59 protein-coding genes (1 of these 59 only partly in view) are annotated in these 55,428 nt (G+C 70.4%); 27 read left to right on the top strand and 32 right to left on the bottom strand.

Annotated elements, in window-relative coordinates:
• From AB0J64_RS25370 to AB0J64_RS25330, 9 genes are all read left to right on the top strand, one after another.
• Window positions 1-396, top strand: partial view of a sigma-70 family RNA polymerase sigma factor gene (locus AB0J64_RS25370; protein ID WP_364031348.1) — the 3' portion only. 234 nt of this gene lie to the left of the window's left edge; only the last 396 of its 630 coding nucleotides appear in the window; its start codon lies beyond the left edge, outside the window; it ends in the stop codon at window positions 394-396.
• Window positions 397-475: 79 nt separating this feature from the next.
• Entirely contained in the window at window positions 476-715 is a 240-nt protein-coding gene (locus AB0J64_RS25365) for a zf-HC2 domain-containing protein (protein ID WP_364031345.1), read from the top strand.
• 89 nt (window positions 716-804) lie between these two features.
• Entirely contained in the window at window positions 805-2,019 is a 1,215-nt protein-coding gene (gene egtA, locus AB0J64_RS25360) for an ergothioneine biosynthesis glutamate--cysteine ligase EgtA (RefSeq protein ID WP_364031342.1), read from the top strand.
• Window positions 2,016-3,308: an ergothioneine biosynthesis protein EgtB gene (gene egtB, locus AB0J64_RS25355; protein WP_364031339.1), complete on the top strand. Its 1,293-nt coding sequence runs from the start codon at window positions 2,016-2,018 to the stop codon at window positions 3,306-3,308. The genes egtA and egtB overlap by 4 nt, the downstream gene beginning before the upstream one ends.
• 1 nt (window position 3,309) lies before the next feature.
• Complete coding sequence (gene egtC / locus AB0J64_RS25350) at window positions 3,310-4,029, top strand: ergothioneine biosynthesis protein EgtC (protein WP_364031336.1); 720 nt, start codon at window positions 3,310-3,312, stop codon at window positions 4,027-4,029.
• A gap of 14 nt (window positions 4,030-4,043) precedes the next feature.
• On the top strand, window positions 4,044-5,024 hold the full coding sequence (egtD, locus tag AB0J64_RS25345; protein WP_364031333.1) for an L-histidine N(alpha)-methyltransferase: 981 nt from the start codon (window positions 4,044-4,046) through the stop codon (window positions 5,022-5,024).
• Window positions 5,021-6,196, top strand: a complete 1,176-nt coding sequence (gene egtE, locus AB0J64_RS25340) for an ergothioneine biosynthesis PLP-dependent enzyme EgtE (RefSeq protein ID WP_364031330.1) — start codon at window positions 5,021-5,023, stop codon at window positions 6,194-6,196. Before egtD ends, egtE begins: the two co-directional genes overlap by 4 nt.
• A 266-nt stretch (window positions 6,197-6,462) precedes the next feature.
• Window positions 6,463-7,812: a sialidase family protein gene (locus AB0J64_RS25335; RefSeq protein WP_364031327.1), complete on the top strand. Its 1,350-nt coding sequence runs from the start codon at window positions 6,463-6,465 to the stop codon at window positions 7,810-7,812.
• 98 nt (window positions 7,813-7,910) lie between these two features.
• Entirely contained in the window at window positions 7,911-8,576 is a 666-nt protein-coding gene (locus AB0J64_RS25330; protein WP_364031324.1) for an alpha/beta fold hydrolase, read from the top strand.
• Here the strand turns inward: AB0J64_RS25330 and AB0J64_RS25325 are convergent.
• Window positions 8,573-9,463, bottom strand: a complete 891-nt coding sequence (locus AB0J64_RS25325; RefSeq protein WP_364031321.1) for an NAD(P)H-binding protein — start codon at window positions 9,461-9,463, stop codon at window positions 8,573-8,575. The two genes, AB0J64_RS25330 and AB0J64_RS25325, sit on opposite strands and share 4 nt — an antisense overlap.
• A gap of 87 nt (window positions 9,464-9,550) precedes the next feature.
• Between AB0J64_RS25325 and AB0J64_RS25320 the strand changes: the two genes are divergently transcribed.
• The gene (locus AB0J64_RS25320; RefSeq protein ID WP_364031319.1) at window positions 9,551-10,177 is read left to right on the top strand and encodes a TetR/AcrR family transcriptional regulator; all 627 of its coding nucleotides are present in this window, start codon (window positions 9,551-9,553) and stop codon (window positions 10,175-10,177) included.
• Here the strand turns inward: AB0J64_RS25320 and AB0J64_RS25315 are convergent.
• Genes AB0J64_RS25315 through AB0J64_RS25305 form a run of 3 tightly spaced genes read right to left on the bottom strand, consistent with a single transcriptional unit; the run spans window position 10,174 to window position 12,924 of the window.
• A complete protein-coding gene (locus AB0J64_RS25315) occupies window positions 10,174-10,695 on the bottom strand; it encodes a kinase (protein WP_364031316.1) in 522 nt (173 codons plus the stop codon). The two genes, AB0J64_RS25320 and AB0J64_RS25315, sit on opposite strands and share 4 nt — an antisense overlap.
• Complete coding sequence (locus tag AB0J64_RS25310) at window positions 10,692-11,915, bottom strand: acyl-CoA dehydrogenase family protein (protein WP_364031313.1); 1,224 nt, start codon at window positions 11,913-11,915, stop codon at window positions 10,692-10,694. The genes AB0J64_RS25315 and AB0J64_RS25310 overlap by 4 nt, the downstream gene beginning before the upstream one ends.
• 13 nt (window positions 11,916-11,928) lie before the next feature.
• Window positions 11,929-12,924, bottom strand: a complete 996-nt coding sequence (locus AB0J64_RS25305) for an acyltransferase family protein (RefSeq protein WP_364031310.1) — start codon at window positions 12,922-12,924, stop codon at window positions 11,929-11,931.
• Between the two features lie 321 nt (window positions 12,925-13,245).
• Here AB0J64_RS25305 and AB0J64_RS25300 point away from each other — a divergent pair, with 321 nt between their 5' ends.
• On the top strand, window positions 13,246-14,307 hold the full coding sequence (locus AB0J64_RS25300) for a 3-deoxy-7-phosphoheptulonate synthase (RefSeq protein ID WP_364031307.1): 1,062 nt from the start codon (window positions 13,246-13,248) through the stop codon (window positions 14,305-14,307).
• A gap of 43 nt (window positions 14,308-14,350) precedes the next feature.
• Here the strand turns inward: AB0J64_RS25300 and AB0J64_RS25295 are convergent, their stop codons facing one another.
• Genes AB0J64_RS25295 through AB0J64_RS25280 form a run of 4 tightly spaced genes read right to left on the bottom strand, consistent with a single transcriptional unit; the run spans window position 14,351 to window position 19,087 of the window.
• The gene (locus AB0J64_RS25295) at window positions 14,351-16,279 is read right to left on the bottom strand and encodes a DUF6807 family protein (RefSeq protein ID WP_364031304.1); all 1,929 of its coding nucleotides are present in this window, start codon (window positions 16,277-16,279) and stop codon (window positions 14,351-14,353) included.
• Window positions 16,276-17,331: a mandelate racemase/muconate lactonizing enzyme family protein gene (locus tag AB0J64_RS25290; RefSeq protein ID WP_364031301.1), complete on the bottom strand. Its 1,056-nt coding sequence runs from the start codon at window positions 17,329-17,331 to the stop codon at window positions 16,276-16,278. The genes AB0J64_RS25295 and AB0J64_RS25290 overlap by 4 nt, the downstream gene beginning before the upstream one ends.
• Entirely contained in the window at window positions 17,328-18,200 is an 873-nt protein-coding gene (locus tag AB0J64_RS25285) for a 5-dehydro-4-deoxyglucarate dehydratase (protein ID WP_364031298.1), read from the bottom strand. Before AB0J64_RS25285 ends, AB0J64_RS25290 begins: the two co-directional genes overlap by 4 nt.
• A complete protein-coding gene (locus AB0J64_RS25280; protein ID WP_364031295.1) occupies window positions 18,197-19,087 on the bottom strand; it encodes an NAD(P)-dependent oxidoreductase in 891 nt (296 codons plus the stop codon). Before AB0J64_RS25280 ends, AB0J64_RS25285 begins: the two co-directional genes overlap by 4 nt.
• Window positions 19,088-19,267: 180 nt before the next feature.
• Here AB0J64_RS25280 and AB0J64_RS25275 point away from each other — a divergent pair, with 180 nt between their 5' ends.
• From AB0J64_RS25275 to AB0J64_RS25250, 6 genes are all read left to right on the top strand, one after another.
• A complete protein-coding gene (locus tag AB0J64_RS25275; protein WP_364031292.1) occupies window positions 19,268-20,221 on the top strand; it encodes a LacI family DNA-binding transcriptional regulator in 954 nt (317 codons plus the stop codon).
• Between the two features lie 212 nt (window positions 20,222-20,433).
• A complete protein-coding gene (locus AB0J64_RS25270; RefSeq protein ID WP_364031289.1) occupies window positions 20,434-21,351 on the top strand; it encodes a sugar ABC transporter permease in 918 nt (305 codons plus the stop codon).
• Window positions 21,335-22,201 (top strand): carbohydrate ABC transporter permease, encoded by an 867-nt coding sequence (locus tag AB0J64_RS25265; RefSeq protein ID WP_364031286.1) that lies wholly within the window; start codon window positions 21,335-21,337, stop codon window positions 22,199-22,201. The genes AB0J64_RS25270 and AB0J64_RS25265 overlap by 17 nt, the downstream gene beginning before the upstream one ends.
• 42 nt (window positions 22,202-22,243) lie before the next feature.
• Window positions 22,244-23,527 carry an extracellular solute-binding protein gene (locus tag AB0J64_RS25260; protein WP_364031283.1) on the top strand — a complete coding sequence of 428 codons (1,284 nt, stop codon included), beginning with the start codon at window positions 22,244-22,246 and terminating at the stop codon, window positions 23,525-23,527.
• Window positions 23,528-23,537: 10 nt separating this feature from the next.
• Window positions 23,538-24,818 carry a Gfo/Idh/MocA family oxidoreductase gene (locus tag AB0J64_RS25255; protein WP_364031280.1) on the top strand — a complete coding sequence of 427 codons (1,281 nt, stop codon included), beginning with the start codon at window positions 23,538-23,540 and terminating at the stop codon, window positions 24,816-24,818.
• On the top strand, window positions 24,808-25,833 hold the full coding sequence (locus tag AB0J64_RS25250) for a hypothetical protein (RefSeq protein WP_364031277.1): 1,026 nt from the start codon (window positions 24,808-24,810) through the stop codon (window positions 25,831-25,833). The genes AB0J64_RS25255 and AB0J64_RS25250 overlap by 11 nt, the downstream gene beginning before the upstream one ends.
• Before the next feature lie 44 nt (window positions 25,834-25,877).
• Here the strand turns inward: AB0J64_RS25250 and AB0J64_RS25245 are convergent, their stop codons facing one another.
• The 7 genes from AB0J64_RS25245 to AB0J64_RS25215 all read right to left on the bottom strand — a co-directional run bounded on the left by AB0J64_RS25245 (window position 25,878) and on the right by AB0J64_RS25215 (window position 32,387).
• Entirely contained in the window at window positions 25,878-27,647 is a 1,770-nt protein-coding gene (locus tag AB0J64_RS25245; protein WP_364031274.1) for an ABC transporter substrate-binding protein, read from the bottom strand.
• 18 nt (window positions 27,648-27,665) lie between these two features.
• Window positions 27,666-27,941, bottom strand: a complete 276-nt coding sequence (locus AB0J64_RS25240; RefSeq protein ID WP_344987304.1) for a DUF2160 family membrane protein — start codon at window positions 27,939-27,941, stop codon at window positions 27,666-27,668.
• Between the two features lie 2 nt (window positions 27,942-27,943).
• The gene (locus tag AB0J64_RS25235) at window positions 27,944-28,774 is read right to left on the bottom strand and encodes a carbohydrate ABC transporter permease (RefSeq protein ID WP_364031271.1); all 831 of its coding nucleotides are present in this window, start codon (window positions 28,772-28,774) and stop codon (window positions 27,944-27,946) included.
• Between the two features lie 4 nt (window positions 28,775-28,778).
• Complete coding sequence (locus tag AB0J64_RS25230) at window positions 28,779-29,672, bottom strand: sugar ABC transporter permease (protein ID WP_344987300.1); 894 nt, start codon at window positions 29,670-29,672, stop codon at window positions 28,779-28,781.
• Complete coding sequence (locus AB0J64_RS25225) at window positions 29,669-30,763, bottom strand: ABC transporter ATP-binding protein (RefSeq protein WP_364031268.1); 1,095 nt, start codon at window positions 30,761-30,763, stop codon at window positions 29,669-29,671. Before AB0J64_RS25225 ends, AB0J64_RS25230 begins: the two co-directional genes overlap by 4 nt.
• Entirely contained in the window at window positions 30,756-31,847 is a 1,092-nt protein-coding gene (locus AB0J64_RS25220) for an ABC transporter ATP-binding protein (protein ID WP_364031265.1), read from the bottom strand. Before AB0J64_RS25220 ends, AB0J64_RS25225 begins: the two co-directional genes overlap by 8 nt.
• Before the next feature lie 111 nt (window positions 31,848-31,958).
• Entirely contained in the window at window positions 31,959-32,387 is a 429-nt protein-coding gene (locus AB0J64_RS25215) for a MarR family winged helix-turn-helix transcriptional regulator (RefSeq protein ID WP_364031262.1), read from the bottom strand.
• A 64-nt stretch (window positions 32,388-32,451) separates the two neighbouring features.
• On the opposite strand from AB0J64_RS25215, the gene AB0J64_RS25210 reads away from it, so the two are divergent.
• A complete protein-coding gene (locus tag AB0J64_RS25210; RefSeq protein WP_364031259.1) occupies window positions 32,452-32,856 on the top strand; it encodes a VOC family protein in 405 nt (134 codons plus the stop codon).
• Here the strand turns inward: AB0J64_RS25210 and AB0J64_RS25205 are convergent.
• Complete coding sequence (locus AB0J64_RS25205; protein ID WP_364031256.1) at window positions 32,834-34,381, bottom strand: alpha/beta fold hydrolase; 1,548 nt, start codon at window positions 34,379-34,381, stop codon at window positions 32,834-32,836. The two genes, AB0J64_RS25210 and AB0J64_RS25205, sit on opposite strands and share 23 nt — an antisense overlap.
• A 66-nt stretch (window positions 34,382-34,447) precedes the next feature.
• Complete coding sequence (locus tag AB0J64_RS25200) at window positions 34,448-35,230, bottom strand: SDR family oxidoreductase (protein WP_364031253.1); 783 nt, start codon at window positions 35,228-35,230, stop codon at window positions 34,448-34,450.
• A gap of 124 nt (window positions 35,231-35,354) precedes the next feature.
• On the opposite strand from AB0J64_RS25200, the gene AB0J64_RS25195 reads away from it, so the two are divergent.
• Window positions 35,355-36,908, top strand: a complete 1,554-nt coding sequence (locus AB0J64_RS25195; RefSeq protein WP_364031250.1) for a DUF4434 domain-containing protein — start codon at window positions 35,355-35,357, stop codon at window positions 36,906-36,908.
• Here AB0J64_RS25195 and AB0J64_RS25190 read toward each other — a convergent pair.
• On the bottom strand, window positions 36,905-37,786 hold the full coding sequence (locus AB0J64_RS25190; RefSeq protein WP_364031247.1) for an arginase family protein: 882 nt from the start codon (window positions 37,784-37,786) through the stop codon (window positions 36,905-36,907). The two genes, AB0J64_RS25195 and AB0J64_RS25190, sit on opposite strands and share 4 nt — an antisense overlap.
• Before the next feature lie 29 nt (window positions 37,787-37,815).
• Between AB0J64_RS25190 and AB0J64_RS25185 the strand changes: the two genes are divergently transcribed.
• From AB0J64_RS25185 to AB0J64_RS25175, 3 genes are all read left to right on the top strand, one after another.
• Entirely contained in the window at window positions 37,816-38,343 is a 528-nt protein-coding gene (locus tag AB0J64_RS25185; protein ID WP_364031244.1) for a CGNR zinc finger domain-containing protein, read from the top strand.
• A 109-nt stretch (window positions 38,344-38,452) separates the two neighbouring features.
• A complete protein-coding gene (locus tag AB0J64_RS25180) occupies window positions 38,453-38,749 on the top strand; it encodes a hypothetical protein (RefSeq protein ID WP_344987285.1) in 297 nt (98 codons plus the stop codon).
• Complete coding sequence (locus AB0J64_RS25175) at window positions 38,749-39,876, top strand: DUF6745 domain-containing protein (RefSeq protein ID WP_364031240.1); 1,128 nt, start codon at window positions 38,749-38,751, stop codon at window positions 39,874-39,876. Before AB0J64_RS25180 ends, AB0J64_RS25175 begins: the two co-directional genes overlap by 1 nt.
• Window positions 39,877-39,878: 2 nt before the next feature.
• Here AB0J64_RS25175 and AB0J64_RS25170 read toward each other — a convergent pair whose 3' ends face one another.
• The 7 genes from AB0J64_RS25170 to AB0J64_RS25140 all read right to left on the bottom strand — a co-directional run bounded on the left by AB0J64_RS25170 (window position 39,879) and on the right by AB0J64_RS25140 (window position 46,630).
• Window positions 39,879-40,709: an STM4011 family radical SAM protein gene (locus AB0J64_RS25170; protein ID WP_364031237.1), complete on the bottom strand. Its 831-nt coding sequence runs from the start codon at window positions 40,707-40,709 to the stop codon at window positions 39,879-39,881.
• Window positions 40,703-41,983, bottom strand: a complete 1,281-nt coding sequence (locus AB0J64_RS25165) for an STM4012 family radical SAM protein (protein ID WP_364031234.1) — start codon at window positions 41,981-41,983, stop codon at window positions 40,703-40,705. The genes AB0J64_RS25170 and AB0J64_RS25165 overlap by 7 nt, the downstream gene beginning before the upstream one ends.
• On the bottom strand, window positions 41,970-42,761 hold the full coding sequence (locus AB0J64_RS25160; protein ID WP_364031521.1) for an STM4013/SEN3800 family hydrolase: 792 nt from the start codon (window positions 42,759-42,761) through the stop codon (window positions 41,970-41,972). Before AB0J64_RS25160 ends, AB0J64_RS25165 begins: the two co-directional genes overlap by 14 nt.
• Before the next feature lie 11 nt (window positions 42,762-42,772).
• A complete protein-coding gene (locus tag AB0J64_RS25155; RefSeq protein ID WP_364031231.1) occupies window positions 42,773-43,822 on the bottom strand; it encodes an STM4014 family protein in 1,050 nt (349 codons plus the stop codon).
• On the bottom strand, window positions 43,815-44,759 hold the full coding sequence (locus AB0J64_RS25150) for an STM4015 family protein (RefSeq protein WP_364031228.1): 945 nt from the start codon (window positions 44,757-44,759) through the stop codon (window positions 43,815-43,817). The genes AB0J64_RS25155 and AB0J64_RS25150 overlap by 8 nt, the downstream gene beginning before the upstream one ends.
• Window positions 44,759-45,721, bottom strand: a complete 963-nt coding sequence (locus AB0J64_RS25145; RefSeq protein WP_364031225.1) for an STM4015 family protein — start codon at window positions 45,719-45,721, stop codon at window positions 44,759-44,761. The genes AB0J64_RS25150 and AB0J64_RS25145 overlap by 1 nt, the downstream gene beginning before the upstream one ends.
• Before the next feature lie 99 nt (window positions 45,722-45,820).
• Complete coding sequence (locus tag AB0J64_RS25140) at window positions 45,821-46,630, bottom strand: alpha/beta hydrolase (protein ID WP_364031222.1); 810 nt, start codon at window positions 46,628-46,630, stop codon at window positions 45,821-45,823.
• 120 nt (window positions 46,631-46,750) lie between these two features.
• Here AB0J64_RS25140 and AB0J64_RS25135 point away from each other — a divergent pair, with 120 nt between their 5' ends.
• The gene (locus AB0J64_RS25135) at window positions 46,751-47,410 is read left to right on the top strand and encodes a TetR/AcrR family transcriptional regulator C-terminal domain-containing protein (RefSeq protein WP_364031219.1); all 660 of its coding nucleotides are present in this window, start codon (window positions 46,751-46,753) and stop codon (window positions 47,408-47,410) included.
• A gap of 213 nt (window positions 47,411-47,623) precedes the next feature.
• Here the strand turns inward: AB0J64_RS25135 and AB0J64_RS25130 are convergent, their stop codons facing one another.
• Together AB0J64_RS25130 and AB0J64_RS25125 are read right to left on the bottom strand one after the other, a co-directional pair.
• Complete coding sequence (locus tag AB0J64_RS25130; protein ID WP_364031216.1) at window positions 47,624-48,031, bottom strand: PIN domain-containing protein; 408 nt, start codon at window positions 48,029-48,031, stop codon at window positions 47,624-47,626.
• Entirely contained in the window at window positions 48,016-48,276 is a 261-nt protein-coding gene (locus tag AB0J64_RS25125; protein WP_364031213.1) for a type II toxin-antitoxin system prevent-host-death family antitoxin, read from the bottom strand. Before AB0J64_RS25125 ends, AB0J64_RS25130 begins: the two co-directional genes overlap by 16 nt.
• A 98-nt stretch (window positions 48,277-48,374) precedes the next feature.
• Between AB0J64_RS25125 and AB0J64_RS25120 the strand changes: the two genes are divergently transcribed.
• On the top strand, window positions 48,375-49,166 hold the full coding sequence (locus AB0J64_RS25120) for an NAD(P)-dependent oxidoreductase (protein WP_364031210.1): 792 nt from the start codon (window positions 48,375-48,377) through the stop codon (window positions 49,164-49,166).
• Window positions 49,167-49,655: 489 nt separating this feature from the next.
• Here the strand turns inward: AB0J64_RS25120 and AB0J64_RS25115 are convergent, their stop codons facing one another.
• On the bottom strand, window positions 49,656-50,621 hold the full coding sequence (locus AB0J64_RS25115; RefSeq protein ID WP_364031207.1) for a serine hydrolase domain-containing protein: 966 nt from the start codon (window positions 50,619-50,621) through the stop codon (window positions 49,656-49,658).
• A 39-nt stretch (window positions 50,622-50,660) separates the two neighbouring features.
• Entirely contained in the window at window positions 50,661-51,254 is a 594-nt protein-coding gene (locus tag AB0J64_RS25110; RefSeq protein ID WP_364031204.1) for a TetR/AcrR family transcriptional regulator, read from the bottom strand.
• Window positions 51,255-51,339: 85 nt separating this feature from the next.
• Here AB0J64_RS25110 and AB0J64_RS25105 point away from each other — a divergent pair, with 85 nt between their 5' ends.
• Both AB0J64_RS25105 and AB0J64_RS25100 read left to right on the top strand, forming a co-directional pair.
• The gene (locus tag AB0J64_RS25105) at window positions 51,340-51,744 is read left to right on the top strand and encodes a nuclear transport factor 2 family protein (RefSeq protein WP_364031201.1); all 405 of its coding nucleotides are present in this window, start codon (window positions 51,340-51,342) and stop codon (window positions 51,742-51,744) included.
• Window positions 51,741-51,947, top strand: a complete 207-nt coding sequence (locus AB0J64_RS25100) for a heavy-metal-associated domain-containing protein (protein ID WP_364031198.1) — start codon at window positions 51,741-51,743, stop codon at window positions 51,945-51,947. The genes AB0J64_RS25105 and AB0J64_RS25100 overlap by 4 nt, the downstream gene beginning before the upstream one ends.
• Before the next feature lie 79 nt (window positions 51,948-52,026).
• Here AB0J64_RS25100 and AB0J64_RS25095 read toward each other — a convergent pair whose 3' ends face one another.
• Window positions 52,027-52,617: an NAD(P)H-dependent oxidoreductase gene (locus AB0J64_RS25095; protein WP_364031195.1), complete on the bottom strand. Its 591-nt coding sequence runs from the start codon at window positions 52,615-52,617 to the stop codon at window positions 52,027-52,029.
• A gap of 85 nt (window positions 52,618-52,702) precedes the next feature.
• Between AB0J64_RS25095 and AB0J64_RS25090 the strand changes: the two genes are divergently transcribed.
• Complete coding sequence (locus AB0J64_RS25090) at window positions 52,703-53,194, top strand: MarR family winged helix-turn-helix transcriptional regulator (RefSeq protein ID WP_364031192.1); 492 nt, start codon at window positions 52,703-52,705, stop codon at window positions 53,192-53,194.
• A 55-nt stretch (window positions 53,195-53,249) separates the two neighbouring features.
• On the opposite strand, the gene AB0J64_RS25085 is transcribed toward AB0J64_RS25090, so the two are convergent.
• Both AB0J64_RS25085 and AB0J64_RS25080 read right to left on the bottom strand, forming a co-directional pair.
• Window positions 53,250-54,938, bottom strand: coding sequence for an aminotransferase class V-fold PLP-dependent enzyme (locus AB0J64_RS25085; protein WP_364031189.1), 1,689 nt, complete (start codon window positions 54,936-54,938; stop codon window positions 53,250-53,252).
• A gap of 229 nt (window positions 54,939-55,167) precedes the next feature.
• On the bottom strand, window positions 55,168-55,428 hold a 261-nt coding region (locus tag AB0J64_RS25080; RefSeq protein ID WP_364031186.1), incomplete at its 5' end, for a DUF4097 family beta strand repeat-containing protein.

The following is a 55,428-nucleotide window of genomic DNA, read 5'->3' as shown; positions in this document are numbered from 1 at the left end:
TGGATCTATCGCATCCTGGTCAACACCGCGAAGAAGCGGGGCGTCCGCGAGAGCCGCACGCTGCCGTGGAGCTCCTTCGAGCAGGACGGGGCGGCGGGCAGGGATCTCGACGAGGTGCCGGCGGGCTGGAAGGAGTTCGCCGGGGCCTGGCCGACGCCCGAGAGCGAGGCGCTCGCCTCGGAGGTTCGTGGGCTGATCGCCGAGGGGCTGGCCAGGCTGCCTCCCCGGCAGCGCACCGTGATCACCCTGCGTGACGTGGAGGGGTGCACTTCGGAGGAGGTGTGCGAGATCCTGGAGATCTCGGCGGCCAACCAGCGGGTGCTGCTGCATCGCGCCCGCACGGCCGTGCGGGGCTGGCTCGCCGACTACTTCGAGTCGGTGAAACAGCCGGAATAAGCTCGCAGGCTCCTTCCGGCTGAGGTGGCGGCACAATTAGTGAAGCGGTTCATATCCAGAGAAAAGGGCGGTCGACGTCGTGAAGCGGTTCACCTGCGACGAACTGGCGGAGCACCTCACCGCCTACCTCGAGGACGCCCTCGACCGGCCGGCCCGCGACGGCGTGCGGGCGCACCTGGCCTGCTGCGAGGGGTGCGAGCGCTACTTCGAGCAGTTCCGCGCGACCATCGGCGCCCTCGGCGACCCGCCTCCGGAGAAGCTGCCCGCCGACGTGCGCGCGCGGCTCATGTCGGCCTTCCGCGAGCGGCGGAGGTTATGACCGGCGGCCGGTCCATTGTCTAAAAATTACCTGTAACGCTGGCGAGTTTCGCGGGTCTGTATACCCGTGCGCCACGCGAAGGGTAGACGATGATCGGCCTGACGTCCGAGGGCACGCCGCTGCGGGATGCCTCCGAGGTGGCGGAGTTCGCGCGCCGCTGCTTCCAGCCGGGCCTGGACGTTGCGGACCGGGTGGGCGTCGAGCTGGAGTTCCTGGTCTTCGACCGTGCGACCGAGGCCGCGTACGTGCCGCTGGACAGGGTGGAGCGGGCCCTCCCCGCCCTGCCGGGCGGCAGCCGGGTGACCTTCGAACCGGGCGGCCAGCTCGAGCTGTCCGGCCCGGCGGCCGCGCTGCCGGACGCGATCGCCGGCCTGGCCGCCGACGTGGCGGCCGTACGCGCCGCCCTGCGCGAGGAGGGGCTGGTCCTGGCCGGAGTGGGCCTCGACCCGGTGCGGTCGCCCCGCCGCCAGCTGCGCCTGCCCCGCTATGAGGCCATGGCCGAGTTCCTCGGCGAGCCGTACGGGCCGCTGATGATGTGCTCGACCGCGTCCGTCCAGGTCAACCTGGACCTCGGGAAGCGGCCGGCGGCGCGCTGGGAGCGGGCGCACGCGCTCGGCCCCGTGCTGATGGCGGCCTTCGCCAACTCGCCGCTGTGCGGCGGCCGCCCGTGCGGCTGGATGTCGGGCCGCCAGGCCGTGTGGGAGCACCTCGACCGCACCCGCACCTCGCCCGTGCCCGCCTCGGCAGACCCCGTCGCCGACTGGGCCGAGTACCTGCTGGACGCCCGGCTCATGCTGGTACGCGAGGGCGAGGAGCGCTGCCGCCCGGTCCGCGACGGCTCGACGTTCCGCGACTGGCTGAACGGCGGCGGCGAGCGCCGGCCCACCGCCGACGACCTGGCGTACCACGCCACGACGGTCTTCCCTCCGGTGCGCGCCCGTGGCTGGCTGGAGATCCGCTACCTCGACGCCCAGCACCCGGCGGCGTGGCCGGTGTGCGTGGCGGTGACCCACGCCCTCGTCGCCGACGACCGGGCCGCCGACGCCGCGCTCGCCGCCGTGGAGCCGTACCGGACGTGGTGGGAGACGGCGGCGCGGTGCGGGCTGGCCGACCCGCGCCTGCGCCGGGCCGCCGAGGCGTGCTTCCGCGCCGCGCTGGAGGCGCTGCCCCGCCTCGGCGCGGGTCCGGGCCTGGTCGGCGAGGTGGCGGCGTTCGCCGACCGGCATGTGACCACGGGCCGCTCGCCTGCGGCCGACCTGATGGATGCGGTGACGGGAAACTCAGCCTTCAAGGGGTTTGGATGAACGACTTCAAGGAACGCATCGCGGCCGAGCTCCTGGCCGTGCGCGACCGGTCGCTTGCCTATACGGCGGCGGACGACGACCTGCTGGTACGCCAGCACTCGCCGCTGATGTCGCCGCTGGTGTGGGACCTCGCGCACGTGGGCAACTACGAGGAGCTCTGGGTGCTGCGCGAGGCCGGCGGCATCGACCCGCTCCGCCCCGAGATCGACGACATCTACGACGCGTTCAAGCACCCGCGCAAAGACCGCCCCACCCTGCCGCTCCTGGGCCCGGCCGAGGCCCGCCGCTACATCGAGGGCGTACGCGGGCGCGTGCTCGACGTCCTCGACGCGATCGACCTCGACGGCCCCACGCCGCTGCACCGCGACGGTTTCGTGTTCGGCCTGGTGATCCAGCACGAGCACCAGCACGACGAGACCATGCTGGCCACCCTGCAACTGTCCGGCCAGCCCGGCCTGGTGCGCGAGGGCGAGCTGCCGCCCGGCCGGAGCGGCGGCCCCGAGGAGGTGTACGTGCCCGCCGGCCCCTTCCTCATGGGCACCGACACGTTGCCCTGGGCCTACGACAACGAGCGCCCCGCCCACCAGGTCGAGCTCCCCGCCTTCTGGATCGACCGGCTCCCCGTCGGCAACCGCGCCTACCTGGCGTTCGTCGAGGACGGCGGCTACGACGACCCGCGCTGGTGGAGCGCGGAGGGCCGGCAGTGGCGGCAGCGCAGCGGCGTCTCCGCCCCGCTGTTCTGGGTCAGGGACGGCGACACCTGGTGGCGCACCCGCTTCGGCCGCACCGAGCCCGTCCCGATGGACGAGCCGGTCCAGCACGTGAGCTGGTACGAGGCCGACGCCTACGCCCGCTGGGCCGGCAAGCGGCTGCCCACCGAGGCCGAATGGGAGAAGGCCTGCGGCTGGGACCCGGAGGCCCGCCGGGCGCGCCGGTACCCGTGGGGCGAGGACGACCCGGGCCCCGACCGGGCGAACCTCGGCCACCGCGCCGCCCACCCCGCGCCGCTCGGCGCCTATCCGGCCGGGGCCAGCGCGTACGGGGCCGAGCAGATGGTGGGAGACGTCTGGGAGTGGACCGACTCCTGGTTCCAGCCGTACCCGGGCTTCCGCAGCTTCCCGTACAAGGAGTACAGCGAGGTGTTCTTCGGCCAGGAATACCGGGTGCTGCGCGGCGGCTCCTGGGCGGCCGACCCGGCGGCGGTGCGCACCACGTTCAGGAACTGGGACTATCCGATCCGCCGCCAGATCTTCACCGGGTTCCGGTGCGCGCGCTCGGAGCTGGTCTGAGGTGTGCAGGCACGCGGCCTGGCTGGGCGCTCCCCGCCCGCTCACCTGGCTCATCCACGAGCCCGAGCACGGCCTGCTCCAGCAGTCGTACGCGCCACGGCGCCAGCGCCAGGGCCTGATCAACGCCGACGGCTACGGCATGGGCTGGTACGACGCCGCGCGGGCCGAGCCCGTGCGGTACCGCCGTACCGTGCCCATCTGGGCCGACGCCAACCTGCCCGCGCTCGCGCAGGTCGCCCGCTCGACCTGCCTGCTCGCGGCCGTGCGCTCGGCCACCACGGGCATGCCGATCGAGGAGAGCGCCACCGCGCCGTTCACCGACGGCGGGTGGCTGCTCAGCCACAACGGGCGCGTCAGCAGGGACGCGCTCCGCGACCTCGCCGACGACCTGGCCGACAGCGCGGAGAGCGCGTGCGACGCCGCCTGGGTCGCGGCCGCCGTGTTCCTGCGCCGCCGCACCGGGCTGGGCCTGGGCGCGGCGCTGGCCGAGGTCGTCGTCCACGCCGGGGAGAAGGACCCCGCCGCCCGCCTCAACCTGCTCGCCTGCGACGGCGCGTCGGTCGCCGCGACCGTCTGGGGCGACACGCTCTTCTACCGGCAGCACGACGACGGCGTGCTCGTGGCCAGCGAGCCGCTCGACGGCCTGCCGGGCTGGCAGGCCGTCCCCGAACGCAGCCTGTTGACCGTCACCCGCGACCACGTGAGCCTGCAGCCGTTGTGATCCAAGGAGGCCTCATGGCCGTCAGCCAGTCCATCGTGCATGTGATCAGCCATCTTGACCGTGACTACCTGCGGCAGGCACTCGAACGCGACGTCAGGACCGGCCTGACCGCGTCGCCCAAGTGGCTGCCGCCCAAGTGGTTCTACGACGCCGCGGGCAGCGACCTGTTCTCCCGCATCACGCGCCTGCCCGAGTACTACCCGACCCGGCGCGAGCTGGCGATCCTGCGGGCGCGGGCCGCTGACCTGGCGGCGGCCTCCCGCGCGGACACGCTGGTTGAGCTGGGGTCGGGCACCAGCGAGAAGACCGAGCTGCTGCTGGAGGCGCTCGCCGCGGCGGGCACCTTGCGCACGTACACGCCGGTGGACGTGGACGCCGTCACCCTCGAGGCGGCGGCGCGGCGGCTGGCCGGGCGCTTCGCCGGGCTGGAGGTACGGGCGGTGTGCGCCGATTTCGAGCGGCATCTGGGGTTGCTGCCGCGTACCGGGCGGCGGATGGTGGCCTTCCTCGGCGGCACGATTGGGAACCTGGACCCCGCCGCCCGCAGGGTGTTCTTGAAGGAGGTGCGGGCCACGCTCCGGCGCGGGGACACGTTCCTGCTCGGGGCCGACCTGGTGAAGGAGACCGGGCGGCTGGTGGCCGCCTACGACGACGCGGCGGGGGTGACGGCCGCCTTCAACCGCAACGTGCTGCGGGTGATCAACAGGGAGCTGCGGGCAGACTTCGAGCCGGAGGCGTTCGAGCACGTGGCCCTGTACGACGAACGGCACGACTGGATCGAGATGCGGTTGCGGGCCGGCCGGGACATGCGGGTGCGGATCGAGGACCTCGGGATGGTGGTGGACTTCGCCGAAGGGGAGGAGATGCGTACCGAGATCAGCGCCAAGTTCCGGCCGGAGGGGCTGCGGCAGGAGCTGGTGGCGGCGGGGTTCCAGGTCCGCCGTGGCTACACCGACCTGGCAGGCGACTTCACCCTGATCCTGGCGCAGGCGTGATCGCCGGAGCCTGGCGGGCCGCGCGCAGCGTGATGCCGCCGGGGCATCTCGACGCGGCCGGGTGCAACGTGCCCAGCGACCAGGTGCTCGACGCCGTCGTGGCGCACCTGCGGCTGGAACGCGAGCGCGGCGGCTACGCGGCCGTACCGGACCTCGCCCCGGCGAAGGCGGCCCTGGCCGCGCTGGTGGGAGCCGCTCCGGAGGATGTGGCGTTCCTGGAGAGCGGCACGGCGGCGATGGCGGCTCTCCTGGGCGGGTGGCGGCTGGAGTCGGGCAGCCGCGTCGGCTACCCGCGCACCGAGTACGGCAGCACGCTGATGCTGCTGCACCGCCTGGCCGCCTGGCGCGGCTGGAAACCGGTCGAACTGCCGGTGGACGGCGACGGCCGCCTGGACCCCTCGGAGCTGGGCGCGGGGCTCGACCTGGTGATCGTCTCGCACATCGCCTCCCATCGCGGCGTCGTGCAGCCGGTCGGGGAGATCGGGGCGCGGTGCCGCGCGGCCGGGGTCCCGCTCGTGCTCGACGTCTGCCAGTCGCTCGGGCACGTGGACGTACGCGGGGCGGGCGCGACCGCGTACGTGGGCACCTCCCGCAAGTGGCTCGCCGGTCCGCGCGGCGTCGGCTTCCTGATCGTCCCCGGCCTCACACCGGCCATGGACGCCGCGACCCCGACCCTGCGCGGCCACGCCTGGACCTCGCAGGCCGGTGATCCGGTGCTGGACCCCATCCTCCGCGGTGACACGTGGACTCCACCGGCCGGTGATCCGGTGCCGGTGCCGGGCGCGGTGCGGTACGAGAGTGCGGAGGCGGCGGTCGCGGCGCGGGCGGGGCTCGGCGTGGCCGTGCTCGAACATCACGCGCTCGGCCCGTCCGCCGTCCACGCGCACCTGGCCGACCTCGGCCGCACGGCACGCGGCGTGCTCGACGGGGCCGGCGGGTGGCGCGTGGCCGAGCCGCTCGACGAGCCGTCGGCCCTCGTCACGCTCACGCCCCCGCCCGGTGACACGGCGGAGGCCGCCGCCGCCCGGGCCGCCGAGTCGTCCCTGCTGGTCAGCGTGGTGCCGACCGCCCGGGCGCCGCTGGACCTGCGCGAACCCGTGCTCCGCGTCTCCCCGCCACCCGGCACGCCCTTGGAGACCCTGCACGCCCTGGCCCGCGTCCTCGCCCGTTGACCACGACCCTGGACTGTCCTACGGACAAGGCAGACGGAACCGATCATGTAGCAGTAATCTTCCCTTGATCGTTTGCCGGCTCCCGGGGCGCGCCAGATGCCCCGACGAAGCGGCAGCGCTCCCTCAGGACGCCCCATCAACAAAGATGAGGAAGGCTCGTGATCCGACGCTCCAGGGCATTATTGCCCGCAGCGGCCATCCTGTTGGCCTGCGCCGTTGCGCAGCCCGCCGCCGCGGATGATGCCTCACATTCCGGACCTGCCATCGTGCGGCCGGTCTCGGGCACCAGCCCGCTGCCCGCAGGCTGCGGGCTTCCCCCGGCCGACGGCTACACGCTGAACTCCAACGCCGAGGTCCTGCCCATGCTGGCGCGAGACCCGAACCGTCCGTGGCACCTGGTCACGGTGTTCCAGCAGGACCGCTGGAACCGGTACGGCAGCAACGGCGCGGTCACCGCCGTGTCGGACGACTACGGCAAGACCTGGCGGCGGTCCGAGAACCTGCCCGCCTTCTCCCGGTGCAACGGCGGCACGACCGCCAACGGCGGAGACTACGACGTCACGACCGACAACTGGGTCACGGTCACACCGTCGGGCGCGGCGGTGGCCGCGTCGTTCTCGCTGTCCCGCACCGGCGACGTGACCGCCATTCTGGTGTCCCGGTCCGCTGACGGCGGCCGGCACTGGGACGCGCCGGTCACCCTGCAACGGGACGACAACCCGCGCTTCTTCAACGACCGCCCGTCGGTGACCGCGGACCCCTACCACCCGGGCGTGGTCTACGCGGTCTGGGACCGCATCGACAGCACGGAGGAAAGCTGGGTACAGCCGATCTACCTGGCGAAGTCGACCGACGACGGGCGCACCTGGACCACGAGCAAGGTGTACGACGTACCCGCCAACAGCGGCGTCATCGGCACCCAGCTGGTGCCGCTCGCGGATGGGACGCTGCTGATCGGCATGCACCACGAGACGGACACCGAGGGTGCCACCCAGGTCATCCGCTCGACCGACGGCGGCCGGACCTGGTCGGCGCCGACGCTGAACGTTCCGGCCCCGCTTGCGGTGGGCCCTCGCATCCCGGACCCGGACAACTCGGGTGACCCGATCCGCAACGCCTCCTTGCCGCTGCTGGCCGCCCAACCCGGCACGCAGGTGGTGAACGCGGTCTGGCAGAGCCAGGACTCCGACGGCACCTTCCACGTGGCCTACTCGCGGTCGACGAACGGCGGGAAGACGTGGTCCAGCCCGGTCCGCGTGGACAAGACGCCCACCGGTTCCGCCGCCGTACCGGTCGTCGCCGCGTCCCGTACGGGCACCGTGGCGGTCACCTACTACGACTTCCGTAACAACACCTCGGATCCCGCCACCCTGCCCACCGACGTGTGGGCCGTCACCTGCGCGAGCGACTGCACGCGGTCCGGGGCGTGGAGCGAGCAGCACATCGAGGGGCCGTTCGACGCGCGGAAGGTCCCGGCGACAAGCGTGGGACGCCTGGTCGGGGACTACACCGGCCTGGTCTCGGTCGGCGGGAACGCCTTCACGGCCGTGTACGGCGTGGCCACCGGCGATGCCGCCAACCCTGTGGACATTCACAGCGCGGTTTTCTCTGGCTGAGCACGTGTGCCGCGCCCGGCGGGGTTAGGTCGGACCTCGCCGGGCGGGTCGAGCCGCAGATAGTACCGATCGGTTCGATCGCTGCTAACATCCAGATCATGGCGACATTTGTGCTGATCCCCGGTATGTGTCATGGCGGCTGGTGCTTCGACGAGCTCACCGAGCGGCTGCGAAGCCACGGGCACCGTGCGTACCCGCTGACACTGACCGGGGTCGGCGAGCGCAGCCACCTGCTCCACGGCGGCGTGAACCTCGACACGCACATCCAGGACGTGACCGGGGTGCTGGCGGCCGAGAACCTTACGGACGCCGTTCTGGTCGGCCACAGCTACGGCGGGATGGTGATCACCGGAGCCGCCGACCGCGCGCCCGAGCGGGTGCGCGGCCTGGTGTACCTGGACGCCGTGGTGCCCGGGCACGGCGAATCCTGCTGGAGCCTGGTCTCCGAGCAGGAACGGCGGTGGTACCTGGACGTGGAGGAGAGCGGCTACGCGACCCGGCCGATGCCGTTCTTCGACCCGCGGGCCACGGCTCACCCGCTCGCGTCGGTGCTCCAGCCGCTCCGGCTCACCGGCGACCTCGCGCACATCCGCCGCAGAGACTACGTGTACGCGTCCGGATGGGACGGCGAGTCGCCGTTCACCCCCGTCTACGAGCGGCTGCGTCAGGATCCTTCATGGACCACGCACGCTGTGGACAGTGCGCACAACGTCATGCGCGACGCTCCTCAAGAGCTGCTGGAGATCCTGCTCGACGTCGCCTAAGCAGCGGCCGCCCCACTGCCCGAGCGGTTGATCTCCAGCCAGGCCGGCAGGGACAGCGGCTCGCCGAACCGGGCCCAGACCGCGCCGGAGTCGACGATCTGCGGCTGGGTGTCCAGCAGCGCCCCCATCTGCATCCGCCGCGCGAGCACCTCGTTGAACGGCCTGGTCAGCGGGCTCATCACCTGGAGCATCCCGACCGGCATCCTGTTCTCGCCCGTGATCTGCAGGCCCAGCGAGTCCGCGATGAGCTCGTTGACCTGCCGGAGTGTCAGCGCCTCTGGGCCCCCGAGGTCGGCGGACCAGTCCTCACCGGGGCGGACGGCGAGCGCGGCCGCGACCCTGGCGACGTCCCTGCCGGCCACCCACGAGACAGGGGCGGCGCCTGAGCCGAATATGGTGGCCTTCCCCTTCTTGTTGATCGACTCGGCGAGCAGTTCCACCCAGGTGTCCATCAGGTGGGTGGGCCGGAGGATCGAGTACGGCAGGCCGCTGGTGCGCAGGGCGCGCTCGACCTCGAACTTGAGCCGGAAGAACTCCACGGGGCTGTCGGCGCGGGCGCTGGCAGAGGAGACGTAGACGAAGTTCTCGATCCCGGTGTCACGTGCGACGCCGATGAGGCTCGGGATCCCCGCGCCCTCGATGCCCTTGGGGCCGTTCTTCCCCTTGCCGTCGCCTCCCTGGACGGTGCAGACGATCGCCTGCGCCCCGACCGCGGCCCGGATCAGCGTGCGCCGGTCGTGGACGTCGCCTGCGACAACCTCGACGCCCTGAACCATGCGTGCCGAGGTGGGATCGCGGGTGACGACGCGTACCGCCTTTCCCTCCTGGCGGAGTTGCTCCACGATCTGACGCCCGACCCTGCCTGTCCCGCCGAACACGACGATCACGCTGCGCTCCTAACTTCGTTCATAAATCTATCAATGTTAGGAATTAGACCGGCGATAGGATGTCGGCGTCAAGAGAGAGGACGCATCGTGACGACGAAGGCCCAGCCCGAGCCGAGCGCCAGCAAGAAGCGGCGCGAGCGGGAGCGGCAGGAGATGCGCGTCCGGCTGCTGGAGGCGGCCCGGGTCATCGCCTCCGAAGAGGGCTGGAACGCGGTCACGATCCGCCGCATCGCCGGCAAGCTCGAATACAGCGCGCCGATCCTCTACCAGCACTTCTCCAGCAAGGAGGAGCTGCTCGTCGAGCTGATGACGCTCGGCTTCGCCGAGCTGTCCGAGCGACTGAGCCTGGCGGCGGAGGGCGCCCCTGAGGGGCGGCTGGTCGCGATGGCCGAGGCGTACTGGGCGTTCGCGTTCGCCTCACCGGAGCTCTACCAGGCGATGAACGGCATGGACGGGGTGCCGTTCGGCACGGCCGAGACTCCGCTGGAGGCCAGGAACGCCTTCCGCGTCTTCCGCGTCGCGTTGCAGGACATCGCGAAGGCGCGGGGCGCCCAGCTGGCCGATCCGCCCGGTGCGGTCGACACGATCTGGGCATTCCTGCACGGCTGCGTGTCGCTGGCGATGGCGGGCAGGATCGCCGGCGGGACGGAGCGATCAAGGACGCTCATGCTGAACGCCCTGGAGCCGATGTTCGCCGCCCAACTGAGGGACTAGTCGGGTCGGAGCGTCTTGGACAGCACCCTCCGTACCGTCTCCTGAAGTGAGCTGTCCTGCCGGATGACCGTTTCGCACCCGCCGGGCAGGAGATCTCGCTCGACGTACCACTCCCGCATCAGCTCCGCGCCGAACTCCGCGCTCTGCGGACGGGTGGCGTGGCGGCGGAGCGTCTCGTCGAAGGGGATGTCGAGATAGAAGAAGTGGCTCCTGCCGGGATGGTCTTCCCGCAGTGACTCGAGCATCGGCCCGTATCTCGCCGTCGTCAGGATGCCTTCGAGGATGACGTGGTGGCCGTGGTCGAGCGCGTAGCGGGTGACGGTGTCGATGAGCCCGATGTTGACGCCGCCTGGCATGTCGAGCTCGCGGAGGATCTCGCGGCGCAGCATGTCCTGGCTCACCAGGGCCAGGCCGCGCCTGCCGTACGCAGCGCGCAGCGCGCGGGCGACGCTGGTCTTGCCCGAGCCCGAGTTGCCGCGCAGGACGATCAACTGGGTCGGGTCCGAGGGGACCGTCACAGGGGGAGGCCGCCGGTGGCCGAGCTGGTGGAGCCGGTCGCCTGGTAGGCGGCTATCGTGCGTTCGGCGATGCGCATCTGGTGGATCTCGTCGGCGCCGTCGGCGAAGCGCGCCCAGCGGGCGTGCTGGAACATGTGCGCCAGCGGCGTGTCGGTCGAGTAGCCGAGCGCCCCGTGCACCTGGATCGCGCGGTCCACGATCCGGTTGAGGCTGCCCGCGACGAAGTGCTTGGCCATCGACACCTCCGTGCGGAAGTCCTCGCCCTTGTCGATCTTGGAGGCGGCGTGGAGGACCATCAGCTTGCACTGGTACAGCTCCATGGCCGAGTCGGCGATCATCCACTGGATGCCTTGCTTCTCGGCCAGCAGCGAGCCGTGGCTGTAGCGGTTGAGCGCACGGTCGACCATCATGTCCAGGGCCGTCTCCGCCTCGGAGATCCACCGCATGCAGTGGGCGAGCCGGGCCGGCCCGAGGCGATACTGGCCGAGGCGGTGGCCGTTGCCGCGCCCGCCGAGGATCTGGCCGTCGGGCAGGCGCAGGTCCTCGATGACGATCTCGCTGTGGCCCGTGGAGCCGTGCATCGTCTCCACCTCGCGTACGTCGTTCCAGCCCGGCTGGGGCAGGTCCACGAGGAAGGCGGTGTTGGCGCCGCGCGAGCCCTCCGGCACGTCCTGCTCCGTACGGGCGATGAGGATGGCGAAGTCAGCCCGGCGAGCATTGGAGATGAACCATTTGTGGCCGTTGACGATCCATTCGTCGCCGTCGCGCACGGCCGAGGTCCGGATCAGGGTCGGGTCGGAGCCCGCCACCTCCGGCTCGGTCATGGCGAAACAGGACATCTGCGTTCCCTCCGCGAGAGGGCGGAGGTACTTCTCCTTCTGCTCGTCCGTCGCCCAGTGCAGGAGCGTGTGCATGTTGCCCTCGTCGGGTGCCATGCAGTTCAGGACCCACGGGCCGATGCGGGTCTTGGCCGCCTCCGACTGCACCATGGCCAGCTCCACGTGACCCAGCCCCATGCCGCCCCACTCCTTCGGCATGTGGGGCAGCCACAGCCCCTCGGCCCTGGCCTGGGAGCGGAGCTGGAAGATCGTCCGGAGGTACGCGTCCCGGCCGGCCTCCTTCACCTCCTCCACGGCGGGGATGACGGTGTCCTGGATGAAGGCGCGGACCCGCCGGCGGATCTCCTCGTGCTCGGGAGCGAGGGTGAAGTCGATGGCCATACCTGACACCGTGTCACGGTCGGCGGAGCGGGGTGAAGGCCCAGGACATGCGCGGCTCGACCGCCCAGTGGAAGATCCGGCGGACCGGTGAGGTGCAGAGCAGCGTGGCGGCGGCCACGCCGAGCAGGATCGACAGCGGGACGCCCAGCTCGAACCGCTCGGCGACCTTGACCACGAAACCGTGGAGCAGGTACGCGTACATGGTGGCCGCGCCGAGCCCGCTGAACCACGTGCGCCGCGCCGGCGTCACCGCGAGGAACGCCGCCACCAGCACCGCCCCGGCCACCAGCAGCCCCAGCCGGACGGCCGTCCCGGTGAGGTCGTCCACGTGCAGCGCCGAGTTGGGCAGGCGCCACCTGATCCACTCCGTCGGCACCCGGTCGTGCACGAGCAGCGCCGCCGCCAGCCCCAGGCCGAGCACGCACGCCCCGGTCAGCCGCAGGTACGGCCTGCGCAGCCACGCGAAGTGCTCCGGCTTGAGCATCAGCCCCAGCACGTAGAAGGGCAGCAGGCCGAACGTCCGGTTCATGGCCAGCTCGTCGGGCAGCGCGCTCGTCCCGGTCAGCAGCGACAGCGCGACCGCGATCGCCAGCGGCCACCTGAGCTGCTGCCACACCGGCGTCGACAGCCGCCACAGGAAGAGCGAGAGCAGGAACCAGGTCAGGTAGTACGGGTCCAGCAGGCTCAGCTCGAACTTCCCGTACAGGATCAGCCGGGGCAGCGAGTACGCGAACTCGAAGATCAGGTACGGCACCGCCAGCGTCGAGATGAGCTTGCGCGCCTTCCCCGCCGAGAACGTGAACCGGCGCGACAGGTAGCCGCTCAGCACGATGAACAGCGGCATGTGGAAGACGTAGACGTAGAAGTAGAGCGCATGCGGGATGGCCGCGTCCCGCTGGTCCTCGATGAGGTGACCGCACACGACCAGCAGGATCGCCAGGTATTTGGCGTTGTCGAAGAACGGGTCCCTGGCGGTGACGGGCTCGGCGGTGACGGCTGCGCTGCTCACAGATCCCGCACCCTAGCCAGCGCCGCAGTAACCGCTGGGAAACGGGGAGTGAGGGGTTGCGGAAGGGTCGATGGCCGGGTGGCCGACTTGAGTCGTGGTCGGCTCGGCTGGTACGGTTCACAACATGCCGCTGATCAGTCGATTTTCGCGCTATGTGCAGGCTCCGGGTGGGGCCCAGGATCACATGCGCTGATCAACTGTTCATCCGGAGCCAAAGGCAGAGAGATTCGTCTCCTGCCTTTTCGTCATTTAGGCGGTCGGCTCCGGACCCTCGGGCATGGGCCGTATCGCCGCCCGAGCGCTAGAGAGCAGGCCCACCCCATGACTGTGACCAGGGATCTACGCATCACCTCGTTCGAAGCCCTGTCCGCACCCGCGGAGCTTCGCGCGGAGCTCCCGCTGGGAGAGGAGAAAGAGGAGTTCGTCGCGGCGAGCCGTCGTGCCGTCCGCGACATTCTCGCCGGTGACGACGATCGGCTGCTGCTCGTCATCGGACCGTGTTCGGTGCACGATCCCGAGGCGGCCCTCGACTACGCCCGCCGCCTCGCCGCGGCCACCCGCGGCATGGAGGACGCCCTGTGCGTGGTCATGCGCGTCTACTTCGAGAAGCCGCGGACGACCATCGGCTGGAAAGGGCTGATCAACGACCCGGACATCGACGGCGGCCATGACGTGCGACGAGGTCTGCACCTCGCCCGCACCGTGCTCCTCGACGTGCTCGGCACGGGACTGCCCGTCGGCTGCGAGTTCCTGGAGCCCACCAGCCCGCAGTACATCGCCGACGCCGTCACGTGGGGGGCGATCGGCGCGCGTACGCCCGAGAGCCAGGTCCACCGGCAGCTCACCTCCGGCCTGTCCATGCCCGTCGGCTTCAAGAACGCCACGGACGGCGACGTGCAGGTGGCGATCGACGGCGTGCACGCCGCCGCCCACCCGCAGGTCTTCTTCGGCATCGACGACGAGGGGCGGGCCGCGGTGGTGAGCACCAAGGGCAATCCGGACTGCCACATCATTCTCCGCGGCGGCCGTGGCGGACCCAATTACGACACGGACTCCGTGGGCGACGCCCTCGCGCTGCTGCGCAAGGCCCAGCGGCCGGAGCGTCTTATCGTGGACGCCAGCCACGGCAACAGCGGCAAGGACCACGTACGTCAGGCGGCCGTGGTCAGGGAGATCGCCGCCCGCATCGCGGAGGGCGAGGAAGGGATCGCCGGTCTGATGGTGGAGAGCTTCCTCGTCCCCGGCCGGCAGGAGCCCGGTCCCCGCGAGGGCCTGACGTACGGGCAGAGCATCACCGACGCCTGCGTCGGCTGGGACGAGACGGAGCGCCTGCTCGACGTCCTCGCGGCCGCCGCGCGCTCCCGCAGGGCGTCCAAGAGCTGAGCCACGCGGTGGTGGCGGCTCGGTCCGAGCCGCCACCATCGCGTCATCGCAGCAGGTCGCGGGCTACGGCGGAGGCCGAGGCCGTGTCCAGTCGCCCGTCGATCACGGCGGTGACGACCCGCCTCGTCAGCGTGCTCTCCAGCACCAGCGGCCGGTCCCACGCCAGCGCCTGGCCCACTCCCGGATAGTGCTCCACCCGTACGAACCACGGATCGTCGGCCGTCTGGGCGAAGACCAGCGTCCAGTCGCGGCCCTCGGGCGTGGTGCCCGCCATGGCCACCCACGGGGAACGGCTGCCGTGCACGGCCTGCTCGTCCCCGGGCAGGGTGACCCGGCCGGTGGAGGTTCCCGGCGCGCGCCAGAAGAACCCGCCGTAGCCCGCGCCCTCCCGGCCCTTGGTGGCCGAGCTGTGGATCTCCACGGGCGCGCCGGTGAGGTTCGTCAGCGTGAAGGAGAACTCCAGCGCCCACGCCCCGTCGATGGGCCGGGCGAGCACCGTACGCTCCTCGCGCGCCATCAGCCGCCCGCCGGGGCCCACCCACTCCAGCTGCTCGACGAAGCCGTCGTCGTCCAGCCGCGGGAACGCCAGGTGCCGCTGCACGCCGTGATCGTCCAGCCAGGTCGGCCCCTGGTCCTTGACGTAGGTGCGGCCGCCCCAGAAGTTCGCGCCGCCCAGGTCGGAGATCGCGACTCCCGCGCCGAGGTGGTGCACGTGGTCCTCGGGGCGCAGCTGGGTGACCTCCACGCCGCCGAGCGTGCGCACCGGGTGCAGGTAGGGCCGGGGCGAGTCGGTGACCGGCAGGTCGGGCCGCCACTCGTAGGAGGCCACCGCCGTGTCGGCGACGCGCAGCTCCACCGTCGTCCACGGCACGTCCAGCTCCGAGTACAGCGCCAGCTCCTCGGCGCTGCGCGCGGTCAGCTCGGCGACGCCCGGCAGGAACCGGTGCGTGACCTCGCCGGACCCGGGGTCCCGCTCGACGACCTGGTGCCGCTCCGGGATCGGCGACGGCTCGGGGGCCAGCCGGACCGCGTCCAGCACCTGCGTGAACGACTCCGTGACGGAGAGCGGCACCAGCAGGTCCGCGCCCGTGCGGAGGTGGTCGATGAGGTTCTCCAGCAGGTCCGTACGCTCGTACACGGTCGTCGTGACCGAGCCGTCCGGCAGCTCGACCTTGAGCTGGTCCTGCGTGTAGACGAGCGTGGCGCGGCCGGCGTCGCCGTGCACGATCAGGTACGGCTCGTTCCTGCCGGTCGCGCAGAGCGTCACCGCGATCGTGATCACGAGACCGCCGTCGAGCCGGATCCGCAGGCAGGACGTGTCGTCCGACTCGATCGGATTGGCGTGGTAGAGCTCGGTCTCGATCTCCGCGATCGGGCCGTCCACCAGGGCCAGGGCGGTCGCGACGGCGTGCGCGAACGGGTTCGTCAGCGCTCCGTCCACCACGTCCACGCCGTCGATCCGGCGCTTGCCAGCCCAGGCGGACCTGGTGAAGTATGCGGAGGGCCGCTCCCAGGCGCCCGCGCCGCCGATGCCGCGCACGCGCCCGATGGCGCCGTCGGCGATGAGCGAGCGGAGCGCCGGGATCGCCGCCGAGCCCAGCGACTGGAAGCCCACCTGGCAGGCGAGCCCCGTCTCCGCCACCGCCGCGGCGATCCGCGCGTGTTCGGAGGGGCTGGCGGCGGGCGGCTTCTCCAGCAGCACGTTCGACCCGGCACGCAGGGCGGTGACCGCGAGGTCGGCGTGCGTGTGAATAGGCGTGCAGATGACCGTGATGTCCGCGCCGGTCTTCGCGAGGAGCTCGCCCAGGTCGGGCGACTGCAGCGGCGAGGCGAAGTCCACCTCGGCGGGCCGCACGTCGCAGATCCCGGCCAGCTCGACCTGCCCCAGGTGGGTCAGCCTGCGCAGGTTGCCGAGATGATGCCGCCCGTGCCCGTGCGCGCCGGCGAGTACGACCTTCACCGGGCCGTTCACCGGGACCACCTCAGTCCCAGCCCCGCGTGCTCGCCCGCCCGCAGCACCCCGTCCGACACGTTCACCGGGTACGGCTCCTCCAGCAGCCCGAGCGCCGCGAACGACGCGTCCTCCACGTCCTCCGCCATGACCGGCAGCGGCAGGGCCAGCGCGAGCTGCCCGGACACGTCGCTCAGCAGGTGCGGATAGACCGGCACGTCGTACGTCCTGGCCAGCTCCACGATCCGCAGGAACGGCGTGATCCCGCCGACCCGCACCACGTTCGGCTGGACGACGTCGCACGCGCCCGCGGCCAGCAGGTCGCGGAAGCCGTACGTGGTGTAGACGTTCTCGCCGACCGCCACCGGCACGTCGATGGAGCGTCGCAGCTCCACGTGCGCGGCCACGTCGTCGGCGGGCAGCGGCTCCTCGATCCAGTGCAGCCCGAACTCCCGCAGCGCGGAAATGGCCCGCCTGGCCCGGTGCAGGTCCCACCGCTGGTTCGCGTCGATCATCAGCAGCCGGTCGGGCCCGATCACCTCGCGGACGGCGGCCACCCGGGCCACGTCCTCCGCCAGGTCGGGACGGCCCACCTTGATCTTGACGCCCCGGTACCCGGCCGCCACCCAGCGCCGGACCTGCGCCACCAGCTCCTCCAGCGAGTAGTGCAGGTTGACGCCGCTGCCGTAGACGGGCACCTCGTCCCGCCGCCGCCCCAGCACGTCGGCCAGGCCGCGCTCGCCGCAGCGCAGGTCCCACAGCGCCAGGTCGATCCCGGCCAGCGCGATCGTGGTGATCCCGCCGGGCCCCGCCTCGCGCAGGTGCCGCCAGAGCCGGTCCCACACCACCTCGGGGTGCGCGGGCAGCCCGATCAGCGCCTCACGCAGGTCGTGGTCGAGCAGCGCCTGTACGGCGTGCGCCCCGATCTGCGGCGTCCACGAGAACCCCGTCCCGGTCCGCCCGTCCTTCAGCGTGACCTCGCACACGACCACGTGGTTGGCGGGCACGTCGGCGCCCCAGGGTCGCGGCAGCGGGACCGTCCGCAGCGAGGTACGCAGGTCGGCGATCGTCATGACGCCGCCAGCTCCAGCCCCGTCTTGATCAGCTGCTCCAGCTCCGCCAGGTGCTCCTCGGTCGGCTCGACCAGCGGCGGGCGGACGGCGCCCACGTCCAGGCCGCGCAGCCGTACCCCGGCCTTGACCAGGGCGACCGGGTAGCCGGGGACCTTGCCGCGCAGGCGTACGAGCGGGGCGTAGAACCCGGTGAGCAGCCGCTCGTCACCGTTCAGATAGGCGAGCGCGATCTCCGGCGCGAACGCGAAGACCGCGCTCGAGTACAGCTGCACGCCGATGCCCCGGTAGGCGGGCATGGTCAGCTCGGCCGTCGGCAGCCCGTTGAAGAACAGGAAGTCCGGGTACGCCTCCCGCACCGCCAGCACGGTCCGCTGCATCCTGTCGATGTCGCCCACGCCGTCCTTGAGCCCGATCACCCCGGGGATCCCGGCCAGCTCGACCACGGCCTCCGGCTCCAGCACCACCGAGCCCCGCTGGTAGACGATCACCGGCAGCTCCGCGGCCACCGCCGCCACGTAGGCGGCGAAGCCGTGCCCGGGACCCTGCGCCAGGTACGGCGGCATGAGCAGCAGTCCGTCGGCGCCCGCCTCGCGCGCGGCCCGCGCCTGGTTGAGCGCCGTGCCGAGCGGGCCGCCCGCGCCCGCGAACACCGGCACCCGCCCGCCCACGACCTCGGCCGCCACCCGCACCGCCCGCGCGTGCTCGGCCTCCGACAGCGCGGAGAACTCGCCGGTGCCGCACGCCACGAACACGCCGCCGGGACCGTGCTCCATGCCCTGCCGGATGTGCTCGGCCAGCACCTCCTCGGCGAGCCCGCCGTCGGCGTCGAAGGGGGTCACGGGGAAGAACAGCACACCGCTCAGATTCATGCAGATTCCTTCAGTTCAGTGCGCCAGCTCCGCTTGGCCTGCCAGCCGAGCAGGCGCTGTGCCTTGGTCGTCGAGAAAGCGGGGGAGGTGCCGGTGAGTCCGGCCGCGAACGGCTCGGTGCCGGGCACGACCTGGGGCAGCAGGTCGGCGAGCGGCTTCCTGGCCAGCGCGTCCGCGGCGCCGGCGAAGAACACCTCGCCGTTCGGCAGCTCGGGCAGCGCCTCGGCCAGCACGGCGATCAGCTCGGCGGCGTCGCGGGAGTCGATGTAGTTGAACAGCGAGACACCGCCCAGCTCGGGCCGGTCCAGCCGCTCCTTCACGGTGTGCCCCGACTGCGTGGGCGCGCCGGCCCACTCCTCGGGCGGGATGACGAAGCACGGCCGCACCGCGGCCATCCGGGTGGTCCCGGCGAGCGCGAACGCCTTCATGGTCTGCTCGGCGACGACCTTGGACAGGTTGTACGCGTTCCACGGGCGTACCGGGTGCTCTTCGTCGATCGGCAGGTAGGTGGGGGCCCAGCCGCCCGGGGCGCCGTACCCGATGACCGTCGGGCTGCTGGCCACCACCACGCCGCGCACGCCCAGCGCCACGGACGCCTCGCAGACGTTGAACGCGAGCTGCGTGTTCACCTTGTAGATCACGGATTCCGGGTAGCTGAACGGCGTCGCGATGGCGGCCAGGTGGATCACGGACTCGGGCCGGAACCTGGCGATCGCCTCGAACGCCTCGCCCGTGTCCGTGAGGTCGGCCGGTAAGACGGCCGCGGCCTCGGACGGCGTGCCGGGTGCCCGGTCCACGCCGATGACCTCGTGTCCGGCCGCCGCCAGCGTGCTGACCACGCTGCGGCCCAGACGTCCTGCGCTTCCGGTGACGAGGACTCTGCTCACCGTGGGGGGCTCCTTCAAGACTGCAAACAGTTGCACTAAACCTTTGTGTCACCGAGGCCGAGGCGTCAAGTGGTGATTTCGTAGCCCCGGCTGGAGCAGGGTTTTCCCGCTGCAATCGCTCGGCAAGCGCTTTCATGGTACTCAGGGATTCTGCAAGCGGTTGCGTTAGGGTGTGCGACTGTGACAGTGACGATTCGTGATGTGGCCCGGGCCTCCGGGGTGCATGTATCGACCGTGTCGCGGACGTTCTCCGCGCCGCACATGGTGAACGCGGCCACCCGCACCAGGGTGCTGACGGTGGCCGAGGAGCTGGGATACCGCCCCAACCGGGCGGCCAGGGCGCTCACGACCGGCCGCACCCACAACCTCGGCCTGATCGTGGCCGACATCGCCAACCCGTTCTTCCCTCCGCTGATCAAGGCAGCTCACGCGGCGGCCAGGCAGCGCGACTACCACCTGTTCGTGGCCGACACCGACGAGGAGCCGGCCGCCGAGGAGGAGTTGGTGCAGGCGTTCTCCAAGCAGGTGGACGGCCTGGTGCTCTGCAGCCCCAGGGCGTCCAACAAGGTGCTCGAACGGCTGGCCGAGCGGGTGCCGTTCGTGGTGATCAACCGGCGGTTGCGCGGCGCCGCCACGGTGCTGATGGACGTCGGCAACGGCGCCAGGCTGGCGGTCGAGCACCTGACCGGGCTCGGGCACCGCCGCGTGGCGCTGGTGTCGGGGCCGGCCGGCTCGTGGACGAGCTCGGAGATCCGTACGGCCGCCGAACAGGTGCACGGTGTCGAGCTGGTCGTCATCGGCCCCAACGCGCCCACCGCGCGGGGCGGGTTCGCCGCCGCGGCTCAGGTGCGGGACTCGGGGGCCACCGGCGTGCTCGCCTACAACGACCTGGTGGCGATCGGGCTCATCGAGGGCCTCGGTGAGCTCGGGCTGGGCGTGCCGGAGGACGTCAGCGTGGTGGGGATCGACGACATCGTCTCCGGCCGGCTGAACCGCCCCAAGCTCACCACGGTCGCCATGCCGACCGCCGCGGCGGGCAGGCTCGCGGTGGACCTCCTCATCCAGGAGGTCACGGCCACCACCTCGCTGGAGACGCGCCTGGTCATCAGGGACTCCACCGCGCCACCACGATAGCCCCTGCTGCAACCGGTTGTACTAACCACGCACCGAATTCATCTGACTTCTCCGGCCGACACGCTCTCTAGCTGGGGAAACGCGGTAGCGATATATCGGTAACGGCTATGTAACGCCTGCAAAGGGTTGACGTAACTTTCACGCCAGCTATAGGAAAGCGCTATCCATTCACATCTCGCCGGAAGGTCCGTGAATGACGAATGAGTTCCGTCATGGCTGACTCGGTGGCGGTGACCCGCTCGCTACGTTCCCGCCGCGAGGCCAGGGCCGCCTACTTGTTCCTGGCGCCCTGGTTCGTCGGCCTGCTCGTCATCACGATCGGCCCGATCTTCGCCTCGCTCTACCTGTCCTTCACCGACTACAGCCTCCTCAAGGAAGCCAAGTGGGTCGGGCTCGACAACTACGTCAAGATGTTCACCCAGGACGAGAGATTCCTCGCCTCGCTGAAGGTCACCACGGTCTACGTGGTCGTGTCGGTCCCGCTGCAGTTGGCCTTCGCTCTGGGGCTGGCCCTGGTGCTCGACCGGGGGCTACGCGGGCTGTCGTTCTACCGCTCGATCTTCTACCTGCCCTCGCTGCTGGGTGGCAGCGTCGCGATCGCGATCCTCTGGCGCAAGGTCTTCGGCGCCGACGGTCTGGTCAACGCGGTGCTGTCGATCTTCGGGATCCAGGGCCCAGGCTGGGTCGGCGACCCGGACACCGCGCTCGGGACGCTGATACTCCTGCACGTGTGGACGTTCGGCGCCCCGATGATCATCTTCCTCGCCGGGTTGCGCCAGATCCCCGCCAGCTACTACGAGGCGGCGGCCGTGGACGGCGCCGGAACGCTCCGACAGTTCCGCTCGATCACGCTGCCGCTGCTGACGCCGATCATCTTCTTCAACCTCGTGCTCGAGGTCATCAAGTCGTTCCAGTCGTTCACGCAGGCGTTCATCGTGAGCAACGGCAAGGGCGGCCCGGCCGACTCCACCCTCTTCTACACGCTCTACCTCTATCTGAAGGGGTTCAAGAGCTACGACATGGGCTACGCGGCGGCGATGGCGTGGGTCCTGCTGCTCATCATCGCCGCCCTGACCGGAGTGAACTTCCTCGCGTCTAAGTATTGGGTCTTCTATGGCGACACCAAGTAGGCCGGTCCCGGTGCTGTTCCGCCCCCTCAGGGGCGGGCCGGTGGTCAAGCACATCCTGCTGATCGGCTTCGGCCTGGTCATGCTCTACCCGCTGCTCTGGATGATCTCCAGCTCGCTCAAGCCGGAGGAGCTGATCTTCCGTGAGCCGGGGCTGTGGCCCAGTGAGGTCACCTTCAAGAACTACAGCGAGGGCTGGAACGCGCTGAAGCACCCCTTCGGCTACTACCTGTGGAACTCCGCGGTGGTCACGGCGCTGTCGGTGGTGGCCAACCTGGTGGCCTGCTCGCTGGCGGCCTACGCCTTCGCCCGGCTGAACTTCCCGCTGAAGAAGCTCTGGTTCGCCATCATGCTGGGCACGATCATGCTGCCGCACCACGTGGTGATCGTGCCGCAGTACATCATGTTCTCGAAGCTCGACCTGATCAACACCATCTGGCCGCTGGTGATGCCGAAGGTGCTGGCGACGGACGCGTTCTTCGTCTTCCTTATGGTGCAGTTCATCCGTACGCTGCCCAGGGAGTTGGACGAAGCGGCCGAGATCGACGGAGCGGGCTATTGGCGCATCTTTATCAGAGTGGTCATGCCGCTCTGCCTGCCCGCGCTGGCCACGACCGCGATCTTCACGTTCATCTGGACGTGGAACGACTTCCTCAGCCAGCTCCTTTACCTCAACAATCCGGACAACTTCACTGTCCCGGTCGCGCTACGCACCTTCCTGGACGCCAGCAGCGACTCGCAATGGGGACCCATGTTCGCCATGTCGATCATCGCGCTCGGTCCTATCTTCGGCTTTTTCCTGGCCGGTCAGAAATACCTGATCCGTGGTGTGGCCACCACGGGACTGAAGTAGTTCCTCCACCCCCCAACAAGAAGACCCATAGGAGGTAGAGCCGTGAGCTCTGGCAAGAAGATGTGGTCGGCGGCCCTGCTGGCCACTGCCGTGCTGGCGGTCACCGCGGCCTGCGGCAGCGGCAGCGGCGGCGAAAGCGCTGATGGCAAGATCAAGCTGCGCTTCTCCTATTGGGGCAGCGCGGCACGACAGCAGATGACCGAAGCGGCGATCAAGAAGTTCGAGGCGAAGAACCCGAACATCGACGTCGAGGGCGAGTTCTCCGACTTCGCGGCCTACTACGAGTCGCTGTCCACCAAGGTCGCGGCCAACGACGCGCCCGACGTCATGACCCTCGAGATCCGCGGTCTGCGCGAGTACGCCGACCGCGGCACGCTGGCCGACCTGGCCAGCAAGGTGAACACCGCCGACATCGACGCCAAGGTGCTGACCACCGGCGCCATCGACGGCAAGCAGTACGCCATCCCCACCGGCGTCAACGCCTTCTCCCTGGTCGTCAGCCCGGCCGAGGTGGAGGCCGCGGGACAGAAGATCCCGGACGACACCAAGTGGACCTGGGACGACTACGTCACCCTGGCGTCGAAGATCACCGAGAAGAGCGGCGGCAAGATCTACGGCACGCAGCAGAGCTTCAACCCGGCCTACCTCCAGATCTTCGCCGCGCAGAAGGGCGAGCCCTTCTACAACGGCAACAAGGTCGGCGTCTCTCCCGAGACGATCAAGGCCTGGTGGGCCACCGCCCAGAACCTGATCAAGACCAAGGGTTCGCCTGACGCCGCCAAGACCGCCGAGATCGGCGCCCAGAGCGTGGACCAGTCGCTGCTGGCCACCGGCACCGGCGGGATGGGCATGTGGTGGAGCAACCAGCTCGGCGGCATCGCCAAGAAGTCGGGCAAGGACGTGGACCTGCTGCGGATGCCGAAGCTGCCTGGGGCCACCACCGGGGGCATGTTCCTGCAGCCGGCGATGTTCTACACCGCCTCGTCGAAGTCCGAGCACGCGGCCGAGGCCGCCAAGTTCATCGACTTCATGATCAACGACCCCGAGGTGGGCGGGATCATCCTCAGCGACCGCGGCCTGCCGGCCAGCTCCAAGGTGCTGGCGGCGGTCAAGGACAAGCTGCCTCCCACGGACAAGAAGACGCTGGACTTCCTCGACAAGGTCAAGGGTGAGCTGGCCGACCCGCCGGCCGCTCCGCCGAAGGGCGCCAGCGCCATGGAAGACATCCTCACGCGGTACTCGGAGGAGGTCCTGTTCGGCAGGATGACCCCCGACGACGCGGCGCAGAAGTTCATCACCGAGGCCAACGCCTCGATCGCAGGCTAGAAGGAGAGAAATGAAGTACGCGTTCGTCGGGCTCGGGCACCGCGCGCAGATGTACGTCGACGCGCTGCTCGGGGAGTGGCGCGACGCCGGCACCATCGTCGCCCTGTGCGACACGAACCGGACCCGCATGGACTACTACGTCGAGCGGATCGGTCACGAGGTGCCGCGCTTCACGCCAGCTGAGTTCGACAAGGTGCTCGAGCTCGCCGACGCGGTCATCGTCACCACCGTCGACGCCACCCACGCCAAGTACGTGTGCGCGGCGCTCGACGCGGGGCGGGACGTCATCGTGGAGAAGCCGCTCACCGTCGACGCCGAGGGCTGCGCGGCCATCGCGGAGGCGGCCGAGCGCAGCACCGGCAAGCTGATCGTCACCTTCAACTACCGGTACTCGCCGCGCAACTCGGCCGTGCGCCGCCTGCTGCAGGAGGGCGCGATCGGCCGGGTGACGTCCGTGCACTTCGAGTGGACGCTCGACACCATCCACGGCGCCGACTACTTCCGCCGCTGGCACCGCGAGCGGGTCAACTCGGGCGGGCTGCTGGTCCACAAGTCCACCCACCACTTCGACCTGGTCAACTGGTGGCTCGCCGCCGCCCCGCAGACCGTCTTCGCCCAGGCCGACCTGCGCTTCTACGGCTCGGAGAACGCTCGGGAGCGCGGCGTGACCGACCGTCCCACGCGCGGTCAGGGCGCCCCAGGCCTCGGTACGGACCCGTTCATCCTGGACATCTCCAAGGACGAGCGGCTCAAGCGGCTCTACCTGGACGCCGAGCACGAGGACGGCTACATCCGCGACCAGGACGTCTTCGGCGACGGGATCACCATCGACGACACCATGTCGGTGATGGTCCGCTACACCAACGGCGCCGTGCTCACCTACGCGCTCAACGCCTACGCCCCCTTCGAGGGCTACCGGGTGGCGTTCAACGGCACGGCCGGGCGGCTGGAGCTGGAGGTGGTCGAGCGGGCGTGGACCCCGCCGCACGCGGCCGTCGACCCGAGCGCCGCCTCCAAGCAGCACAAGGCCGACGCGTGGGAGAAGCTCACCCTGCACCGCCACTGGAGCGAGCCGGAGGAGGTCCCGATCGAGAGCGGGGCCGGCGGGCACGGCGGCGGCGACCGCCTGCTGCTGAACGACGTCTTCCGCGGGCCCGGCGACGACCCGCTGAAGCGGCAGGCCGGCTACCGCGACGGGATCCGCAGCGTGCTGACGGGCCACTCGGCCAACGTCTCGGCCGCCACCGGCGAGCCCGTGCACCTCGTGGACGAAGGCACGCGTGTTCGCTGAGCTGGCCGGCATCACCGCCGCTCAGTTCGGGGTCTACCCGTCTCTCCCTGGGCCCGAGCTGCGTTCGGCCGCGCGTGCCGCCCTAGGGGTGCTCGACCTGTCCGCCCAGGACGTGCGGGTCGAGCGCTCCTGGACGGACGGCGACCTCGCCGGGGAGGAGCTCTCCTGGTCGGTGGGGTTCGGGCCGCGTACCCACGCGTACCTGCTGCGCCCTCGGGACGCGGCCGGTCCGCTGCCCGGGGTGGTGGCGCTGCACTGCCACGGCGGGATGAAGTGGTTCGGCAAGGAGAAGATCGCCGACGGCCCCTCCGGCCCTCCCCCCGAGATCCAGAGTGTCCGCGACCGGCTCTACGGCGGCCGCGCGTACGCGAACGAGCTGGCCGGGCGCGGCTTCGCGGTGCTGGTCCCCGACGTGCTCACCTGGGGCAGCCGCCGCTTCCCGCTCGGCGTGGACGAGCCGGGCCCTTACGACGCGGCGGCCAAGGAGCACGAGCACGTGGTCGCCAAGCACTGCGCCGCGCTCGGCACGTCCTTCGCGGGCGTGACGGCGGGCGAGGACCTGGCAGCGGCGGCCTACCTCCGGTCGAGGCCCGACGTGGGCCCCGTCGGGTGCGTCGGGCTCTCGGGAGGCGGCCTGCGGGCCGCGCTCCTGGGCGCGTTCGACCCGGACATCCGGGCCGTGGTCGTCGCCGCGATGGTCTCGTCCTTCCGCGACATGCTCGACGGGTACGTCGAGAAGCACACGTGGATGCTCTGGCCGTCGGAGCTGCCGCGCCTCGGCGACTGGCCCGACCTGGTGGCCGCCCGCGCGCCCGAGCCGCTCATGGTGCAGTACGCCCTGCGCGACCGGCTGTTCCCCGAGCCGGGCATGCGCCGGGCGCACGCCATGATCGAGGAGCGCTACCGGGAGGCTCCCGACGCCTACGAGGCGGTGTGGGCCGACGTGCCGCACAGCTTCGACGTGCCCATGCAGGAGCGGGCCTTCGACTGGCTGGCCCGTCACCTGAAGGACTAGGAGACGGCCGCCGCCCGGTCCTGCCCCGGGCGGCGGCGCTCCTGTTAATTACCCGACTTCCACGTGGCGATCAGCTTGTCGTAGTCGAGTGTCTCGGGCTTGCCGCGCTCGTCGGCCAGCTTCGGCGCGGGCGCGCCCGGCTGGTCGAACCAGTACTGGGCGGGGCGCTCGGGGTTCAGCTTCGGCGCGCAGTTGCCGCCGTAACCGCGCCGCTCCAGCCGGGCCAGGATCTCGTCCTGCTGCTTGGCCAGGTTGTCCATGGACTGCTGGGCCGTCGTCTCGCCGGTCACCGCGGTGGCCACGTTCTGCCACCAGAGCTGGGCGAGCTTGGGATAGTCGGGCACGTTGGTCCCGGTCGGGGTCCACTGCTTGCGGGCCGGCGAGGCGTAGAACTCGATGAGCCCGCCGTACTTCTTGGAGTTGTCCGAGAAGTAGTCGCTCCTGATGTCGGAGTCGCGGATGAACGTCAGACCCTTGATCGACTTCTTCAGCGACACCGACTTCGAGGTGACGAACTGCGCGTACAGCCAGGCCGCCGCCCTGCGGTCCTGCGGCGTGTTCCGCAGCAGGGTCCACGAGCCGGCGTCCTGGTAGCCGAGCTTGTTGCCCTGCTTCCAGTACGCGCCGTGCGGGCTCGGCGCGATGCGCCACTTGGGCGTGCCGTCGCTGTTGACGACCGGCAGCCCCGGCTTGGTCATGTCGGCCGTGAACGAGGTGTACCAGAAGATCTGCTGGGCGATGTTGCCCTGCGCCGGCACCGGGCCCGCCTCGCTGAAGTTCATGCCCGCGGCCTCCCTCGGGGCGTACTTCTTGAGCCAGTCCACGTACTTCTGGAGCGCGTAGACCGACGCGGGGCCGTTGACGTCGCCGCCGCGGGTGACCGACGAACCGACCGGGCGGCAGTTCTCGACCCTGATGCCCCATTCGTCCACCGGCAGGCCGTTGGGGATGCCGGGGTCGCCGTTGCCCGCCATGGACAGCCAGGCGTCGGTGAAGCGCCAGCCCAGCGACGGGTCCTTCCTGCCGTAGTCCATGTGGCCGTAGACCTTCTTGCCGTCCATGGTCCCGTTGCCGTTGACCTTGTTGGTGAAGAAGTCGGCGATGTCCTCGTACGCCGCCCAGTTGACCGGGACGCCCAGGTCGTACCCGTACGCGTCCTTGAACTGCTTCTTGATCTTCGGGTCGGTGAACCAGTCGTAGCGGAACCAGTACAGGTTCGCGAACTGCTGGTCGGGGAGCTGGTAGATCTTCTTGTCCGGGCCGGTGGTGAAGCTGATGCCGATGAAGTCGTCCAGGTCGAGCGTGGGGGAGGTGACGTTCTTGCCCTCGCCCGCCATGTAGTCGGACAGCGGGAAGACGTAGTTGCCGCGGGAGTGGGTGCCGATGAGGTCGGAGTCGTTGACGTACGCGTCGTAGATGTTCTGGTTGCCCTGGATCTGCGTCTGGAGCTTCTCGATGACGTCACCCTCCTGGATCAGGTCATGCTTGATCTTGATCCCGGTGATCTCGGTGAACGCCTTGGCCAGTGTCTGGGACTCGTACTCGTGGGTGGTGATCGTCTCGGAGACCACGTTGATCTGCATGCCCCGGTAGGGCGCCGCGGCCTTGATGAACCAGTCCATCTCCGCCAACTGCTGGTCCTTGGACAGGGTGCTCGGCGTGAACTCCTCCGTCACCCACCGCTGCGCCGCGGCCTTGCCGTCGGACTCCTTGAAATCGCTCGTGGGCTTCTTCGCGCCCTGCGTGCAGCCGGCCACTATCAGGACGAGCGCGGCCAGACCTACCGCCGCGGACGTGCCTGCCCGATGCCTCATCGCTTGGCTCCTCCTCTGTTAGCCCCATATCCCGATCACGACCGCCACCAGCAGCGCGCAGCCGAGCGCGAGCCACATGGACAGGTCGGTGACAGCTATCCAGCCCGCCAGCACGACGGCGGCGCTGATCAGGCCGATGTAGAGCCGGTCGCCGCGATCGGTCTCGATGCGCAGGAAACCCCGCCTGGCCACGGGAGGGGAGACGCGTGCCCAGACCGCCATCACGACCAGCAGCAGGGCCACACCGGCGAAGACGAGGGCCGTGGGGACGGTCCAGACCATCCACTCGAGCATCCCTAGACCCTCCCCATGGTGAAGCCCTTGGCGATGTAGTTGCGGACGAACCAGATGACGATCGCGCCCGGGACGATGGTGAGCACACCCGCCGTGGCCAGCAGGCCCCAGTCCACCCCGGCCGCGCTCACGGTCCTGGTCATGGTGGCGGCGATCGGCTTGGCGTTCACCGAGGTGATGGTTCTGGCGATCAGCAGCTCGACCCAGCTGAACATGAAGCAGAAGAAGAGCGTGACGCCGATCGCAGAGCGGATCATCGGCAAAAATATGCGGATGAAGAAACGCGGCAGCGAATAGCCGTCGATCGCGGCCGTCTCGTCGATTTCCCGGGGGATTCCCGACATGAACCCCTCGAGTATCCACACGGCCAGCGGGACGTTGAAGAGCATGTGCGCTATGGCGACGCCGAGGTGCGTGTCGAAGAGCCCGACGCTCTGGTAAATCTGGAAAAACGGCAGCAGGAACACCGCCGGCGGCGCCATGCGGTTGGTCAGCAGCCAGAAGAACAGGTGCTTGTCCCCGGCGAAACGGAACCGCGAGAACGCGTACGCCGCCGGCAGCGCCACGACGAGCGACATCACGGCGTTCATCGAGGTGTAGACGATGGAGTTCAGATAGCTCGAATACCAGGAGGAGTCGGAGAAGAAAGTCGCGTAGTTGTCGAACGTCACGCGCTGCGGAATGAGGGAGAAGCTGCCGAGGATGTCCTCGTTCGGCCGGATCGACATGAGGAACATCCACAGCACCGGCAGCATCAGCGTCGCCACGTACAGCCAGAAGACCGTACGCGCCCAGGGCAGCCGCCGCCCCGCGCTCCTGCTCAAAGCGGCCATCGGGTCACCTCCCCGACCTGGTCAGCACGGTGAAGAAGACGTAGCAGAGGATCTGCACGATCAGGAAGTAGAGCAGCGAGAACGCGCCCGCCGGGCCCAGGTCGAACTGCCCGACCGCGATCTTCGACAGCAGGATGCTGAGGAACGACGTCGCGTTCCCCGGCCCGCCGCCCGTCACCACGAACGGCTCGGTGTAGATCATGAAGCTGTCCATGAACCTGAGCAGGATCGCGATCGTCAGCACCCCGCGCAGCCTGGGCAGCTGGATGTGGCGGAACGTGGCCCACGCGGAGGCGCCGTCGATCTGCGCGGCCCGGAAGTACGGCTCGGGGATCGAGCGCAGTCCCGCGTACGCCAGCAGGACCACCAGCGGCGTCCAGTGCCAGACGTCCATGAGCAGGACCGTGACCCAGGCGTCCGTGGAGTCCAGCGTGTAGTTGAAGTTGACGCCCAGGACGTTGTTGATCGCCCAGCCGCCCAGGCCGATGTCGCCGCGGGCGAAGATCTGCCAGATCGTGCCCACGACGTTCCACGGGATGAGCAGCGGCAGCGCCACCAGCACCAGCGCCACCGACACCCACACGCCGCGGCGCGGCATGCACACCGCGATCGCCACTCCCAGGGGGATCTCCAGCAGCAGCACCTGGGCCGAGAAGAGCAGGGTGCGGACGAACGCCGAGCGCACCTCGGGATCGCGCGAGATCGACCGGAACCACTCCAGACCGACGAAGATGCGGTCGCTCGGGCTGAAGACGTCCTGGACGGAGAAGTTGACCACGGTCATGAGCGGGATCACGGCCGTGAACGCCACCGACACGACCACCGGCAGCACCAGCAGCCAGGCCCGGTTGCTCTTCCGCTTGAGGTCCGCCCGCGGCTCCTCCTGGACCTCGGTCACGTCGTGCCCCTTCCGTTCAGCGGCGCGAGCGAGCCGCACCTGACCTGGTCGCGGAACAGGAACGTGCGATCCGCGGGGAAGTGCAGGTACTCCGTCGACTCAGGCGCGTACGGCGAGCCCGCCTCGGTCTTGGCGGTCACGGTGTGCTCGCCGACCAGGGCGTGCACCAGGTCGTAGGCCCCCATGCGGTCGATCCCGGTCACTCTGGCCGCCACGCCCGGCGACCGGTGGGCGCCGGTGATCCGCACGAACTCGGGGCGCACCCCGATCCGGACCGGCCCCGGCGGCAGGTCGCCCTCGGCCAGGCCCACGTCCGACTCCCCGACGCGTACGACGCCGTCGGCGATCTCGGCGGGCAGCATGTTCATGCCAGGGGAGCCGATGAAGTGCCCCACGAACTCGTGCGCCGGCGACAGGAACAGCTCGGCCGGCTCGCCCGCCTGCACGATGGCCCCGTCGTTGACCACCACGACCTCGTCGGCGAACGTCAGCGCCTCGGTCTGGTCGTGCGTGACGTAGATCAGCGTGTGGCCCGTGTCGCGGTGGATCTCCTTGAGCTTGCTGCGCAGCGTCCACTTCAGCGCCGGGTCGACCACGGTGAGCGGCTCGTCCAGCAGCACCGCCGCCACCTGGGAGCGCACCAGGCCGCGGCCCAGGCTGACGATCTGCTGGCGGCCCGGGTCCAGGCGGCGTGACCTGCGGCGGAGCAGGTCCTCCAGGCCCAGGAGCCGGGCGACCTGGCGGACGCGCTCGTCGACCTCCTTCGACGGATATTTCCGGTTACGGAGGGGGAAGGCCAGGTTGTCGTATACCGACATCTCCTCGTACAGGACCGGGAACTGGAAGACCTGCGCGATGTTGCGGCCCGCGGTGGGCACGTCGGTGACGTCGCGGTCGTCGAAGAAGATCCGGCCCACCGTGGGGGTGATCAGGCCGGAGATGATGTTCAGGAGTGTGGTCTTGCCGCAGCCGCTCGGGCCCAGCAGCGCGTACGCCCTGGAGCTCTGCCAGGTCCAGGTCATCGGCTTGAGCGCCCACGTCCGGCCCCCGTCGTAGCTGTGGCCCACGCCTTCCAGCCGGATGTCAGCCATGCAGGTCGACCTCCGCGGCGCTGGTGGCGAGCAGGCGCCCGCCGTCCTCGTCGAAGACCAGGACGTGTGCCGGGTCCACGTACGCGACCGTGCTCTCTCCCGGGGTGAAGAGCTGGGCGCCCGGCAGGTGGGCGACCAGGTGGACCTGCCCCTGCAGGAGCAGGTGCAGGAACGTCGCGCTGCCCGTCACCTCGGCCAGCCTGATCTCGGCGGGCAGCTCCAGCGCGCCGGGACCGCCCCGTTCGATGCTCACCTGGTGGGGGCGTACGCCGAGCACGACGTTGTGCCCGGACGCGTGCGCGTGGGGTGCGGGGAAGGAGGTGCCGAGGCATTCGATCCTGCCGTCGCGTACGACGCCGGGCAGCAGGTTGAGCGGCGGGTCGCTGAGCGTCGCCGCGACGGCCAGCGTGGGCGGGTGGGCGTACATCTCGGCCACGTCGCCGACGTGCTGGACCCGGCCCTCGCCCAGGACCACGGTCGGCGCGGCGAACGTGAGCGCCTCGTTCGGGTCGGCGGTGGAGTAGAGGACGACGCCGGGGGAGCTCGCGAACATGCTCTTCAGGTCGGCGCGTAACTGCTCGCGGAGCTTGAAGTCGAGGTTGGCCAGGGGCTCGTCGAGCAGCAGCACGTCCACGGGACGGGCCAGCGCCCGGGCGATGGCGGTGCGCTGCTGCTGGCCTCCTGACAGCTCGGCGGGCCTGCGGCCGAGGAACGCCGCGATGCCCATGAGCTCGGCCACCTCGCGCACCCGCCGGTCGATCCCGTCACGGCGGAATCTCGGGTCGAGGCGGAGGGGAGAGGCGATGTTCTCGTAGACGGTCAGTGATGGGTAATTGATGAATTGCTGGTAGACGAAGGCGACCGAGCGTTTTCGTACCGAAATGGTAGTAACGTCTTCTCCGTCGACCAGGACGCGGCCCGAATCGGGGGGTAACAATCCGGCGACGACGCGCATCAATGTCGTCTTTCCGGCGGTCATCGGGCCGATCAGAGTGGTCATTCCGTTGGATAATTCCAGGCGAACGTCGTCAAGCCAGGTCTCCCCGCGCCGCCGTACGAAGACGCCATCGAGAATCAGCGTCACTGTGCCGGTCCTCTCTGCTCGCCTCCATCTAACATGATCTGCAACTGTGTGCAAAGAGGGTATGTGGGGTAGAAGTGAACAATGTGACGGCTGCGTTAATGACAACTCTTGTCAGTTTGTGAAGACCTTCGCCACCAGCTCGTGCAGCTGCTTCCGCTCCTCCGTCGTCAGCGGCGCCAGCGTCTCCCGCTCCACGCGCTCGATCACGGCCAGTGCGCGGTCCAGTACGTCGCGTCCCGCGGGTGTCAGCGAGATCCGGTAGCGCCGCCGGTCGGCCGGGTCGCGGTCGCGCTCCGCCAGCCCCTCGTCCATCAGCCCGTCCATCAGGCGCACCATGTCGCTCGGGTCGAGCCCGAGCCGGCCGCCCACCTCGCGCTGGGCGGCGGCCCCGAAGTCGGCCAGCGTGGCCAGTACGGCGAACTCCCACAGGGTCAGCCCGGTCTCGTCGGCCAGCCGGGCCCCGATGGTGCGGCGGCTGCCGACTCCGACCTTGTGCAGCACGAAGGTGGTGGTCGCGAGGAGGGTGGGTGGCAGGTCCATGCCAGGAAGTGTAGGTTGCTACCAATCATTGGTTGATACCCACTAATTCTCGAGGAGAATCCCGATGGACGTCCTCTACCCCCGCCTGCTGGTCCGCGACTTCCCGGCCTGTGCTGCGTTCTACCAGGCCGTGCTGCGTGAGCTGCTCGGCGTCGAGCCGGCGCGGTTCTTGCCCGGCTACGCCAGCTGGGACATCGAGGGCCAGACCGGGCTCTCCCTGTTCGGCCGGGGCATGATCGCGGAGGCCGTCGGCACCGCGGACCTGCCCCGGGCCGCTCAGAACCCGGTCCAGGACTCGGCAATGCTGGTCATGAAGGTGGACGACGTGGACAAGGCGGCCGACTGTCTTACCCGTCACGGCGCCACGGTCGCCGCCCCGCCCCAGGACCGTCCCGACTGGGGACCGACCCTGCGCACCGCGCACCTCCGTGACCCGGAGGGCAACCTCATCGAGGTGCAGTCATACTGAGCTCGGAACGGTCGGGGAGCTCGGTCGAGGTCGGCGCCGGCACACCGGGGCAGGTGGCGGTGACCTGTCCGGTCTCGAAGTAGCCGACCACCTTCGCCAGGCAGCCCGGCACCCTGAGCGCGGAGCCGTGCACGTCGTCGTCGACGGTCACCACGTGCCCGCCGACGGCCGCCCTCGTCTCGAGCGTCCACTCGTACGGTGACGGGCTCTCGTGCAGGTGCCCCGACAGCACCAGCGAGCCGCCGGGCCGCAGACGCGTGGTCTGCACGGGCAGCGGCCATCCGGCGCACGCCGGGAAGAACGCGGTGGCCTCGCCGGTCACCGGATAGCGCGCGAGGCGCTCGCGGTAGGCGTTCCAGGCCGAGTCGAACGTGCGCGCGCCCTGGTCCTCGTTGCAGAAGAACGCGACATTGGCCGTCTGGTTCTGCCGCTCGGGCACGCCGGCGGGTGTGGGCGGCGGCCGGTCACCGAAGAGCCTCTTGATCGTCGGAGGCGCGGTGGGGCCGGTGGCGCCCACCAGCTCCTTCAGCACCTGGGCGACCTCCGGCCAGCCGGGGCTCGGCTGGCCCGCCGCCTCCGCGATCATCGGGCCGGTCACGGTGAGGCCGATGTCCGTGAAGGTCACGGGCTTGGCGTCGTACGCCTTGCGCAGATCGGTCAGCGCCGACACCACCTGGGCCTTCGTCGTGCCGAACCCGTACACGTCGTCCCGGTCGGCGATCCACCTGGCCATCCGCTGGAAGTCGCGGTCGGTGGCCATCGCGCGTACCTCCGTGAAGACGTCCATCCTGGGCACGGGCAGCGCCACGCTGTCCAGCCACATGCGGTGCACCTTGGTGGGGAACAGGCTGCGCAGGACCGTGCCGAGCCAGGTGCCCCACGAGACGCCGAGGAAGCTGATCTTCGACTCGCCGAGCGCGGCGCGGACGCGGTCGATGTCGCGGGCCACGTTGGCGGTCGTCAGCTGGCCGATGAAGCCGGGGTCCGACTGGCCGCAGGCCCGGTTGTTCTCGACCGTCTGGTCGTAGACCTTCCTGGCCAGCTCCTCGCTGACGGGGCCCGTCGGCTCCGGCCCCGGCCTGCCGCCGGTGCACTTGGCCTTCGTGCTGTAGCCGACTCCGCGCGGGTCGAAGCCGATCAGGTCGTAGCGGGCGTTCAGCCTCGCGTCGGTCATGGCGAGCTCGATCGGCATCAGGTAGCCGCTGCCGCCCGGGCCCCCCGGGTTGACCGCCAGGCTGCCCAGGCGGTGTTCCTGGTCGGCGGCCCTGAGCCTGGTCAGGGCGATGGTGATCTGCTTTCCACCGGGGTCGGCGTAGTTCTGGGGGACGGTGAGCGTGCCGCACTCCGTCCTGCCGAACAGCTTCCTGAACTCGGGGAGCCGCTGGTCGTCGAGGCCCATCCAGCGCAGCACGTCGTCGGAGTAGGCCGGGCATTCCTGCCAGGCGATGGCGGGCCGCTCGGCGGCCGCGGCCGCGGGTGCGGGTGCGGCCAGCAGGCCGAGCGTGAGCAGAGTCCGTAAGATCATGCCCCTCAGGCTCGCTCCGGCCCGGTCCGGTCACATCACCCGATCGGGGGAGCCGCCGGCTCTCCTTCAGGGGATGATCGAGTCCACGTACCCGCCGTCGACCCGCAGCGCGGCGCCCGTGGTCGCGGAGGCGAAGGGCGAGCTGAGGTAGACGACCATGCTCGCGATCTCTTCGGGCTCGATCAGGCGCTGCAGCAGCGACTGGGAACGGTGCTGGAGCATGAACGCCCGCTGCGCCTCCTCCCACGGCAGGTCCTTGCCCATGAGCTCGTACACGAACTTCTCGACGCCCCTGGTGTGCGTCGGCCCCGCGACCACGGAGTTGACCGTCACCCCGCTGCCCGCCGCCTCCTTGGCGAACCCCCTGGACACGGCCAGCAGCGCGGTCTTCGTCATGCCGTAATGGATCATTTCGACGGGGATGACCACGGCGGAGTCGCTGGCGATGTACTGAATCCGGCCCCAGCCGCGCTCGATCATGCCGGGCAGGTAGGCACGCGTGAGCCGGACCGCGGCCAGCACGTTGACATCGAAGTAGCGCCGCCACTCGTCGTCGGTGATCTCGAGCGCGGATTTGGCCTCGAAGATGCCCAGGTTGTTGACGAGGATGTCCACCTGGGGCAGCGCGTGCAGCACCGCCTCGCAGCCCTCTTCCGTGGTCACGTCGCCGGGCGCCGGTATCAGGTCGCCGACCTCTATCTGCTCGATGGCCATCGAGACGGAGCCCTCGCTGCGGCCGTTGATCCCGACATGGGCCCCCGCCAGCGCCAGCCCTTCGGCGATGGCCGCCCCGATGCCCTGAGTCGACCCGGTGACCAGCGCGGTCTTGCCGCTGAGATCGATACGCACGATGTCCACCCCCTGCCGCCATTCTCCGTGGTCGGGATACGGAGTGTCACGCCGGGGTAGCATCCGGTGCGCCCCCGTACCGCCGCTGGGTGCGTAGGCTTGGGGTGGCGTGGAAGGGGCGTGGGTGCACCGGGTCATCCTGTGGCTGGTCGTGGCGGCCGCCTTCATGGTGAGCCTGGTCGTGCCCGACAGGCCCGAGGTCCCGGCGTGCCAGTCGCGCGACACCCGCGTCGTCGCCCCGTACGCCGTCACCGGCTACTGGGTCATGCCCCGGGCCGATCCGTGCGTGACGCGGCGCATGGTCGAGGCGATCCACGCGATCGGCGCCGACACGCTGATCACGTTCGGCCCGAGGTTCAGCGCCCGCGAGGACCCCGAGTTCGCCGACTGCCTCGTGGACGGGCGGCCGTGCGCCGACGTCCCCGGCGTCCGCCGCGTCTACACCTACGTGACCAGTGAGGAGTTCGGGAAAGGGCTGCTGCGGTGCCCGGGGCTGGACCGGCGGATCGAGAGCCGGGGCCGGATCTTCTACCGGGTCTCGCTGGCCGCGTCCTGCCAGGACCCCGTACAGGATCTCGTGCTCGTCTCCACGGACGGCGACGGGCTCGGCAACCTGATGACCGAGGCGGCCGCGTACGGGATGACGGTCTTCCCGGGGCTGCCCGCCGCGCCGCAGCTCGCGGGCAAACCGTGGGAGCCCGACTCCGCGCACACCGCCGCGCTGACCGCCTTCACCACGCGGGTGCTCGCCGACTACCGGGAGCGGTTCGGGAGGTCTGCCGCGTTCGGAGGGGTCTACCAGTCGTTCGAGCTGGCCATGCGGACGCGGGCGGCCCAGGATCCGATCATCGCGCTGTACGCGGCCCAGCACGCGGCCGTCGCCGCCACCCTGCCGGGGAAGAAGATCCTGGTCAGCCCGTACATCGACGCCAGGAGGGCACGCGGGTTCCCGCCCGGGCAGGTGGCGGAGGGGTTCGCGGCCATCGCCGCGACCCGGGCGGGAGCGCCCATGGCCGTCGCCGTGCAGGACGGGCGTGGGACGGGCAAGGTGCCCGTCTACGGGGTTCACGAGGCGGAGGCCAAGGTGGCGCCACGCCTCGTGCCGGTCGTCGGGGACGTGAGCAACGCGCAGGCGTACTACGGGGCCACCCGCGACTACATCGAGGCGGCGGCGCGGCGGGTGCCGCCCGGGGTGGAGCTGTGGGTGAACGTGGAGGGGTTCGAGCCGACGCCGGTGGACGGGGAGTGCGGGAGGGTCGAGCCGCTGCCGTTGCGCGGGCGGACCACGAAGAGCCGGATCGACCAGCAGGTGATGGCTGCCGGATCATTTGCCGGAAAAATCATCTCTTACGGCTGGGATCCCTTCTTCACCTGCCAGGCCCGCTACGACACGCCCTCGCTGGCCGACGACATCGTGAACGAGTGGCAGCAGCCGATCATCGTCGGCGCTTCCCGTAAGGAGATGAACGGGCGGGCCGGCATCCTCGTCGAGGGCTACAACCTGCGCGGCGGCACGCTCCGCTTCGACCCGCAGGGGGTGGTGGTCAAGCAGGAGTGGTACGGGAAGGGGCGGCTGGAGTCGGCGTGGGCCCCGTACGTCCCCTCGGGTCCTTGGACCTCGATCACGGCCACGAACGACGCCGGCCGGTCCAGCTCCAGCGGCTACGTGATCCGTTAGCTCAGGGCCGACACGAGGATGTCGGCGAGCAGGGCGGCCTGCCTGCCGTCCTCGTCCAGGTCGGGATCGAAGACCGTCACCTCCAGCCCGGCGGCCCCCGGCAGACTCGCCAGCCCGCGCAGCAGCTCGACAAGCTGCGCGGCGTCGAGTCCGCCAGGCGTGGGGGAGTCGACCGCGGACAGGATGGACGGGTCGAGCACGTCGGCGTCCACGTGGATCCAGAACCCGTCGAGCTCGTCACGGACGAGCACCTTCCTCGCGTCGTCGAGGGAGATGCCGCTGCCGGGGACGTAGGCGATGCCGGTCCCGGCGAAGTCGCGGAGATCCCCCTCGTCCCGCACGCCCAGAACGATCACGTCCTCGTCCCTGACGTACGGCCGCAGCCCGTCGATGTTCGTCAGATAGTCGTCACCGCGCCCGGTGGCCAGGGCCAGGTCCTCCCCGGCCGCCGCCCCGACATGGGGGGAGTTGCCGAGGTGCCGGAAGTCGGAGTGCGCGTCCACGTACGCCACCCCGTACCGGCCGCTCCTCCGCAGGGCGAGCGCGGGGCCGAGCAGGATCGAGCAGTCGCCGCCGAGCAGGACGGGGAAGCCGCCCTCCGCCCTGATCGCGCTCACCCGGTCGGCCAGTCCGCGGGCGTACGCGGCGATGGCGGGCCCGTTGCGCACCCCGCTTCCCGGCGCCCACGTGGCCACGTAACGCGGCGGGACGAGCGCGCCCGCGTCGGCCGCGCCGAGCCGCTGGACGAGGCCGGCGTTGCGCAGTGCCCACGGTGCTTTGTAGCAGCCGGGGACGGTGTCGGGGGCGGGCGGACGCAGGCCGAGATTGGAGGGGGCGTCGAGGATGACCAGATCTCTGTCAGGGGTTATTGTGTTCATAGTCGTGACGGTAACAGAGGGAGTGGCGGATGCGCCAGTTCGTCGAGACGGGGCTGGTGGCGCTCGATCTCGCCAACACGTGGGACGCGTACCTGGCGGAGCCCGAGCGCCTGCCGGACGTGGCGGCCTTGCGCCAGTTCTGCCACGAGCTGGGGGAAAGCGGTGGCCCCGGCGATGACGACCTGCGAGCGGTGCGTGCCGTGCGGGAACGGTTGCGCGCCCTGCTGGCCTGCGAGCCGCCCGACCGGACCCGCGCTCTGGCGCGATGGGCCGGCGAGCTGCCGATACGGGTCGTGGTGGAAGAGGCGGGCGGCATGCCGCGGCAACGGCTCGCCGCGCCTGAAGGAGCCACTCTGGCCGAACGGCTCGCCGTGCGATCCGTCGCCGAGCTGCTGGACATCGCCGCCTCAGGCGACTGGGAACGGCTGCGGCTCTGCGCGGCCGGTCCGTGCAAGGACGCGTTCGTGGATCGCAGCCGTCCGGGCAAGCGCCAGTTCTGCTCCACCCGCTGCGCCAACCGCGCCCACGCCGCCGCCTCCCGCGCCCGCCACCGCTGACGCTTCCGGAGGGCGCTCGCCCTGCCACGACGGTGAAACCGTCGGCCCCGGGAATTGTCGGTCGCGGCCGATAGCTTCCGATCATCCCCCCGATGATGGAGGTTGGTCGATGTACCGACAGGGCGACATCCTGATCATGCCCGTGCCGGAGGAGTCCGCGCCGCGCACGCTGCGGCCCGAGCCGCGTGACGCTCGCGGGCGGCTGATCCTGGCCCATGGCGAGGCCACCGGTCACTGCCACGCGATCCCCGGCCCCGGCACGCTCTCCGGCGGCTTCCTGCACCTGCCCGAAGGCGGGCGGCTCGTGCACGAGGAGCACGCCGCGATCTCGCTGCCCAAGGGCTGGTACCGCGTGATCCGGCAGCGCGAGTACGTGCCGGGTTCCCACCGGGTGGTGGCCGACTGATGGCGACCCTGACGTGGGAGCGGGTGGCCATGGCCACCGGGCCGGGCGAGGACCAGGAGGCCGCCGTCCGGCAGGCGTACCGCGAGGCCGGGCTGGCCGAGCCCGACCACGTGCTCGTGCTGCCCTCGCCTGCGGCCGGAGCCGTCGCGGCGGCCTGGCTGACGGGCGGCGACACGGTGCGGCGGGCACTGGAGGCGGCGGGCCTCGGAGCCTCGCCTGCCGGCTCGTCGAGCGGGAGCGGGTCCGACTCGCAGCAGGTGGGTGACCAGGGCGCGGCCGCGTTGCGCCGGTCGGTGGGTGCGGCGCTCAGGTCATGGGAGGCGCTCGGGGATCCCGGGCGTTCGGTGCGAGACGCGGTCCGCACGGTGCCGTGGGAGCGGGCCAGGTCGGCGGCCTATGCCGAGCTCGGGCCCGTCGGCTGGGCGGCGCTGTGGGACGAGACCGGCGGGCGGCTCTGGCCGCAGGTCAACCGGCTGGTCAACGACATCCGCCGGGAGATCGCCGAGTTCGGCGGCGAGGAGTTGCGGCAGGCGACTCTCGACGCGGTGCTGGGGCAGCACGACGCCCCTTGGCTGTCGGCGTTCGAGGGGCTCGACGGGCTCAAGCGGACGGCCGAGCGCGCGGGCTGGTGGTGGCCGTTCGAGCGGCTGGCGATCGTCACCGAGCGGCCCGTCGAGCTGCATCTCGACGACTTGGGTCGGCTGCACCGGGCGGACGGCCCGGCCATGTCCTACTCCGACGGCTTCGCCCTGCATGCCTGGCACGGCATGCCGGTTCCCGCCGATTTCGGGGCCGCGATGAGCGACCTCACCGTCGAGCGGATCCGCGAAGAGGCGAACGCGGAGCTGCGCCGGGCCATGCTGGAGCACTTCGGCCTTGACCGCTACCTGGCCGAGTCAGGGGCCAAGCCGGTGCACTCCGACGAGACGGGTGTTCTGTGGCGGGTCGAGCTGGCTGACGACGAGCCGCTGGTCATGGTGGAGGTCGTCAACTCCACGCCCGAGCCCGACGGCACCAGCCGCACCTACTTCCTGCGGGTGCCGCCGTGGGTGGAGCGGGCGCGGGAGGGGGTCGCGTGGACGTTCGGGGTCGCCGAGGCGGACTACCGCCCCGAGCGCGAGACGTGAGGTCAGGGCCAGGCTGCCGGGATGCGTTCCAGGATGCCGCCGGTGAAGACGTCGTAGAGACCGAGCGGCTCCAGGTGGACGTAGCCGATGTGGCAGTCGCAGGCCGCGGCGGGGCAGGCCCGGGGGCGTAGCGCCGCCCGGTAGGAGCCGTCGTACAGGTTGCCCAGCACCTCCGGGACGAAGTGGCAGCGGCGCACCGTGCCGTCGCCGTTCACCGAGATCACGCTGTCGCCCGTGCGGCACGGCGCCCCGGCGCTCCGGTGCGGGAAGCGGCTGAAGGGGAAGAGTGGGTCGATCGCCGACCATTCAGCCGCCTCCTCGTCGGTGTAGAGGCGCCCCTCCTCGGCGTTGACCCACAGGTACGTCTCCGCGGGCAGATCCGACCTCAGCCGCCGCGCGTCCGGCAGGTGCGCGGGATCGCCGACGATTCCGACGCTGTGGCGCACCGGCAGCGAGCGGATCTTGCCGAGGAAGCGGTCGTACGCGACCTGCGTCGGGTGGTAGGTCACCCACAGCGCGGCCCGGTCCGACGCTTCGGCGAGCCAGTCGGTACGGCAGCTCAGGTTCGTCTGGATGGCGACCTTGGCGACATTGGGCAGCCAGGAGAGCTCCACGAGGGCCCGGCGGTACCACGACCTGACCAGGCCCTCACCCCATGGCGTGAACAGGATCGACACCTCGAACGGCTGCTCGCCCACCCAGTTCGCGAACCGCGACAGCGCCTCCCGGTCCGCCCGCAGCTGCTCGGGGGTGTCGCGCCGCTTGGCGAACGGGCAGTACGCGCAGTCGTAGTCGCAGCTCGCCAGGGGCCCGCGATAGAGGATGGTCAGCACGCCGCGTACTCCTCCATGAGCCGCCTGACCTCCGGCGAGAACAGCGCGGGCCCGATCGCGTCGGAATATGCCAGCCCCTCCGCCGTGAGCCGGATCGTCGCCGGGTCCGCCAGCAGCCAGTCACCGAACTCGTCCAGGGCGAACTCGTCCAGGGGGAAGTCGGCCAGCACGTCGGTGCCGAACAGGTCCGCGTAGAGCCGCCGCGAGAGCCCTTCTCCCTGAAGCAGCGACTGGATGAGGTGCCGCCGCTTGCGCTCCTCGAGCGACAGCGGGAAGCCCACGTTGGCCACGTCGAACTCGTCCCGCCGCACGTAGTCGTCGATGATCGAGCGCACGTGCCGGGCTCCGACGGCGTACTCGAACGAGTAATGCAGCTCGCTCGTGTACGACCGCGCCCCGCACCCCAGCCCGACCATCCCGTCGGTCTGGCAGCAGTACTCCGTGGACGAACCCGTGCCGGGCAGCCGGAACATCCGCATCGAAACCTGCTCGTACCCGGCGGCCAGCAGGCGCTCGCGCCCCACCCAGTACAGCTCGAGCCGCTGGTCGTCCCACGCCCGCCCTTGTTTGCCGAGGCCCGTCAGCGGCCGGACGTAGAGCGGGTAGAGGTACAGCTCCTCGGGCCGCCACCCGAGCGCGGTGTCCAGCGAGTACAGCCAGGACTGCGGCGTCTGCCCGTCGATGCCGTAGATCAGGTCGATGTTGAGCACCGGCACGCCGGAGGCTCTGATCGCGTCGAGTGCCGCGTCCACCTCCGCGCGCTTCTGCGGGCGTACGGCGGAGCGGGCCTCGGCGTCGACGAAGCTCTGCACGCCGATCGAGACCCGGGACGTGCCACGCTCGGCCAGGACGGACAGGCGGTCGGGCGTGGCGGTGGCGGGGGAGGTCTCCACCGACAGCGGGACCCGGGCGAGATCCACCCCCATCGTGCGCTCCGTCAGGTCGAACAGGCGGGTCAGCTCGCGTGCGTCGAGGTACGTCGGCGTCCCGCCACCGAACGCGGCCGTGGCGAACCCGGTCTCCTCCAGCGCGTCCCGCACCTGGACGGCCTGCCGCTCCAGCGCGTCCAGGTAGGCCGTGACCAGCTCCTCCGGGGCGCCGGTGCGGGTGAAGAGGTTGCAGAAACCGCAGCGCATCTCGCAGAACGGGATGTGCACGTACAGTGCGCCCGGCCGTTCCCCGGCCCAGACCTCCTTCAGCCGCGGTCGCGGATCGAGCGGCCGATAGGCGGTCTTGTGCGGATAGGCGTAGACGTAACCCTCATAGGGCCGCATGGCTCTCCAGAACGAACTCGGTGTACGGAACCGTCCAGACCACCTCGTGGCCGATCCGGTGGCCGACGTGGCCGCCTTCGCCGTACGCCGTGCCGTGGTCGGAGCAGACGATCACCAGGCAGGGCCGGCGGCGGCGCATCAGTGAGTAGAGGCGACCGATGTGCCGGTCGACGTACCGCAGCGCCGCCGCGTGACTCTCCAGCGAGTCGCCGGCGGCTCCCGGCAGGAAGAAGTGGTTCGGCTGGTGCAGGGCCGACACGTTGACGAACAGGAAGACCGGTTGGCGCCGGTCGCGCAGCACCTCTTCGACGCGGTCGATCTGACGCTCCAGCGACGACGGGCTGGTCACGCCGAACTCCGGCTCCCAGTGGCTCTCGGCGAACAGGCCCGGCAGCACGGACCCGAGCGGGGTCAGCTTGTTGAAGAACCCCACGCCACCGACGCACACCGTGTGGTACCCGGCCCGCGCGAGCCCGGTGGGCAGGTCGGGCGCGTCGAACACCCAGGTGCGCTCCGCCGTGGTCTCGCTGCCGGGGAACGTGGCCGCGAACAGCCGGGCATGCGGCCCCGGGGCCACGGGAGTGGGCAGGAAGCCGGCGAACATGGCGGCATGGGCGGCGTACGTGAAGCTGCCCGCGCTGTGCCGCCGCTCCCAGGACGCGCCTGGCGGCAGGAGGTTCGGCAGCAAGCCTGCCTCTTCGAGCGCGACCGCGACGTCGTAGCGGAGCGTGTCGAGCGTGACGAGGAGGATGTCGTGGCTGCCCACGATCTCGTTCATGTCGAACGTGCTCACCGGACCCCCGCCAGGACCGCCCGGACCTGCTCGGCATACGTGTCCCGCCCGTTCCCCGCAAGATCCCCCAACCCGGGCAGCAGATCCCCGAACGCGTTCACCTCGGCCACCGCCACCGACCGCCAATCCGCCCCCACCATGACGTCCACGCCCGTACTGAGGCTCCCGGGGAAGCAGGCCGCCGCCCGCGAGCAGGCCTCCAGCACCCGCTCCCACAGGTCCGTCCGTGACCGCACCGCGTCCAGATCGCCCCGCGACCCGCCGAGGTGCAGGTTCGTCATCGGGCTGCGGCCGGCCCGCAACACCGCGTGGGTCGGAACCCCGGCCACCGTCACCACCCGCAGGTCGAATGGCCTCCCATCGGTGGACGCCTTGGGAAACCACTGCTCGACGTGGAGCCCGTCGTGGGCGAGGAAGTCCACGATCCGCCGCACCTCGCCGGAGGACGTGTACGTACGAACCCGCAGCGAGTTGCAGAGCACACCCTCGACCCAGGCCGCCGACGTGACGGCCTGCACCCGATCGCCGTGCGCCTGAAAGGCGATCACGCCGGACGCCGACGAGCCGTGCGCGGGCTTGACGAACACCCGGGACCAGCCCCGGCGTGCCATCTCCGCCCGCAGCCCGTCGTACGACGTGGCCTCGAACGCGGCCGGCACCGGCACCCCCGCCCCGGCCAGCACGGCGTGGCAGCGCCGCTTGTCGAACATCACCGAGATCTCCTCGACGTCGCCGAGCAGCCGCGCCCCCGGGATGGCGGCCACCCGCGAAAGCCCCGCCCTGAACGCCGCGTACCAGGCCGCCCCGCCGCCGACGCGCGCGGGATCGCCCGGCCCGCGCAGCAGCGCGTCGGCCTCGCCGTCCTCGCCCGGCGAGTCCACCCGCAGCAGCGCACCCTCGGGCGCACCGATCTCCCGCCCGGCCAGCACGTCCCGCCACGAGATCACGTGCGGCTCGGCCAGCCCGGCGGCGACCGCGGCGTCGCGGAACATCGTCACCCGCCGATCCCCAGGTGTTCCCACCACGGCGAACCGCACATCACTCACTTACGGCCACATACGTCTCGTCCGGGCTGGACAGGTCGATGTCGACGCCGGGCAGTGCCGCGGTGAGACGGGCTCTCATTGCGGCGCTGATGGCGTGATAGGAGAGGTCCAGGCGTCGCAGGTGGGTGAGCGGCTGGCCGCTGAGCAGCGCCTCCACCCCGGCGTCGGTGATGCCGCCCATCGCCAGGCTCAGCGTCTCGAGCCTGGCCACGACGGGCGCGGCCGCCACGGCGGCGGCGAGGTCGTCCTGGATCTCGCTGTTCTGCAGCCCCAGATGGCGCAGCCGGGGCAACCGCCCGCCGCCCAGGATCCCGGCGACGTCGCCGACCGTGGCGTCACCGCCGTACATGCCGACCCCGAACCACAGGTCGAGGTGCTCCAGCGCGGGCAGCTCGCACGCGCCGACCCCGCGGACCGCCTCTCCCGGCAGCCCTCCCGTCTCGAACCGCAGCACCTTCAGCGACTCGTGCCGCACGGGGGAGAGCCGCAGCCCGGAGCCGCCGCGCACCTCCAGCCGCTCCAGCTTCGGGTACGCCTCCAGCAGCGGCGTGATGTCCGACTGCTGGATCCAGGAGATCTCGCAGTTCTCCGGCGACATCGCGCCCAGGAAGAGCGAGCGCAGCTCGGGCAGCCGGCCGGCCTCGTCGGCCAGGCGCTGGACGATGTGACCGCTGTCGTCTTCGTAGGAGTCTTCCCACTCGCCGATCACGATGGCCGTGACCTTCGCGGTGTCGACGTGCTCGAAGAACCACTCGAAGCTCTCGGTGATCTCGTCGGGGAGGTCGTCGTTGAAGGTGCTGGCGTCGAGCCGCCAGGCCGCGGATCCGGCCTCGGGCGGCTCCCCGTCCTCCTGCCACGGCACCCCGGCCACCGGCAGGCCGGCGTAGCCCTGGTCATAGCGCTCATACTGGCTGGGCTGCTTGTCGAACTCCCGCATCACTCGCTCACCGCCACGTAACGCCACGTCTCGCCGTCGTCCTCGTCGCCGTCCTCCTGCTCGGACACATCGACCCGCACTCCGGGCAGGGCCTCGGTCACCCGCTGCATCATCGCCTCGGACAGGTAGTGGTGGTGCAGGTCGAGCGCGCGCAGGTGGGTGAGCGGCTGGCCGCTGAGCAGCGCCTCCGCCCCGGCGTCGGTCAGCACGCCCATCGACAGGCTCAGCGTCTCGAGCCTGGCCACGATCGGCGCGGCCGCCACGGCGGCGGCGAGGTCGTCCTGGATCTCGCTGTCCTGCAGCCCCAGGTGACGCAGCGCGGGCAGCCGCTCGCCCCGGAGGATGGGGTCGACGTCGGAGACGCCGCTGTCGCCGCCGTAGTCGGGGACGCCCAGCCAGAGCTCTAGCTGCTCCAGCGCGGGCAGGTCGCTCGCGGCGACTCCGCGGACCACCTCTCCCGGCAGCCCTCCGGTCTCGAACCGCAGCACCTTCAGCGACTCGTGCCGCACGGGGGAGAGTCGCAGTCCGGAGCCGCCGCGCACCTCCAGCCGCTCCAGCTTCGGGTACGCCTCCAGCAGCGGCGTGATGTCGGACTGCTGGATCCAGGAGATCTCGGCCTCCTCCGACGCGATCGCACCGAAGAAGAGCGAGCGCAGCTCGGGCAGCCGGCCGGCCTCGTCGGCCAGCCGGCGGACGATGGGCGCGCTGCTCTCGGTGTAGCAGTCTTCCCACCCGCCGATCACGATGGCCGTGACCTTCGCGGTGTCGACGCGCTCGAAGAACCAGTCGAGGTGCTCGGCGATGCGGCCGCCGTCCCAGCTGTTGGCGCTGAGCCGCCACGCCACGGACCCGGCGTCGGGCTGCGGCCCGTTCTTCTCGTCCCAGGGGGCCTCGGCTACGGGCAGGCCGGCGTAGGCACTTTGGTAGCGGTCCCAGGAGCTCGGGTAATCGTCGTCGGTCACGGATGATCCTCGTGTCGGGGGGGTTGACGCGTCCTGTCCTACCAGACTCCGACGACACTTCCGTCACCGCTGGACCGTGGGTATGCACAGCCCCGCTGCTCACAGGAGCGTGTCGGCGAACGTCTCTATGATGCGGGCGACCGTCTTGGGGGCTTTGAGGTCGGCGCCGTGGTCCCGCTTGCGCATCACCACACGTTCGGGACGGCGTTCGGGATCGCTCAGAACGCGCTCGATGGCGTCCACCGGCGCAGTCTGCTGCGGCGTGCTGCGGTCGCCGCTGAGCAGCAAGGTGGGTGTGGTGATCTGGGAGTAGGCGTCGAGGCGGACGCCCAGCCGATCCATGGCCTCGAGGTCGTCGATCTGGCACGACGCCAGCCTGCGGTAGCGCGGGACGATAGCGGTGAGCGCGCCTGCCGCCCATGCCTGCCGGCCTGGGAGGCCGATGGTCCGGCGGAAGAAGATCGCCATTGCCTGGCCCGGCCTGCCCGCGGCGATCGCGGCCCGTGCGTGTGTGACGACCTCGCCGTCCTGACCGGCCCACGCCGTGTCGATCACAGAGGCGGGTTCGAAGAGCACCGCGCCGGTGAACGCCGAGGGCGCCGCCGCCAGCGCTTCCAGGGCGACCACCCCGCCGGAGGAGTGACCGTAAATGATCAGGGGCCGGCCGACTTGGCGGGCGATCGCCAGGACGTCGTCGACCTCCTGGGCCACCGAACACGGTGTGCCTTCGGTCTTGAGGTCCGGCCGGTACTGACGGCGGTGGAGGCGTAGGACGCGAAACCGCCTGGCGAGGATCGAGGCGAGCATCCTGGTCCGCGTCCCGTCGTCCAGCCCGGGCCCGACGATCAGGATGGCCGGCCCGCGCCCCTGGTCGTAGACATGGATATCGGCTCCGTCAGCTGAGAGCACGATGTCCCCACCCCTCTCCTTAGCACTGCTAAGGAGAGGGGTGGGGACCCCTCTCCTTAGCACTGCTAAGCCGCCCTTAGCACCGCTAAGGATGACTTAGCGCTGCTAAGGTGTCAACCGATGTGCGCAGCCACCCGGCCTGGCCTGACCAGGCAGACGTTGATCGAGACGGCGCTGCGGCTCCTGGACGAGGTCGGGCTGGAGGGGCTGACGGTGCGCCGGCTTGCTGCCGAGCTCGGCGTCCAGTCGCCGGCGCTGTACTGGCACATCCGCAGCAAGCAGGAGCTGCTGGACGGCATGGCGGACGCGATCATCCTGGCCGTCGGCATGGGCCCACCTCACCCCGGCGAGGCATGGCAGGACTGGCTGGCCCGCCGGGCCCGCGCCTTCCGGCAGTCGCTGCTCGCTCACCGCGACGGCGCCCGCATCGTCGCCGATGCCGCCTGGCTCAGCCCCGCGACGGTCAGGACGTTCAACGACGAACTGACCGCCATGGTGGACCGCGGCTTCACCCCGGTGCTGGCGCTGCGCACCATCACCGCCCTCTCCCAGTACGTCACCGGATTCGTCCTCCAGGAGCAGGCCCGGCCGGGCAAGCAGGCCGAGCAGCCTCCGGACCCACTCGCCGCTCTGAGCGATCTGCTGGACGGCGACACCTCCGCCCCTTTGTTCGCGGCGCTCCGCGACGGCGCAAGGACGACCGGTGATGATGCCTTCGAACACGGGCTTCGGGTGCTCATCGACGGCACCACCGCAGCCCTCACCGCACATCGCACTTGAGGGACTGGCCTTGCAGTTGCTGGTGCTCTCCGACGCGCTGTGTCAATCGCCCACGCCGCTGCCAACGCCGAGAAACCGGAGCGTGCCATGAAGGTATACATCCTGTGGCATGTTCACCATGTCCGGCTATGTGACGGAAAGGTAGGAGACTGTCACCGGCGCCACGTGTGCGACGGTGGTGGTGGGCGTTGCCGTCGGGGTTGTCGGCGGCATTTACCGCGGAACCACCTGGGCGCGGACGCCGGGCAGATCGTCGAACGCTGCCGACGCGTCCATCGTGACCACTGTCCTGGCGGTGGCCGCTGCCGTCGCTGGGATCAGAAGGTCGTACGCACTTCGCGACTTGCCCTCTCGTCGGACAAGTGCCTTGAGGCGGGCATGGACCCTGGCGACGTCCGTTGTGTGCTCCTCAACGGGGATCAACGCAAGGACCTCATCCACGAAGGCCTGCCGATTGGGCCGTCGGGCCGCATCGGCCATCTCGACACCGACGAGCAACTCAGCCACAGTGATCGCCGCGATCGCCACATCATCGGCGTCTCCTATCACGATGTCCACTGACGCCTTGCCTCGCTCGGCGGCAAGCAGCACACCGGTGCCCAGGATCAGGCGTCGGGCCACGTGTCCCGCATCTCGTCGTCGACGGCCTGCCGGGCTGCCGCGACATCGGCCTCGAAATCCGCATCCAGGGTCCCCGCGCTTCTGGCCAGAAACGCTTTGACCATGCGCCCCGGCGCAGTGGGCGCAGGACCGATCACGGCGATTTGCTTCCCGCCACGGGTCACCACGATCGTCTCCCCGCGCTCGGCCTCGTCGAGGACGGTCGCGAAGCTCCGAGACGCTTCGGTGGCAGTCATCACCTTCATAGAATCAGATTGTCTGATCCTACGCCGCCCGCGCTACGCGGGGCTGATTGCACCTTGCGACATCAGAAGTGTCGGTGGTCGCTGGCACACTCTGGCCCATGACAGTGGAAACGGTGGTCCTTACTGGTGCGGCCGGGCGGGTGGGAGCCGCGCTGCGCGAACCGTTGCGGCGTCGGCTGCGCCGGCTGATCTCGGTTGATCGCGCACCGCTGATCGCAGCAGGGCCCAACGAGGAGGTCCGCCAGGTCGAGTTGGCCGGCATCGAGGACGTGGCATCCGTCATCGACGGCGCCGACGCGGTCGTGCACCTGTCCGGCGTGCCGGACGAGGCGCCCCTCGACCTCCTCCTGGACGCCAACGTCCTGGGCGCCCACCACCTGCTGGAGGCCGCACGGCGCACGGGAGTCAAGCGCGTGGTGCTGGCCAGCAGCAATCGGCTGACCGGCTGCTACCCGGCGGCGCGGACGGTCTCGGCCGAGCTGCCGCCCCGTCCCGACGGGCTGTACGGCGTGAGCAAAGTCGCCGTGGAGGCCCTGGGCCGGCTGTATGCGGACAAGTTCGGGCTGGAGGTGGTGTGCCTGCGCATCGGGAGCCTGGAGCCGGAGCCGAGCGAGCCGCGGCACCTGGCCACGTGGCTGAGCCCGGACGACTGTGCCGGTTTCGTCTGGGCCGCGTTGACCCAGCCCGATATCACTTTCACGGCCGCGTACGCGGTCTCGGCCAATACCCGCCGGTTCTGGGAGCTGGACGACCGGCTCGGCTACCATCCCCGCGATGACGCCGAGGCCTACGTGGACCGGATCCCTGGAGCGGCACGCTACTTCGCCGGTGACCAGCTTCAGGGCGGCGACTACGCCACCGCCGACTACACCCTCCGTCACGCCTTCTGACCAGCGCTCGACCGCCGGGCGATTCCGTCAGCACGACGCGTTCGAGCACCGCTTGGTTCCTCTTGTGCGCCGTACGATGAAGGCGTTTCGTACAGGCGCGAGGGATGACGATCCGCTGGCCGTGCGCACCGTCATCATCCCCTCCTTTCACGAGGCCGCGCACGTGATCACCGCCGGGTTCTCCAACGGTGCGAGCTTCGCGCTCGCCGCCGCCGACCGGCGGCCGTGGCGCTCAGCCCCAGCCTGCCGCCGCGGCAGCTCGGCCCCAGCGTCCGCATGCCGCGCTACCTGGCCGCGGGCACGCTGGAGGGCAGCGCCGGCTTCCGTGAATGCGCACGCTCACTGGCCGCGGCCCTGGCCGGGGCGGGGATACGCCATCGGCACGAGGAATGGATCGGCGGTCACGACCCTTACTGGTGGCGCGTCCACCTCGTCGCGGGACTGGCCTGGCTCGTCCGCGAAGCCCTGCCGACGGCTCTGTGGTGGGACCTACGGTTCGGTCACCTCATCGAGAAGGCTGTTGAGGAGCGGGATCCGGCGTTCGGTGTGGTCGTTGATCGCAATGAGAGCCACGCTCAGGTCCAGGTCGGGCACTCGGGCATGCAGGGCGCGCAGGCCTGTCCACCCTCCTCCGTGCCGATAGACGCGGTGCCCGGCGTGTGATCGGACGCCGATGCCCCAGGCGTAGTCGATCGGCGTTCCGTCATCGAGGCGTCCTGGGGTCTGCATGAGTGCCGAGACGCCGAGTTCGTCGGCGTTGAGTGCCTGGCTCCAGCGCAGCAGATCGCTGAGAGTCGTCCATACCCCTCCGTCGCCCAGGGACAGCGGGGCAGGACGAAGGCGGGCAAGCGGCGCGGCACCCGGCGGCGTGGGGTCAGGTCCGGGCCAGTAGCGGGTGTCGGCCATCGCCAGCGGGACGAAGAGGTGGCGCCGGGCAAAATCGGGCAGCGGCATCTCCGCCGCCCGTTCCACCACGGCGGCCAGGCAGACGTATCCGGCGTTGGAATAGAGATGTTCGGTGCCCGGCCGGTGGTCCAGGGCCGGGAAACGGGTGAGTGCCTGGATGATGCCTGAGGTGGTCCGGTCGTCGTCGCCGGTGAGGACGGCATCGATCTTGAAGTCGGCGGGCAAGGACGCCGTGTGATGCACGAGGTGCCGGAGTCGGATGGCGCCGGCCCACCCCGGTAGCTGGGGCAGCCAGTGGGACAGGGGCGATTCCATGTCCAGCGCGCCACGTCGGGCGAGCAGCGCCGCGCAGGCCGCGGTCATCTGCTTCGACAGCGACGCCGCGTACGCGAGCGTCGTGGCGGTCACCGGCTCACCGGCGGAGGTCATTCCTTGGGCCAGGAGGACGGGCGGAGCGCCACGTTGCTGCACCCCGGCCACGATCGGTTCGTCGCTGCGGTAGCCGGCTTCGGAGACCAGGGCTGTCATTCGTTGGTGCAGCTGGGACACGAGATCATCCTTCCAGTGCCTCGGCCGTCGCCATTGCGATCAAGAACGTGCCGTCCCGCCGAGGGCGAGCAGCAGCGTGGTGTGCAGCGCTCGCCTCGATTCCTCCTGCGTCATGCGTCCGGAGCCGGTCTCCTCGCTCGCGGCGTGGGCGAGCTTGATGGTGACCGTGGCCAGCCAGTCGGGCGGGAGCCGGTCATCGAACTCGCCGGCCTGCTGCCCACGCCGGATCACCCGTACCAGCAGCTCGCTGATCGGCTCGTGGCGCTCGCGGTCGGCTCGCGGGCCGGCGGGCAGCGATCCGGCCAGACGCGCCAGTACGGGATAGCGCCCCACCGTGCGTTCGGCGGCGTCGAGCACACGCAGCAGCGCTTCGGCGGCCGGACCCGTGTCGGGGTCTGTGGCGTTCATCGCGGCGGCAGTCTCTTCTGTGAGCCGGTCGACGACGGCCGTCAGCAGCTGATCGCGTGAGCGGAAGTGGGCGTAGACGGTCTGGCGCGTCACCTCGGCGGCAGCGGCGATGGCGTCGAGGCTGGCGTCGGGCCGGGCTTCGAGGACCTCGAGCGCCGCATCCAGGATGGCGGCCTTGCTGCGCAGCGCGTCGGCGCGAAGGTTGCGGGCCGAGGGTGGAGTCATCTCTTACACCTTGCCAAAGTTATCGGGAGTCTCATATCTTACGGCGTGTAAGAGATATTACCGTTCTCGTACGATGGGACCCGCAGTGAACCCCTTTCATGACGACGACCCGAAGCGGTTCATCGCCGACTTCTTCGCCTCGTTCACCGAGGAGCTGCTGCACAGCGACGACGATCCGGCCGTGATCGTCGATCGCTACCACACGCCGGACATCGTCCAGGTGGCCGACGGCAACCGCATGGACCGCGACAAGCTCATCGCCCACACCCGCCCGCTACGCAAGAACCAGCCGGAGAGCCGCATGGACGTCCACGAGGCGGTGGCCGACGGCGATCAGCTGGCCGCCCGATACACCCTGTACGTGCACACCCGCAAACGGGACCTCGCCATGGAGGTGTGCTTCTTCGGCCGCTTCGCCGCCGATGGGCGGATGCGGCAGGCCCACCTGCTCACCCGCACCGTCCCCGAAGGCGCGAAGGTGCCGGCATGACCGAGACCACCTACGGCGTGAGCGGCATGGCCTGCGGTCACTGCGCGGCTTTCGTCACCGAGGAGATCGAGCGCATCCCCGGCGTCGGCGCCGTGGCGGTGGACGTGGAGGGCGGCACGGTCACCGTCACCAGCGACCGGGATCTCGATGCCGCGGACGTGCGCGCCGCGGTCGAGGAGGCCGGCTACGAGCTCACCCAGTGACGCCGGGTCGATCGAGGGCGGACTGCGGCTGACCCGACCGGCCGAGGGCCGGCTGGCGTGGCTGGGGTCGGCCGCTGGTTCAGTGGGCGATCGCGGGCGACTCCGACTTGGCCTCGCGTACGCCGCGCAGCGCGCCGGACCAGGCGATGATCTGGTCGAGCATGCCGCAGACCGCGACGCCGAGGCCCTCCGTCGGAACGAAAGCGCCGGTCGAGAACGCGGGGATCAGCGGGACGGCGGGCTGTGCGCGGACCGTTGCCACCTGGAGCTCGGCGAGCACGAGCCGCAGCGCCTCGGCGGCCCGGACGCCCGCGGCCCATCCGCCGTAGCTGACGATGCCGGCGGCCTTGTCGTTCCACTCGCAGTAGACGTAGTCCAGCGCGTTCTTGAGCGCGCCGGGAAAGGAGTGGTTGTACTCCGGGGTGAGGAACACGAAGCCGTCGAAGCCGTCGATCAGCGCAGACCAGTCGCGGGTGTGCGGGTGCTCGTACTGCTGGTGCGTCGGATTCCCGCCCTCGTCCAGGTTGTCGAGCCCGTGGTGGGCGAGATCGATCAGCTCGAAGTCGGCGCCGCCGTGGGCGCGCGCCGTGTCGAGCAGCCAGGAGGCGATCTGCTCGCCCCGGCGGCCGGGTCGGGTGCTTCCGAGGATGATGCCGATGCGGAGTGCCATGGTGTCCTTCCGAGAGAGTTGTCGCGTCAACTCTAACCACAGCTGAGTTGACGCGACAACTCTCTGGCCCGGTATGATTCCCGCCATGGCGGAGACTCGTGCGCTCGAACCCGAGGAGTGGGAGCTCTGGGACAGCTGGATGCGCGCGCAGCGCCTGCTCGTCCGGGAGCTCGAGCGTGGTCTGCAGCGCGACTGCGGCATCTCGAAGGCCGAGTTCAGCGTGCTGGTGACCCTGTGGCAGGCGCCCGGCCGCGAGATGCGCGTCGGCGAGCTCTCCGAGTCGCTCGACTGGGCGAAGAGCCGCGTCTCGCACCAGCTGACGCGCATGGAGAACCGCGGCTTCCTGGAGCGGACCCCGTACGGGGCCGACGGTCGCCGCGCGGGGATCGGGCTGACCGACAAGGGCCGCCGTGCTGTGCAGAGCGCCATTCTCGTGCACGGCGGCAACATCCGCCGCTATTTCCTCGACCCGCTCACACCCGAGCAGGCTGCGGATTTCCGGGCCTGGAGCGGGCAGGTGATCGACCGCATCGAGCCGCGCGGCGGCGAGACCACAGGCGACGACGCCGCCCAGTAGGCCTCCGTCCCCCCCGTATCGCCGCGCGACCTGAACCAGCAGCGCGCGTACGGGGTCAGATCGCGGCCAGGCAGCCGGCCGGCAGCGGGAACCAGCGCAGTCGCTCGAAGTCGTCCGGCAGGTCGGGCGGGCGCAGGTCGATCTCGTCGGAGCGGGCCGCCAGGATGGCCCGGGCCTCCTCCAGGTAGCCGGGCAGGGCGTCCTCGCCGGCGCGGACGTGGGCGGCGGGCAGCGCGCCGGAGCCGTCAAAGCGCAGGTCGGACAGGTGCAGTGGCGGCTCGGCGGAGCCGCGGTGGTGCCGCCACAGCCCGGTGCGGGGGTCGAAGCGGTAATCGGGCAACAGCCGGTGGCCGTGCAGGGCGACCAGTTCGACGGCTTCGATGAGATAGTCGCAGACAGCGTCGGAGATGAAGTAGTTGAAGTTGATGCGTACCCAGCCCGGTTTGATGCCCTGGCAGCCGTGCCCGATCTCCTCCTCGAAGGCCCGCGAGCGTGCGGCGTCGATGGCCAGGAGGCGGTGACCGTAGGGACCGGCGCAGGAGCAGCCGCCGCGTGCCTGGATGCCGAGCAGGTCGTTCAGCACCGCCACCACGTAGTTGTGGTGCAGGAACAGCTCTCCGGACCGGATGCGGACCGACACGATCGACAGCCGGCGAGAGTGCCGGTCGCCGAGGATCTCGATGTTCGGATTGCTCTCCCACCGCCGCAGGGCCCGCTGCCAGAAGCGTTCCTCACGGGCTTGGATGAGGTCGGTGCCGATGGCCTGCTTGAGCCGGAAGACCAGCCCGGCGCGGATCGACTCGACGATGGCCGGTGTGCCACCCTCCTCACGGGCGATCGCATCGTCGAGGTAACGGTGCCCGGTGGGGTCCACGAACAGCACGGTGCCGCCGCCCGGCGCGGTGGGCACCCGGTTGCGTACCAGTCCGCGCCGCACCACCAGGACACCGGGCGTCTGCGGCCCGCCGATGAACTTGTGCGGCGACAGGAAGATCGCATCCTTGTGGTCGTTCGCCCCGGGCGCGCTGGCGGCCATCCGGATCGGCACGTACGGCCCGGCCGCCGCGTAGTCCCAGAACGACAGCGCGCCGTGCTCGTGGAGCAGCGCCGCGATGCGCTCGGCGTCGGACAGGATGCCTGTCACATTCGAGGCGGCCGAGAAGCTGCCGATCAGCAGCGACCGGTCGGCGTGGCGGGCCAGCTGGGCACGCAGGTCGTCGCAGTCGATCTGGCCGTAGCGGTCCGCGCCGATGGCGACGGTGTCGGCGATGGACTCGCGCCAGGGCAACTCGTTGGAGTGGTGCTCGTAGGGGCCGACGAAGACCACCGGCCGTTCCTCCTCCGGGACCACCGGCGCGTACCGGCCGGGGACACGTAGCTCCAGGATGCCGACGAGTTTGTTGATCGCCGAGGTCGCGCCCGAACCACAGAAGATCACCACGTCGTCCGGGCCCCCGCCGACGGCGTCGTGAACGGCGCGACGGGCCTCCTCGCGTAATCGGCTGGTCTGCAGCCCGGTCCCGGAGCTCTCGGTGTGCGTGTTGGCGTAGCGCGGCAGGACGTGTTCGCGGATGAAGTCCTCGATGAAGCCGAGCGACCTGCCGGAGGCGGTGTAGTCGGCGTAGATGATGCGGCGCAGTCCGTACGGGCCCTGCAACACCTCGTCGTCGCCGATGACGCCCTCGCGGATGCGCTCCAGCAGCGGCGAGGTGGGCAGGTCGGGGACAGATCGTTGTATAGGCACCCATTCAGGATCCCTCGCCCATCGGCTCAGGCAACAGGCCGTTGATCCTGATCGACGCCGACTGACCTTACCCTCAGGGGCTGCCCGGCATGAAGGCGCCGCACCTGGAGATCCAGGGCACCGGCGGCACGGCCGTCCGCCTCGGCTCACTCGGCGCAGGCCGTACGGTGCCTCACCAGCACCTGAGGGGCTGGTGAGGCAGGTTCTTCCGGCGCGAGGTGGCTGCCGGTCACAGGCTGCGGGCGGTGATGTCGCCGTTTGAGGTGGTGGCGTGGATGTCGAGTTCCGCGGTGCCGTTGTTCTTGAGGGCGTTGGCGATGCGGCCGTGGCTGGTGCCGGCGTCCAGGGCGGCCGAAACACCGGCGGCTGCGTTGATCGAGATGTCGCCGGACTGCGTGCTGAGCACGACCTTGCCGCCGGTGGCCTCGGCGATCCGGATGTCGCCGCTTGCGGTGGTGATCTCGGCGGGGCCGCCCAGCCGACCGACCTC

Origin of the sequence: Nonomuraea sp. NPDC049695, assembly GCF_040674955.1 — a bacterium.
GTDB classification, from domain to species: domain Bacteria; phylum Actinomycetota; class Actinomycetes; order Streptosporangiales; family Streptosporangiaceae; genus Nonomuraea; species Nonomuraea helvata.
This window is presented reverse-complemented; position numbering and strand designations above follow the sequence as displayed.

Coding starts and splice junctions, on each gene's coding strand:
- egtA (WP_364031342.1), top strand. CDS start 805: ATGATCGGCCTGACGTCCGAGGGCACGCCGCTGCGGGATGCCTCCGAG.
- egtB (WP_364031339.1), top strand. CDS start 2,016: ATGAACGACTTCAAGGAACGCATCGCGGCCGAGCTCCTGGCCGTGCGC.
- egtD (WP_364031333.1), top strand. CDS start 4,044: ATGGCCGTCAGCCAGTCCATCGTGCATGTGATCAGCCATCTTGACCGT.
- AB0J64_RS25330 (WP_364031324.1), top strand. CDS start 7,911: ATGGCGACATTTGTGCTGATCCCCGGTATGTGTCATGGCGGCTGGTGC.
- AB0J64_RS25310 (WP_364031313.1), bottom strand. CDS start 11,915: ATGGCCATCGACTTCACCCTCGCTCCCGAGCACGAGGAGATCCGCCGG.
- AB0J64_RS25300 (WP_364031307.1), top strand. CDS start 13,246: ATGACTGTGACCAGGGATCTACGCATCACCTCGTTCGAAGCCCTGTCC.
- AB0J64_RS25290 (WP_364031301.1), bottom strand. CDS start 17,331: ATGACGATCGCCGACCTGCGTACCTCGCTGCGGACGGTCCCGCTGCCG.
- AB0J64_RS25285 (WP_364031298.1), bottom strand. CDS start 18,200: ATGAATCTGAGCGGTGTGCTGTTCTTCCCCGTGACCCCCTTCGACGCC.
- AB0J64_RS25270 (WP_364031289.1), top strand. CDS start 20,434: ATGGCTGACTCGGTGGCGGTGACCCGCTCGCTACGTTCCCGCCGCGAG.
- AB0J64_RS25265 (WP_364031286.1), top strand. CDS start 21,335: ATGGCGACACCAAGTAGGCCGGTCCCGGTGCTGTTCCGCCCCCTCAGG.
- AB0J64_RS25255 (WP_364031280.1), top strand. CDS start 23,538: ATGAAGTACGCGTTCGTCGGGCTCGGGCACCGCGCGCAGATGTACGTC.
- AB0J64_RS25245 (WP_364031274.1), bottom strand. CDS start 27,647: ATGAGGCATCGGGCAGGCACGTCCGCGGCGGTAGGTCTGGCCGCGCTC.
- AB0J64_RS25240 (WP_344987304.1), bottom strand. CDS start 27,941: ATGCTCGAGTGGATGGTCTGGACCGTCCCCACGGCCCTCGTCTTCGCC.
- AB0J64_RS25235 (WP_364031271.1), bottom strand. CDS start 28,774: ATGGCCGCTTTGAGCAGGAGCGCGGGGCGGCGGCTGCCCTGGGCGCGT.
- AB0J64_RS25225 (WP_364031268.1), bottom strand. CDS start 30,763: ATGGCTGACATCCGGCTGGAAGGCGTGGGCCACAGCTACGACGGGGGC.
- AB0J64_RS25215 (WP_364031262.1), bottom strand. CDS start 32,387: ATGGACCTGCCACCCACCCTCCTCGCGACCACCACCTTCGTGCTGCAC.
- AB0J64_RS25210 (WP_364031259.1), top strand. CDS start 32,452: ATGGACGTCCTCTACCCCCGCCTGCTGGTCCGCGACTTCCCGGCCTGT.
- AB0J64_RS25205 (WP_364031256.1), bottom strand. CDS start 34,381: ATGATCTTACGGACTCTGCTCACGCTCGGCCTGCTGGCCGCACCCGCA.
- AB0J64_RS25190 (WP_364031247.1), bottom strand. CDS start 37,786: ATGAACACAATAACCCCTGACAGAGATCTGGTCATCCTCGACGCCCCC.
- AB0J64_RS25185 (WP_364031244.1), top strand. CDS start 37,816: ATGCGCCAGTTCGTCGAGACGGGGCTGGTGGCGCTCGATCTCGCCAAC.
- AB0J64_RS25180 (WP_344987285.1), top strand. CDS start 38,453: ATGTACCGACAGGGCGACATCCTGATCATGCCCGTGCCGGAGGAGTCC.
- AB0J64_RS25175 (WP_364031240.1), top strand. CDS start 38,749: ATGGCGACCCTGACGTGGGAGCGGGTGGCCATGGCCACCGGGCCGGGC.
- AB0J64_RS25165 (WP_364031234.1), bottom strand. CDS start 41,983: ATGCGGCCCTATGAGGGTTACGTCTACGCCTATCCGCACAAGACCGCC.
- AB0J64_RS25160 (WP_364031521.1), bottom strand. CDS start 42,761: ATGAACGAGATCGTGGGCAGCCACGACATCCTCCTCGTCACGCTCGAC.
- AB0J64_RS25150 (WP_364031228.1), bottom strand. CDS start 44,759: ATGCGGGAGTTCGACAAGCAGCCCAGCCAGTATGAGCGCTATGACCAG.
- AB0J64_RS25135 (WP_364031219.1), top strand. CDS start 46,751: ATGTGCGCAGCCACCCGGCCTGGCCTGACCAGGCAGACGTTGATCGAG.
- AB0J64_RS25125 (WP_364031213.1), bottom strand. CDS start 48,276: ATGAAGGTGATGACTGCCACCGAAGCGTCTCGGAGCTTCGCGACCGTC.
- AB0J64_RS25120 (WP_364031210.1), top strand. CDS start 48,375: ATGACAGTGGAAACGGTGGTCCTTACTGGTGCGGCCGGGCGGGTGGGA.
- AB0J64_RS25110 (WP_364031204.1), bottom strand. CDS start 51,254: ATGACTCCACCCTCGGCCCGCAACCTTCGCGCCGACGCGCTGCGCAGC.
- AB0J64_RS25100 (WP_364031198.1), top strand. CDS start 51,741: ATGACCGAGACCACCTACGGCGTGAGCGGCATGGCCTGCGGTCACTGC.
- AB0J64_RS25095 (WP_364031195.1), bottom strand. CDS start 52,617: ATGGCACTCCGCATCGGCATCATCCTCGGAAGCACCCGACCCGGCCGC.
- AB0J64_RS25090 (WP_364031192.1), top strand. CDS start 52,703: ATGGCGGAGACTCGTGCGCTCGAACCCGAGGAGTGGGAGCTCTGGGAC.